Genomic DNA, 56744 nt, shown 5'->3' on the forward strand with positions numbered 1-56744 from the left:
ATGGTGGTGGTGTCGGCGCCGAAGCCGCCGTAGACGATCACGGCGGGGAAGGGTCCGGTGCCGCTGGGCAGCGAGACCGAGGCGGAGAAGCTGGCGCTGCGGCCGTTGTCCGACACGTTCACCGTGATCTGGCTGTTCGTCACGGTCCCCGTGACACTGTCCGGCGGCGCCGGCTTGTCACCGTAGACGTGCCGCTCCGCCATCTCCCGGATCTCCGCCCGCCGGCATCTCCAGTCCTCCGTGGTGGAGACGCGGGTCCCGTCGAGTCTCGTGAAGGGGTCGGGCAGCTGCGGGTTGGAGGACGTCTGACCCGGGTTCACCGCGCAGTCGGCGCCCTCGTCCTCGACCGAGGACTGGAACTGCGTGACGGCCACCGGGCTGTCGGCCGCGCCCGCCTGCGAGGCGACGGTGGTGGCGGTCAGGCCCGCCAGGGCCACGAAGGCCGTGGCGGCCCACACCCGGGGCCGATATCGGGGAAAGCGCATGGGAGACCTCCAGGGGAAGGTTCGCGATCGGATGGGGGGGTGCTCCGCGGCCGGACGGCGGGGACTCGTGCGCCTGTCGGCGGACGGCGGCTCGTCGGACGGTGCCGTGGCGGCCTGGGCGAGGGCGCCGCCTGACGCGGCGTCGGGGAAGGCATGCGGACTCCCGGTGAGGGGTTGCAGGATCGTCGCAGCGCGCCCCAGACCAGGCCCAGACGTGGGAGCGCTCCCAGGTTAGGAGCGGCAACTTTCCGGAACAAGACGCGGGAATTCTCCGGAAAAACTTTCAGGCCGGGCCACCTCGCACCCCTCGGCGCCCCACCGTCGGGCGACACCACGTGGCCACGAACGTGAACGCCGACCCCGCCCGATGACGCGTTTCGGTAAGCGCTTTCCCCGCTGACCTGGAAGTTTTCGGTATCACCGGAGGGTTGACCGCCCCTCGGGCGGACCCTACTGTGCACCCACGGTTTACAAAGATGGACGCCGTTTACATATCTGAACTCTTGGAGTCGCGATGCTGCGATCGCCCTCGACCCGAATCCCGGCGGCCCTCATGACCGCCGTCGCCGTCCTCGGCGGCCTCACAGCCTGCGGTTCGGACGACGACGGCGGCGGCTCGGGCGGCGGAGACGGCCCCCTGGAGGTCTGGACCCGGAGCGCGGACCTCCCCGCCGCCACCTACCGGAAGGTTTTCGACGCTTTCACGGAGCAGACCGGCATCGAGGTGGACTACCAGCCGGTGGTGGAGTTCGACACCCAGATCCAGGGCCGCGCCGCCTCCCGCGACCTGCCCGACGTCTTCATCAACGACAGCGGATCCCTGGGCACCTACGTCTCCCAGGGCTGGGTCGTCCCCGTCGACCCCACCTCCGTGGCGGGCCACGACAGCATCTCCGACGCCAACTGGGACACCACGCTGGGCCTGGACGGCGAGCACTACGGCATCCCGTTCTCCCGCCAGGCGTTCGTCACCATGGTCCGGAAGGACTGGCGCGAGAACCTCGGCCTTCCCGTCCCCGAGACCTGGGAGGACCTGACCGCGCTGGCCGAGGCCTTCGCCACCGAGGACCCCGACGGCAACGGCGACGACGACACCTTCGGCATGGTCGTCCCCGGCACCACCGAGCGCGGGTACCTCTCCTGGTGGGCCTCCAGCTACATCTGGCAGGGCGGCGGCGACTTCGTCACCGAGGCGGGCGAGGGCACCTTCGAGCCCGCCTTCGACTCCCCCGGCACCGTCGCCGCGGTCGAGTGGATCAAGGAGCAGTTCTGCACGCCCGGCCACGTCCAGCCGAACGCGCTCACCTCCACCACGCTCGACTCCCGGCAGTTCAACACCGGCGAGGCCGGCATCTACCTCACCGGCCCCTACAACCTCGCCGCCTACGACGACCAGCCCGGCAAGGACACCTTCGAGGTGATCCCGACGCCCGCGGGCCCCGCGGGCACCACCACCCTCGCCGAGGGCGAGAACATCTACCTCGCCGCGGGCTCCGACAAGACCGACGCGCAGCAGGCCCTGGCGGAGTTCCTCATCTCGCCCGAGGCCCAGGAGATCGCCATGGCGCTGGACAACAGCACCGAGCCCGTGGTCCGCATCCCCGTCAACACCGAGCTGAACGCGGGCGAACTCCGCGCCGACGAGCGCTGGGACCTCGTGCAGCAGCAGTACGAGAACGACTCGCGCACCTTCCCCTCCGCCATCGACTTCACCCCCATCCGGCAGGCGACGGCCGAGGGCCTGAACGCGATCATGTCCGACTGCGGCAGCGACGTCGCCGAGGGCGTCGCGCAGATCGAGGAGGACATCGCCTCCGAACTCGAGGCCCAGGACCTGCTTCCGTGAACGACCCGACACCCGGCTCCCCCACGGACGCCTCCGGGCCCGCGCGGCCCGAGACGCCCACGGAGACCACGGAGACCACGGCGACCGCCGTGTCCGCAGACCCCGCGCCGCCGCGTCCCGCGCGTGGCGGCGCGGCCTCCCGCCCGCCCCGCGTCCCCGCTCCTGCCCGCGGCGGGGACGGGGGCGGGAAGGGGGGCGGGAACGGGGGCGGCTGGTACGGACGGCTGTACCGGCTGCGCCGCTCGACGATCCCCTGGCTCTTCCTCGCCCCCGGCCTGCTGCTGGCGCTCACCTTCAAGTTCATCCCGATGTACGAGGGCATCCGGCTGAGCCTCCACGAGGTGCAGCCGTTCCTCGGCAACCAGTGGGTGGGCCTGGACAACTACGAGACGGTCCTCACCGACGACCGCTTCCAGGAGGCGTTCGGCCACACCCTGCTCCTGGGCGTCGGCCAGACCGTCGGCGCGATCGCCGTCGGCTTCCTGCTGGCGCTCCTGCTGGAGGGCCAGGCCCGTTCGCTGTGGCTGGTCCGCACGGCGGTGTTCCTGCCGGTCGTCACGGCGCTGGCCATCGTCGGCGAGATCTGGCGGCTGCTGTACCTGCCGACCTCCGACGGCTTCGTCAACTCCCTCCTCGGCTACCTCGGCTTCGGGCCGCAGCCGTTCCTCGACAGCCCCGACACCGCGCTGTGGTCGGTGATGGTCGTCGGCGTCTGGGTCGGCGCCCCGTACAACATGGTGATCATCCTCGCCGGGCTGGCGGGCGTGGACCGTTCGCTCTACGAGGCCGCCGCCGTCGACGGCGCCTCGCTGTGGCAGCGGCTGCGGCACATCACGCTGCCCGCGCTGCGGCCGGCCATCGCGATCGTCCTGACGCTGGCGGCCATCCGTGGCCTGCGGATCTTCACCGAGGTCTACGTGCTGACGGGCGGCGGCCCGGCCGGGGCCACGGAGGTGTGGATGACGCGCGTGTTCTCCCTCGGCTTCGAGCGCAACGACATCGGCGTCGCGTCGGCCGGCTCGATGATCCTGCTGGCCGTCACGCTGCTGCTGACCGTGACGGTGCGCCTGTTCACCCGGAGGGCCGAGAAGTGAGCACCCCGCTGAAGACGACCGCCCAGGGCTTCCGTCCGGGACGGTCCTCCACCCCGGTCACCCGCTTCGACACGGCCCTGGCCTGGTCGCCGCGCCTCGGTCCGGCCATGGTCCTGCGGATCGTGCTGTGCGCGCTCGCGCTGTTCGTGTTCGCCGCGCCGTTCCTGCTCATCGTCTCGGGCGCCTTCAGCGCGAACGCGCGCGCCTCGCAGCTCTCCCTCATCCCCGGCGACCCGACCTGGGAGAACTTCTCGGTCGCCAACGACCGTGGCGTGTGGGACTACTTCGCCAACTCCCTGGTCGTCGCCGGGGGCGGGCTGCTGCTCCAGATGACGGTCTCGGTCTTCGCGGCCTACGCGCTGGCCCGCCGCCGCTTCCGGGGCCGCGCCCTGGTGATGGGCCTGTTCCTGCTCACGATGATGCTGCCCGAGGAGATCATCGCCGTCCCGCTGTCGGTCGTCCTCGGCGACGTGCCGGTGCTCGACGTCAGCCTGCGCGGCACCGTCCTCGGGATCATCCTCCCGGTGGGCGCCTGGGGCTTCTCCGTCCTGGTGATGACGGAGTTCATGAAGGAGATACCGACCGAGATCGAGGAGTCGGCGCGGCTGGACGGGGTGGGTGAGCTGCGGATGCTGTGGCAGATCATCCTGCCGCTGTGCCGGCCCGCCCTCGGCGTCATCGGGATCTTCGGGTACCTGATGATCTGGGACCAGTACCTGCTGCCGATCATCGCCGCGAACAGCCCCGACGACTACACCCTGACCGTCGCCCTCCAGATGCTGCGGGCCGACGTGCAGGTGGGTTCCGGCGTCGTTCTCGCCGGGGCGCTGATCGCCCTCCTGCCCAGCCTCATCGTGTACTTCAGCCTCCAGGGATCCCTCGTGAGAGGCATCACCGCCGGCGCCACGAAGGGATGACACCTCCCATGAACGCCACGCTCACCCCGACCCCGTCGAGCGCGTCGCCCACGGCGGCCACCCTCACGTTCGACGGCATCCTCTTCTTTCCCGTCACGCCCTTCGCCGACGACGGCGGCGTCAACGAGGACGTGCTCGCCCGGCACGTCGACCGCGGCGTCGAGGCCGGGGCCGGCGGTGTCTTCGTCGCCTGCGGGACGGGCGAGTTCCACGCGCTGACCGTCGCGGAGCTCGGCGTCTGCGCGCGGGTGGCGGTCGCGACCGTCGCCGGCCGCGTCCCGGTGCTCGCGGCGGCCGGCGGCCCGTTGCCGCTGGTGCGCGAGCAGCTGGGCGAGCTGGCCGCGGCGGGCGTGGACGGCGTGCTGCTGTGCCCGCCGTACCTGGTCAACGGGCCGCAGCGGGGCCTGCTCGACTACGTCGGCGCCGTCACCGCCGCGACCGAGCTGCCGGTCATCGTCTACCAGCGCAACAACGCGGTCCCCACGCCGGAGACGGCGGCCGAGCTGTCGCTACTGCCCGGCGTCGTCGGGCTGAAGGACGGCGTCGGCGACGTCGAGCTGCTCCACCGCACGGTCCGCGCCATCGGCCGGGCGCGCGGCGGCGCGCCGTTCCTCTTCTTCAACGGCCTGCCGACCGCCGAGATGACCATCCACGCCTACCGGGGCCTCGGCGTGCCGCTGTACTCCTCGGCCGCCTTCGCCTTCGCGCCCGAGGTCGCGCTCGCCTTCTACCGCGCCCTGACCTCCGGCGACACGGCCATGACCTCGCTGCTGCTCGACGAGTTCTACGTGCCGCTGGTCGCGCTGCGCAACGAGCAGCCGGGCTACGCCGTCTCGCTCGTCAAGGCGGGGGTGCGGCTGCGCGGCCTGCCGGTCGGCGGCGTCCGCAGCCCGCTGCGCGACCCGAGCCCCGAACACCTCGACCGGCTGTCCACCCTCCTCGACCACGGCCTGAACCTGGTCGGCTGACCCTCGGCCGGGCGTGCGCCCTCAGCCGGCGCACGCCCAGCGGTTGGTCACCCGGGGCCACTCCTCGACGCCGTCCGCGGTGCGGACGTACACCGCGGAGGCGTCGTCGGGCACCCGCCACAGCTCCCAGCCGTGCTCCTCGTGCCGGTACCCGGTGTCCCGCGCGTCGGCCGGCATGTCCCCGTCCGCGACGAACGGGTCCACCAGCATCCCCTCCGGCAGCACCGACTCCGGGTCCCGTCCGTACCGCACGCCGCCCTCGTCGGGGTCCTCCGCGCTGCCGAGCTCGACGAAGTGCGCGTCCTGCCACGCACAGCTCTCCGCGCCGGGGTGGCTGCGCACCGCGGCCTGCGGCGCGCGGCGGCCGTCCTCGGCCGTCCAGACCTCGCCGCCGTCCTCGACCATGTCCGGCAGCCCGAACTCCACCACGTCGCACGCGGCGGCGGACTCCGGCCCCCAGTCGGGCCCGTTCACGTCGCGGGCGACGACCACCGCGGCCTTGGTCTCGCCGTCCACGTCGTAGGAGAACAGCACGCGGTCGTCCTCCTCGCGCTCCACCCGGTACCCGCTCTCCGGCAGGCCCGGCGCCTCCATGTCGAAGTAGAACGCCAGGCCGTCCTCGGGCGAGTCCCCGCCGTCCCCCTCGCTCCACGGCTCGCCCCCGCCGCCGTCCCCCCACTCCTCCCAGTCGCACTCCAACGCCCGGAGCGCGGCGTTCTCCCCGGCGAGCCGCCCGTCGTACGCCCGCGCCACCGGCTCCCCGTCCACGACGAGGTCATCCCCGCCCCCGCCACAGCCCGCCACCAGCAGCGCGGCCCCGACGGCGGCGCCCACGCCGACCCCCACGACGGCTCCGTGTCTCCTCACGACCCCACTCCTCCCACCTCGGCAACACCCCTCCGACGCACGGTCCGACCGGTGGGTTCCACCGCGGGCCGGCGCGTGTGGCCGGGCGCTTGTGACCAGGGGCGGTGGGGACTGGGGATGGGGACGGGGGGTGGGGTCACGGACACCCATCCGGTACCGGGCCGGAGCCGGGGACCTTCCCACCCACCCCCCGTGGCCGCGAGTCCCTCACGATCTCCGTCCGGCCCACCACCCCGCACCGTACCGCGCGTCACCGACAGCCAGCCGGTCACCGCTCCACGGGCGCGATGAGGAACGCCTGGGACGGGTCGTCCTCCACGCACTCCGTCTGGTGGATCTCGACCCCCGACATCGTCTCCCCGTTCATCGGGGCCAGGCACTTGCCGCTGACCTCGGGGCGGACGCGGTAGGAGTCGCCGCCGAGCGGTGTCTCGGTCGGTTCGATGAGGAAGCGTTGGGAGGGACGGTCGGCCGAGCACTCGTCCCACGGTTCGAGCATGTCGGTGATGTGGCCGCCGGCCAGGACGGTCAGACAGCCGCGTCCCTCCCGCGGATGGTGCCACTCGATGAAGTACAGGCCGTCCCCGGCCTCGCGCAGGAACGTGCGTGGCGACGGCGGCTCGCCACAGGGGCGTTGGACGGCGAGGGCGCCCTCGTACCGGCCCGAGCGGTCCCGGCCCTCCGTCAGACACAGCTCGGGGGTGCTGACCGTGCGGATCTCGTACCACCCGTCGTCGAACGGCGGAGCGCTCGTCGCCAGGGCGCTGCCGCCTCCCTCCGGCCACGACACCCAGACGCCGACCGCGAGCAACACCACGAGAACCACCGCCGTGGCACCGAGCCAACCGGTGTCCAGCCGCGCCCGGTCCGATCCTCCGCGCCGCACGCCACCGTCACCGTCAGTGGTGCCGTCGCCGGCGGTCGGGTCCGCGTGGGGGTCGGCCGGTGGTCCGTCGGCGGGGCGGGCGGCGAGCCGGTCGCGGGCGGCGAGCCACCCGCGCGCCTCGTCCTCGCCGACGCCACAGGCGCGGACGAACGCGGCGACCACCTCCCGCCGCGGCAACGCCGTGCGGCGCAGCATGTCGGCGGCGGTGCTGCGCGCCAGCACGTCGCCACGGCTCTCGGCCCGTTCCTCCAACTGCCGGTAGGACAGCCCCGTGTGGTCCTTCAGTCGCCGCAGCAGGGCGACGAACTCGGCCGCCGAGTCGGCCCCCTCGGGCCGTAACGCGCTCACGCCGCCGTCTCGCTGGTGATCTTCGCTCACTGCGGCATCCTCGCCCGAGGCGTGCCGGCGATCAATCCCCCTTCGCGCCATCCTTCCCACCAGCGCGTCATGTCCCGGACACTGTCCGGACACCCAGGCTGACCAGCCCGGACAGCGAGCCGGGCATCCGGAGCCTCGTCAGGTGGTTGCGCGGTGCGGGGTCGGGAGGACAGGCTCGTGAACGTCAGCCGCGACGGCCGAGACCACACGGGGGGTTGCCTCGGCCGTCGCGTGCTGGCCCAGAGCCGGTCCCACCGTTCCCCACCGCCCCGCCCTGTCCCGCCGCACCCGCCGATCCCGCCGATCCTGCCGACCCCGCGCCGGACGTGCCGAACCCCGCCGGGCGCTCGTTCCTCGGACCCACACCGCGCGTTCCCGGGAGTGGGGCGACGGTCCACGAGACGGGAGTGGGCCGCTGCCCCTCGTCGCCGGACCCGACCGTACTCCGGGGAGTACGGGTGCGGCTCTCGGAGGTGACCGCCCGTGAGCCCACCCGGCGACCCGCTCAGCTGCTCCCGACACCGCGCGGCGCCGTCAGCCCGCCGCCCGACGAGGTGCCCGTGGGGCGACCGCGAGCCGCACCGCGGCGCGGCGCCGCGTCACGCGCAGCCGACGCGGGCGGTGCCGACGGCGACGTCGTCGTACCAGAGAGTGTCCGCGCCCTCGCCGTAGCTCTCCCATCCCAGGCGCAGGTCGACGAGGGCGGGGCTCCAGGTGCCGTTCGCGAGCCACTGCCGGTCGATGTCGTGGTCCGGGACGTCGTCCACGACCAGGCCCTCGACGCTCGTGCCGTTGAGCCAGGTCTGGATGTGCCCCGTGGCCGGGGAGATCTGGTACTCGACGCAGGACCACTCGTTCACCGGCAGCGGCGCGCTGAGCGCGACGCCGGCCGGGCTCTGGGCGGGGAGGGTCGCGTCGTCCGTCTCGCGGTTCCACTGGAGGGCCGCGTTCTGGCCGCCCATGCGCAGGTCGCGGCCGGTGTTGTCGTCCTCCATGGCGAGGAAGGTGACGTGCTGGGTGGGCAGGGCGGTGCTGTGGCGGACCCAGAAGCGCACGTACAGCTCGGAGCCGGCGGGGACCTCGGTGAGGTCGGTGGCGGCGAAGGCGTGGTTGCAGTAGCCCTGGCCGCCGTCGACGCGCAGCGAGGTGGTGCCGCCGTGGGCGACGGAGGTGTCCACGGCGACGGAGCCCGTGCCGGTGCAGTCGCGGGCCTCGAAGGCCCAGCGTCCCGAGGGCGCGCCGCCGGTCTGGGACTCGAAGTCCTCGCAGAAGCCGTCGGCGGCGCAGGACGGCTGTTGGGCGGTGTCGGGTTCGGACGCCGAGGCGCCGACGTCGCCGAACGCGGTGGTGGTGCCGGCGGCGGCGAGGGCCAGGGCGAGGGCCGCCGCGCTCGCGGGGGCGCGCCAGCTACGGGTGGCGGAACGGGCCATGAAGGGCCTCCAGGGTGGGGGAGAGTGGGGGTGTGCGGCTCGGTCTCCCAGCGACCCCAGGATAGTGGGAGCGCTCCCATCACCTCAACCAACCAGCGGTCAAGAACCGTTCCCCGGGGAGCCGTTCGACGTCGAGCCGTTCGGCCGGGAGCCGTTCCGCGGGGCACCCCCTCCGCCGGAAGCCGCGCTCCGGCTCAGGCGGGCCGGGACTCCTGCGCCAGTCGCCGCAGCAGAGCCGGCAGGGACCGGCCGATCGGCTCGCGGATGATCTCGTCGGCGAGCGGGTCGTAGGGCGTCGGCTCGGCGTTGACGATGACCAGCCGGGCGCCGTGCTCCACGGCCAGGCCGGCGAGCGAGGCGGCCGGCTGCACCTGGAGGCTCGTCCCGACGGCCACGAAGACGTGGCAGGCGCGGGTGATCGCGACGGCGTCGGCGAGGACGTCGGGGTCGAGGGCCTGCCCGAACATCACGGTGGCCGACTTCAGGATGCCGCCGCAGTCACGGCAGGGCGGGTCCGCCTCGCCGGCCTCGACGCGCTCGATCGCCTCGGCCATCGTCGTGCGCGCGCCGCAGCCGGTGCAGACCACCGAGCGGGAGGTGCCGTGGAGTTCGAGGACCTTCCGCTCGGGCAGCCCCGCCGCCTGGTGGAGCCCGTCGACGTTCTGCGTGATGACGCGGACCGGCACCCCGGACTCCGCGAGGCGGACCACGGCCTCGTGCGCCGCGTTCGGCCGGGCGCGGAAGGCGGGGCTGTCGCGGCGCATCAGCCAGGAGCGGCGGCGGACCTCGGGGTCGTTCATGTAGAAGTCGTAGGTGACGAGCTTCTCCGCCTCGGGGTCGCGGCGCCACAGGCCGTCCGGGCCGCGGTAGTCGGGGATTCCCGAGTCGGTGGAGACGCCGGCGCCGCTGAGGATGGCCACCAGCGGGCGGGCGGACGGCTGCCCCCTCGGGGGCTCGGGGTCCTTCATGGCCACAGCGTATGCTCCGCCGCATGTTCACCACCCGACCCACTCTCCAGGGCACCTTCGGCATGGTCTCCTCGACGCACTGGCTGGCCTCGCAGTCCGCCATGGCGGTGTTGGAGGAGGGGGGCAACGCGTTCGACGCCGCCGTCGCCGCCGGCTTCGTGCTGCACGTCGTCGAGCCGCACCTGAACGGCCCGGCCGGGGACGTGCCGATCATCCTGGCGCCGGCCGGGGGCGAGGTGCGGGTGCTGTGCGGGCAGGGTCCGGCGCCCGCCGGGGCGACGATCGAGCACTTCACCGACCAGGGCCTGTCCCTCGTGCCCGGCACGGGGCCGCTGGCGGCGGTGGTGCCCGGCGCGTTCGACGCCTGGATGGTGCTGCTGCGCGACCACGGCACGATGGGCGTCGGACAGGTGCTGAAGTACGCCGTGCGGTACGCCGAGCACGGGCACCCGGCGGTCGAGGCGATCGGCCAGGCGGTGGAGCGCGTGAGGGAGCTGTTCCTGAACGAGTGGACCTCCTCGGCCGAGGTGTACCTCCCGGACGGCCGCCCGCCGGCCGGCGGCGCGCTGCTGCGCAACCGCGCGCTGGCGGCGACGTGGCGGCGGATGGTGTCGGAGTCCTCGGGCGTGGACCGCGAGGCGCGGATCGAGGCGGCGCGGCGGATATGGCGCGAGGGGTTCATCGGCGAGGCCATCGCGGCACACGCCGCCCGGCCGGCCATGGACTCCTCGGGCGAGCGGCATGCGGGCGTGCTGACGGGTGAGGACCTGGCGCGGTGGGAGGCGACGTACGAGGAGCCGGTGCGCTACGACTGGCGTGGCTGGACCCTGTGCAAGGCGGGGCCCTGGAGCCAGGGGCCCGTGCTGCCGCAGCAGTTGGCGCTGCTGGACGACGGGATCGACGCGGCGGCGTACGGCACGCCGGAGTACCTGCACACCCTGATCGAGGGCGGCAAGCTCGCCATGGCGGACCGGGAGGCGTGGTACGGGGACGCGGCGGGCGGGGCGGACGTGCCGCTTCGCACCCTGCTCTCGCCCGAGTACAACGCGGCGCGGCGGGCGTTGGTCGGCGAGCGCGCCTCGTTCGAGCTGCGGCCGGGGAGCCCGGACGGGCGCGTTCCCCGGCTCTCGGCGCACGCCCGGCTCGGGCGGCCCGGGGTCCCGGGGGCGGGGACGGGGACGGGGACCGGGGAGCCGACGGTGGAGGGGTCGATCGCCCGCACCGGGGAGACCAGGGGCGACACCTGCCACGTCGACGTCGTGGACCGGTGGGGGAACATGGTCAGCGCGACGCCCAGCGGCGGGTGGTTGCAGTCCTCGCCGGTCGTCCCCGGGCTCGGGTTCCCGCTGGGGACGCGCCTGCAGATGACCTGGCTGGAGCCGGGGCTGCCGTCCTCGCTGGTGCCGGGGCGGCGCCCGCGCACGACCCTCTCCCCCACGCTCGCGCTGCGCGGCGGGGAGCCGGTGCTGGCGTTCGGCACGCCCGGCGGGGACCAGCAGGACCAGTGGCAGACCCACTTCTTCCTCGCGCTCGCGCTGCGCCGGCCGCCGGCGCGCGGCGGGCTCGACCTCCAGGGCGCGATCGACGCGCCGAACTGGCACCAGGACGGCTTCCCCAGCTCGTTCTATCCGCGGGGGACGCGCCCGGGGAGCGTGACGGTGGAGTCGCGGATCGGCGAGACGGCCGTCGCGGAGCTGCGGCGGCGGGGCCACGAGGTGACGGTGGCGGGGCCGTGGAGCGAGGGGCGGCTGTGCGTCGTCGGGCGGGACCCGGAGACGGGGGTGCTGTCCGCGGCGGCCAACCCGCGGGGGATGCAGGGGTACGCGGTGGGGCGGTGACGGCCCGGGCGCGGTCGGGCGCGGCAGGGGCGGTCGGGCGCGGCAGGGGCGGTCGGGCGCGGCAGGGGCGGTCGGGCGCGGTGGTTCGGCGGCTCCGCTTCTCCGCGGTCCCTCCCCGTCGCGTCCCCTTTCTCTCCCCGGTCCGTCCTCGACTCCTCCCCCGTTTCCCGCGCCTTCCTCCCGTTCGCCCCGCGTTCCCTCGCTGTTCGCCCTCGGGGCGCGGTACGAAAACAGGCTGTAGCGCCGCGGAAACAAGGGCTGTAACACGGCTCCGGTTCAGTACACGCTCATGGCGGATGTCTCCACGGCTGGTCCCGACCTGGCGGCGCGCACGGCCGCCTTCGTCTCCGAGCTCCAGGTCGTCACGGCCGGGCTGGACCCCAGCGTCGGGTGGTACGCCGCGTTCGCGCGGCGCCACCCCGAGGAGCTGCACGCCTGGCTCGACGGGCGGACGCTGCCGCCCTGGGACGTGCTGGCCGACCTGCTCCAGGACTACGCCGTCCTCCACGGGCTGGGCGCCGCCGAGCGCACGGGCTGGCGGGTGAGGGAACGGTACGAGGCGGTGACGCGCGCGCGGGACGCGCTGCCGGGCGGCCCGGAGGCGCTGCGGCGAGGGCTGTCGGCGGCGGAGGCGGTGGCGCGGGAGGCGCAGCAGCGGGAGCGCCTGCTGGCGGCCGCCGAGGGGAACGCCGACCGCGCCGGCCAGGGGCAGGAGGCGACGCGACTCGCGGCGCTGCGGCTGTGGGCCCAGGACGACAGGGAACGGGCGATGGCCCGCCAGGCGGAGCTGCGGGCCCGGCTGGCGGCGTGCGGGGCCGTCGCGCGACGGGGGGCGACACCGCCGGCTCCGGCACCGACGCCCCAGGCGGCGCCGACGCCCCACATCGCGCCGGCTCCGCAGGAAGCGTCGGCACCGCCACGGCCGGTGGCGGGCGAGGGGCCGCCGCAGGCCGTTCCCACGGCGCCGACCGCGCCGGGAGGCGGCCGGGCGGACGGCGAGGCCACGGGCACGCCCGTAGCGGACACCACCCAGAAGCAGCGCTCCAAGCCCCGCCGCACGCCGCGGGGCGCCCGGTTCGCCGGGCTGGAGGACGAGGCGGCGCCGGTGCCGGCGACGGCCCCGCCCGCCGCGACGCCCCTCCCCGAGGCGGCACCGCCGCCCGGCGGCTCCCGCTTCGCAGGCGCCGTGGGCCGGGCGCGCGACGACGACGTCGCGCGGGTCTCGGAGACGGACCAGCGGGCGGTGTCCGACACGGCCGCGTCGCTCCGCGCGTTGCGGGACCGGGGGCAGGGCGGCGCGGCCCACGCCGTGCTGTCCGAGGCGGCCGGCGGTCCGGCCGCCCGCCTGCCGCTGCTCGTGGCGGAGCTGGAGCGGGCCGGCATGGCCTCGGACCTGGCCACGCTGCTGTGGGAGCTGGCCTCCCTGCCGCCGGGCCCGCTGGCGACGGCGGCGCGGGCGCTGGCCGTGGCGGGGCGGGAACGGGAGTGCGGGCAGCTGCTGTCGCAGGGCGCGGCGCGGCCCGCCCCCGAGGCCGGGTCGGTCGCGGTGGAGCTGTGGTCGCGGGGGCGGGGCGGGGAGGCCGTGACGCTGCTGTCGGCGCTGGTGCGGGCGAGGACGGCGGAGGAGGCGGCGCTGGCGGCGACGGCCGATCCGGCGGTCGTGGTGCCGTTACTGCTGGACGCGGCGTGGCGGGTGTCGCCGCGCCACCACTACGCGGTCACCAGTGAGCTGCGCCGGGCGGGCGTGGCCTGAGGGCTTCTCCCGCGATCGCCGGCGGGTCGGCCGTCAGAGCGCCGGGGGCATGGTGCCCGCCGGCGTCCGCAGCAGCAGGAGGGCGATGTCGTCGGAGCGTGTTCCCGACCGTTCGACGTCGCGGACCAGGGTGTCGGCGAGCTCGTCGAGGGGCTGGTGGCGCAGGGCGCGGATGCGCGCGGCGAGCTGGGCGGTGCTGGTGTCGAGGTCGACGCCGGGCGTCTCGACGAGGCCGTCGGTGTAGAGGACGAGCATCGTGCCGGGGAGCAGGGGGATCTCGCTGGTGTGGTAGTCGGCGGTGGCGTCGATGCCCAGCAGGAGGCCGGGCGAGAGCGTGGCGGGGGTGACGCGGCCGTCGGGGTGGCTCACCAGCGGCGGGATGTGCCCGGCGGTGGACAGGCGGGCGCGGTGGGCGCCGAGGTCGAGGTGGACGTAGAGGCAGCTGATGAACAGGCCGGGGTCGAGGTCGGTCAGCAGCCGGTTGGTGCGGGCGAGGACGTCGCCGGGGGCGGCCCCGGCGGTGGCGTGGACGGCGGTGCGGACCTGCCCCATCAGGGCGGCGGCGGTGACGTTGTGGCCCTGCACGTCGCCGATGGTGGCGGCGGCGCCGGCCGCGTCGAGGCCGATGAGGTCGTAGAAGTCGCCGCCGATCTCGATGCCGGGGGTGGCGGGCAGGTAGCGGGCGGCGGCCTCGAGGCCCGGGATCTCCGGCAGCGCGTCGGGCAGGAGGCCGGCCTGGAGGCGGTGGGCGAGCTGGTGCTTGGCGTCGTAGAGGAGGGCGCGGTCGAGCGCCTGGGCGAGCAGGCCGGCGACGGAGGTCATGGCGGCGCGCTCGTTGTGGGAGAAGTGGTGGGGGTGGTCGTAGGACAGCACGCAGGTGCCGACGGGCTGCCCGGAGACGGTGAGCGGCAGGTATGCCCAGGCGGCCTTGTCGGAGTGCGTCCGGGCGCCGGGGTACTCGCGTTCCATCTCTCCGGGCGAGGCGTAGAAGCGGGACGCCTGGCTCGCCAGGGCGGCGGTGGCGGGGGCGGGCCCGGTCTGGCCGTCCAGCCACTCGACGGCCTCGGGCTCGTAGCCGCGGTGGCCCCGGACACGCAGCCGGCCGCCCTCGCTGACCAGCAGGATCCAGCCCTGGAGGTCGAAGGCGGACATGATGTGCTCGGCGGCCAGGTCCACGACGTCCTGCACGCTGACGGCCTCGGTGAAGGCGGCGGCCAGGTGCATCAGGTGGTAGAGGGCGCCGGGACGGATCGGCTCGGGGGACGGCGGGGAGTAGGCCGGGGCGGGGGACGGTCTGGCGGGATCGCCGTTGGTCTCCGCCGCGAGGGGGGTGATGCGGACGCTCAGGCCCGAGGCGTCGGGGTAGAGGTGGAAGGTGAGCCGTCGGTCCGGTGGGCGGACGGCGGTGAAGGAGGTCGGCTCGCGGCTGACGACGGCGGCGCGGTAGCGGTCCTCGAAGACGGGGTCGCGCAGCCATGGCAGGGCCGCCCAGGGCAGGACCCCGGTGAGTGCGGGGACGGTGCCGCCGACGAGGTCGGCGCCCGTGGCGTTGATGTAGGTGATCCGCCCCTCCAGGTCGAGGGAGCAGCAGCCCTCGGGGAGCCGGTCGACGAAGGCGACGGCGGCACGCGCCTCGGCGGGCGGGACGTGGCGGGCCTGGCTGAGCGGCACGACGTGGGGGACGTCGGGGGAGGACAGCGGCCGGTCGCCGTCCGCGGCCCGTCGCAGCGTGGTGCCCAGGCGTTCGCAGGCGGAGAGGATCGTGTCGCGCTCGTGCGCGGGCAGCGTCGGCGGGTGGGTGGCCGGGAAGAGCAGGACGAGCGAGCCCCAGCAGATGTCCCCGTCGAGCAGTGGCGCGGCGGCGAGGGCGAAGCGGTAGGGGAAGGCGAGGGCCAGGCGGGGATAGCGGCGGGCGGTCTCCTCGTGGTTCCCGGACCAGATCAGGCGCCGTTCCCTGGCGGCGTCGGACGCCGGTATGGGCGCGGTCAGGCTGAGCCGCCGCCAGGGGCGGAGGAACTCCTCCGGCATGCCGATGATCATCGCGATCCGCAGCTCGGAGCCCCCGTTCGACAGCAGGTAGAGCACGCCCATCGAGGCGCCACTCCCGGTGACGACACGGTGGAGCTCCGCTTCCACCGCCCGTGCGTCGGGCGCGGTGCCAGCACGGTCCGCCTGCACGCCACTCACCGCCGCAACTGTACCGATATGCCTTGAATGAGAGGCTACGTCCCGGAGCGGCCGACCGCCAGGGTCGGGCCCGGGCGGCCGGCCCGAGTGGACGAGCCGCGTCCCGGTCGGTGACGGGCGCGTGCTTCGATGGACGGATGGTGAGTCTCGACGGGGCGTTGGCGGACCGGGTGGCGGCGACGGTGCGCGAGGCCGCGGCCGAGGAGGTCATGCGGCGCTGGAAGAAGCTCGCCGCGCACGAGGTGACCCGCAAACAGGGCCTGCTCGGACCGGTCAGCGCGGCCGACCTCGCGGCCGAACGCCGGCTGACGCGCGAGCTCACCGCCCTGCTGCCCGGCTCGCGCGTGGTCGGCGAGGAGGCCGTCCACACCGACCCCGCCGGCTACGAGGCGCTCAGGGGCGCCTCCCCCGTCTGGATCATCGACCCCATCGACGGCACACGCCCCTACGTGGGCGGCGAGCCGGGCTTCGCCACCCTCGTGGCGCTGGCCCAGCACGGCGAGATCCTCGGCGCGTGGATCGACGCGCCGGCGCTCGGCCTGGCCGCGCACGCCCGCAGGGGCGGCGGTGCCTGGCTCAACGGCGAACGGCTCCTGCCGGGACCGCCCGCCCCCGGAGCGCCGCTGCGGGTCGCCTGCTCCCACCCCGACTACGTCTCCCCGCCCCACCAGCGCGCCCTGCGCGCGCTGTGGACGGACGGCGTGGCGCCCCGCGTGACGGGGGCGGCGGGCCTGGAGTACCTGCGGATCGCGCGCGGCGAGCTCGACGCGGTCGCCTACAGCTGGGAGCTGGCGTGGGACCACGCCGCCGGGCTGCTGTTGGTCGCGGAGGCGGGTGGCACGAGCCTGACGCTCGACGACGAGCCGTTCCGTCTGGCCGGCGGCAACGCGCTGCCGTTCACCGCGGCGCGGGATCCCGACACGGCGCGGCGTATCCTCGGGGTGCTGCGGTCTGCCCGACCGAGTTCACGGCAGCGCCCAGTGCCCGGCCGCCCCTCGGGCGGTCGGCGGGACCGGTGAGGGGAGCGGCGAGGTGCCGTCGATGCGTGACGCGCGGGACGCGGTCGTGGTGGGGGCGGGGCCCAACGGCCTGACCGCCGCCGTCGAGCTGGCCAGGCGCGGCCTGTCGGTGGAGGTGTTCGAGGCGGGGGAGACCGTCGGCGGCGGGGCGCGCACGGAGGAGCTCACGCTGCCGGGCTTCCGGCACGACCCGTGCTCGGCGGTCCACCCCATGGGGGTCGGCTCCCCCGCCTTCGCCGCGATGCCGCTGGACCGGTACGGGCTCACGTGGCTCCAGCCCGAGCTGCCGATGGTGCATCCCTTCCCCGACGGCCGGCCCGCGGTGCTGGCCCGGTCGGTCGGCGAGACGGCCGCCTCCTTCGGCCCGCGCGACGCCGGCGCCTACCGCCGGCTGATGGCGCCCTACGCGGGTCACTGGTCGACGCTGGCGGCCGACTTCCTGTCGGTGCAGTGGCAGAAGCTGCCGCGCGACCCGGTGCGGCTGGCGCGGTTCGGGCTGGTCGGCCTGCCCCCGGTGAGTGTGCTGATGCGCCGCTTCCGCGACGAGCGGGCGCGGGCGCTGCTGGCCGGCCTCGCGGCCCACGTCATCTCGCCGCTGTCCACGCCGGCCACGGGCGCGATCGCGCTCGCCTTCGCGCTCGCCGCGCACGACGTGGGCTGGCCGGTGGCGCGCGGCGGCTCGCAGGCGATCTCGGACGCGCTGGCGGCGTACCTGCGGGAGCTCGGCGGGACGATCCACACCGGCGTGGAGGTCAGGCGGCTGGACGAGCTGCCGCCGGCCCGCGCCTACCTCTTCGACACCTCCCCCACCGCGATGGCCCGCATCGCGGGCCTCGGCCGGGCGTACTCCGGCTTCCGGTACGGCGCCGCCGCCTTCAAGATCGACTACGCGCTGGACGGGCCGGTGCCGTGGACCGCGCCCGAGGCGCGCCGGGCCGGCACCGTGCACCTCGGCCCGACCAGCCGCGAGATCGGCGCGGCGCTGCACGACGCCACCTCGGGCCGCGCCCCCGAGGTGCCGTTCCTCATCACCTCCCAGCCGACGGTGGTCGACCCGAGCCGGGCTCCCGAGGGCAAGCACGTGCTGTGGGTCTACGGGCACGTGCCGAACGGCTGGGACGGGGACCTGACGGACGCGGTCGAGCGCCAGCTGGAGCGGTTCGCGCCCGGCTTCCGCGACCTGGTGCTGGCCCAGGCGACGGCGGGGCCGCCCGAGCTGGCCCGGCGCAACGCGAACTACGTCGGCGGGGACATCGCCTGTGGCGCGTTCTCCGGGCTCCAGACCATGTTCCGCCCGCGGCCGGCGCTCAACCCGTACGCCACCGCGCACCCCGCGGTCTTCCTGTGCTCCTCGGCCGCCTGGCCGGGGCCCGGCGTCCACGGCATGTCGGGGCACAACGCGGCGAAGGTGGTGTGGCGGCGCCTGCGCCACCGCGACCGGTGAATGTTTTCATGGTTCCCGCGAGCCAACGCGGATAAGGTCGGCCCTGGGACTGCCTGTTCGAAAGCAACGACCGCAACGGTCGATGCGAACGAAGTGAACCGCCGCGAACGGCAGCGAAGGACCACGACGGAACCGACCACACGGACCACACTGGGGGCGGCGAGCCAATGACCGACACGGGGCAGACACGGCGCGTGCTGATCGCGGCCGACAAGTTCAAGGGATCACTGACCGCCGTCGAGGTGGCCGGGCACGTGGCGGCCGGCATCCGCAGAGCGCGCCCCGGCACCGTGGTGGTGGCCCGCCCCGTCGCCGACGGCGGCGACGGCACCGTGGACGCGGCCCTCGCCAGCGGCTTCGCCCCCCGCGAGGCGGTGGTCACCGGCCCGCTCGGGCTGCCGGTGACGGCCCGCTTCGCGATGCGCGGCAGGACCGCCGTGGTGGAGATGGCCGAGGCCTCGGGGCTGCGGCTGCTGCCGCCGGCCACCTTCGCGCCCCTGACCGCCACCAGCCACGGCACGGGCGAACTGATCGCGGCGGCGCTGGACGGCGGCGCCCGCACCATCGTGCTCGGCATGGGCGGATCGGCCACCACCGACGGCGGGGCGGGCATGCTCACGGCGCTCGGGGCGCGGCTGCTCGACAGCGACGGGGACCCGGTCGCGCCGGGCGGCGGGCCGCTGCGGGAGCTGGCCTCGGCGGACCTGACGGGCCTGGACGCGCGGCTGCGCAGCACGGAGGTCGTCCTCGCCAGCGACGTGGACAACCCGCTGACGGGCCCGAAGGGCGCGGCGGCGGTCTACGGCCCGCAGAAGGGCGCCGACCCGGTGGACGTCGAGGCGCTGGACGCGGCCCTCGCGCACTTCGCGCAGGTGCTGGAGACCTCGGTGGGGCCACGGGCGGGCCGCTGCGCGCAGGCGCCGGGCGCCGGTGCCGCCGGCGGCACGGGCTTCGGGGCGCTGCTGGGGCTCGGCGCCACGTTCCGGCCGGGCATCGAGGTGATGCTCGGGGTGGTGGACTTCGCCAAGGCGCTCGGCCCCGCCGACCTCGTGGTCACCGGGGAGGGGTCGCTCGACGCGCAGACCCTCCACGGCAAGGCTCCCGTCGGGGTGGCCGCCCAGGCGCGGGCGGCCGGCAAGCCGGTGGTGGCGGTCTGCGGCCGGCTCACGCTGGACGCGGCCCAGCTGCGCGGCGCCGGCATCGACGCGGCCTACGCGCTGTCGGAGCTGGAGCCCGACCCGGCGCGCTCCATCGCCCAGGCCGGCCCGCTGCTGGAACGCCTCGCCGAACGGCTCGCGCAGGAGTGGCTGTAGCCGTGCGTCGCCCGGGGTGCCGGGCGGGCGTCACTGCTCCGTGGTGGAGGCCACGTAGACGCGGGGGCGTTCGGCGCTGGTGAGGTCGACCGTCACGGCCACCTCGGGCTCGGCCGGCGACTGCTGCACGATGGTGCCGGCGTAGGCGCGGGCCGGGTCGTCCAGCACCCAGCCGACGGTGTCGGCGTGGGAGCGGGGGATCGTGACGGTGCCCTCGTTGAGGCTCGCGCGGGTGGTGCCGAGCTCCTCCAGGAAGAAGCTCAGCTGGTCGGGAGTGGAGCGGAACTGCACGTAGAGGGTGCTGCGCTCCCAGCTGTTGGTCTCGTAGTGTCCGACGTAGGTGACGCCGTCGGGGACGGGCACGTCGTAGATGCGCCGCTGCACCTTGCTGGGCCAGTGGTAGACCATCGTCTGGGCGGAGGCGCCGCGCGCCTTGTGCTCGCCGCTCTCCCGGCTCTGGTACGCCGAGAGCACGATGTACCCGGCCGGGACGGCGATCAGGAGGGCGATCGACAGCATCATCAGCCAGCGGCGGCGGGGCCTTCCGCCCGGCGTCATCGGTGTGCTCACGCGGGTGACGCCCGTCGTGGGGACGGAGCCGGAGGTCTGGTGGGTGGCGGTCATGGTCGGGTCGTCCGTCCCCGCGGCGACAGCCGCAGATCGAATCCGGTGCCGCGCTGTCCCGCCCGCGCCCACACGCGCTGCGCGGTACGGGTGCGCCGCTCGGCGCGGCGCCGGTTGGCGCGCCGGAAGCGGCGGGCGACGAGGCGGGCGAGGTCGGCGGCGCCGACCATCCCGGCGTCCGCGCCGAGGCCCGCGCGGACGATGGTGGCCTCCGGGCGGTACCCGCGGCCCGTCAGCTGGCGCCGGAACGCGTCGCGGGCCGGGCCGATCAGCAGGTCGTCCGCGTCGCTGACACCGCCGCCGATCACGAAGCGGGCGGGGTCGAGCGCGGCGGCGAGGTTGGCCAGACCCACCCCGAGCCACTGCCCGATGTCCTGCAACAGCTCCACGCACATCGCGTCGCCCTCGCGGGCCAGCTCCGTGATGAGGGGCCCGGTGATCTCGGGGATGCGGCCACCGACCCGGTCCAGGATGTGGTGGGCGACGGGCGAGTCGGCGGCGGCCAGCTCGCGGGCCTCGCGGACCAGCGCGTTGCCCGAGCTGTACTGCTCCCAGCAGCCGCGGTTGCCGCAGGGGCAGCGATGGCCCGAGGGCACCACCTGCATGTGGCCGAACTCGCCGGCCACGCCGTACGCGCCGCGCTTGACCCGGCCGCCCTCCAGTATCGCGCCGCCGATCCCGGTGCCCAGGGTGATCATCACCAGGTGGTCGGCGCCGCGCCCCGAGCCGAAGCGCCACTCGCCCCAGGCCGCGGCGTTCGCGTCGTTGTCGACCATGATCGGGACCGCGAGGCGGGCCGCGAGGGAGTCGCGCAGCGGCTCGTTGCGCCAGGCCAGGTGGGGCGCGAACAGCACACGGGAGCGGTCGGTGTCCACCCAGCCGGCGGCTCCGATGCCGACGGCGTGCACGTCGTGCCGGTCGGAGAGGTCGAGGACCAGCTCCACGATGGTGTCCTCGACGACCCTGGCGCTCTTGGACCGGTCGGGGGTCTCGGCGCGCATCCGTTCGAGCACCACGCCGTCGGCGTCGACGACGCCGGCCATCACCTTCGTGCCGCCGATGTCGATGCCCACGGTCGGGACGCGCGGGGCCGACAGGTGTGAGCGGCGCTCGCGGGGGGCGATGGTGCGCAGCACCGTGTTGCGGGCGGTGCCGCCCAGCGCGCGCTCACTGGAGGTGTTCATCGGCTCGATTGTGCCTCACCTGGTGCCGCCGGTCCCCCACGGCTCGGGAACGGCGGCCGCCTGGTGATGCTCTGGTACCGGTCGGATACCGCCCCGTTATGGCTCCCCGGGCCCCTGCCCGGCCGCCCCGTCGTCAAAGGCGGCGCGGCGGGAGCGGGGCGCGGCGGCGGCCAGCTTGCGGGTGTAGGGGTGCTGCGGGCTGAGGATCACATCGTCGCTCGGTCCGCGTTCGACGATCTCGCCCTTGTACATCACCATGACCTCGTCGGCGAAGTGCCGGGCGGTGGCGAGGTCGTGGGTGACGTAGAGGACCGCGAGGTCGCGTTCGGCGCGGAGCCGGTCCAGCAGGCCGAGGATCTCCAGCCGGATGGAGACGTCCAGCATCGAGACCGGCTCGTCGGCCAGCAGCACCCGCGGCTCGGGCGCGAGCGCGCGGGCGATCGCGACCCGCTGCCGTTGGCCGCCGGACAGCTCGTGGGGACGCTTCCGGGCGATGTCGGCCTCGGGAGTGAGGTTGACCGAGCGCAGCAGCGCGGCGACCTTCCCCTCGGCGTCCTCGCCCCGCCGGGCACGGCCCGTGGCCAGCAGCGGGCGCCGCAGGTGGTGGGCGATGTCGTGGGCGGGGTTGAGGGAGGCGAAGGGGTCCTGGAAGACCATCTGGACGGCGCGGCGGTACTCACGCCCCGGCGTGTCGGCCCGGCCGTCGAGGCGGACGCTGCCCCCGGTGGGGGCGACCAGCCGGGCCAGGGCGCGGACCACGGTGGACTTGCCGCTGCCCGACTGGCCGACCAGGGCGAGGGTGCGGCCCGCGGTGAGGGTGAAGGAGACCTCGTCCACGGCGCGGAACGGGCGCTGGCCGCGGCGCTTGTAGTCGACGGTGAGGTCGCTGACCTCCAGGGTCGTCATGGTGTCGTCTCCCCCTCCTTCTCGGTGGTGGGACCGGTGGGACCGGTGCCGGTGCCGCTGCCGGCGCGGGCCGCGGGGTCGTGGAGGTGGCAGGCGGCCCGCCACGGCTCGCCGCCCGCACCGGCCACGGCGTGGTCGGCGGGGCGGACGGTCGCGCAGCGATCGAACGCGTGCTCGCAGCGGTCGGCGAACGCGCAGCCGGGCAGCTCCTCCTTCAGGTCCGGCGGCTGCCCGGGGATGCCGCGCAGCTCGCGGCGGTCCCCGAGCAGGTCGGGGAAGGAACGCAGCAGGCCCTGGGTGTAGGGGTGGGCGGCGCCCGCGGCGACGTGCCCGGTCGCGGCGTACTCCACGATGCGGCCGGCGTACATCACGGCGAGCCGGTCGCTGAGTTCCAGCAGCAGCGTCAGGTCGTGGGTGATGAAGATGACGCTGAAGTCGAACGCGTCGCGCAGCCGCACGATCTCGTCGAGGATCTCGCGCTGCACCACCACGTCGAGCGCGGTGGTCGGCTCGTCCATGATGACGACCTCGGGGTCGAGGGCGAGCGCCATGGCGATGACGACGCGCTGCCGCATGCCGCCGGAGAGCTCGTGGGGGAAGCTGCGGACCCGGTCGGGGTCGATGCCCACGGTCTGAAGCAGCTGCCGGGCGCGGGCGCGGCGCTCGGCCGCCGCCATGTCGGGCCGGTGGGCGCGGAAGATGTCGTCGAACTGCCGGCCGACGGTGGTGACCGGGTTGAGGGCGTTCATGGCCGACTGGAAGACCATCGACAGCCGGCTCCAGCGGAAGGCGCGCAGCTCCGGGCCCTGAAGGGCCGTCAGCTCCGTCTCCCGCCCGTCGCGGCCGGTGAAGGTGACGGTGCCGCCGGCGAGCCGCGCCGGCGGGCGGAGCATGCGGCTGACGGCGTACGCCAGCGTCGACTTGCCGCACCCCGACTCCCCGGCGATACCGAGGATCTCGCCGCGGCGCAGCGAGAAGCTGACGTCGCGGACCGCGTGCAGCGGGCGCTCGCCGTCGTAGACGACGTCGACGTGCTCGGCCCGCAGCACGACGTCCGCCGACGTCCCGGCCCCGGCGGGCCGGGGCGCGGTGGGCGTGGTGGACTCGGTCATGGCGCGACCTCCCTCGGCGCCGCCGCCCCCCGGCGGCCGCGGGCGGCGCGGCCCGCGCGCAGGCGGGGGTCGAGCACCTCGTCGAGGCCGAAGCTGACGAGGGAGAGGGCGGCGCCCAGCAGGGCGATGCACAGGCCGGGCGGCAGGAACCACCACCACGCGCCGCTGGCCAGGGCCTCGGCGTTCTGCGCGAAGTAGAGCATGGTGCCCCAGGTGAGGTTGGAGGGGTCGTCCAGGCCGAGGAAGGCGAGGCCGGCCTGGGTGAGGACGGCGAAGATCACCGCGAAGATGAACTGGGAGACGATGATGGCGATCGCGTTCGGCAGGATCTCCACCAGCACGATCCGCCAGCGCTTCTCGCCGTAGACGCGGGCGGCCAGCACGTAGTCGCGGGTGCGCAGCGAGAGGGTCTGGGCGCGCAGCACGCGGGCGGAGGCGGCCCAGCTGGTGAGGGCGATGACGAAGATGGTGGCGAGCGAGCCGCCCTCGACGTAGGCCGCGATCACGATGACCAGCGGCAGCCCGGGGATGACGAGGAAGACGTTGCTCAGCAGCGACAGCGCCTCGTCGGCCAGGCCGCCGAGGAAGCCGCCGCCGATGCCGATGACGATGGAGATCGCGGTGGCGATCACGGCGGCGGCGAAGCCGATCACGAGGGTGCCGCGGGCGGCGACGACGAGCTGTTCGAAGACGTCCTGCCCGGTCTGGGTGGTGCCCAGCCAGTGCTCGCCGCTCGGGGCCTTGAGCAGGTCGTCGCCGACGCGGTTGGGCTCGTCGACCAGCCAGGGGCCGACGAGGGCGGTGAGGCCGAGCACGCCGAGGATGACGAGGCCGGCGGCGAGGCGGCGCGAGCGCAGGGCGCTGCGCAGCCAGGTGACGCCGGCGCCGCGCCCGGTGGCGGCGGGCGTGGCGGTGGGAGTGGTCAGGGAGCTCATGGCCGCGTCACCCCTGCCTGGTGCGGGGGTCGACGAAGCCGTAGAGGAGGTCCACCAGGAAGTTGGCGGCCAGCACGGCGAAGGTGATCATGAGGAAGATGGCCTGCATGAGGGGGTAGTCGTTGTTCTCGACGGCCTGGAGCATCAGGTAACCCATCCCGGGATAGGAGAAGACGATCTCCATGACGAGGGAGCCGCTGACGATGAAGCCCAGGGTGATGGCGAAGCCGGCGACGGACGGCAGCACCGCGTTGCGGGCGGCGTAGCCGAGCATGATGCGACGCGGCGGCAGGCCCTTGGCCTCGGCGGCGGTGATGTAGTCCTCGGAGAGGGTGGAGACCATCATGTTCCGCATGCCGAGCATCCAGCCGCCGACGGAGCTGACGATGATCGTGACGGCGGGCAGCACGGCGTGGGAGACGGCGGAGGAGAGGAAGCCGCCGGACAGGCCGGGGTCGTAGGCGAACTCGTCGTAGCCCCCGCCGAGCGGGAAGAGACGCCACACCTGGCCGAAGTAGTAGAGGACGAGCAGGGCGACCCAGAAGTACGGGATGGCGGCCAGGAACGTCGTGGACGGCACGAGCGAGTCGAGCCAGCTGCCGCGGCGCCACCCCGCCAGCGCGCCCAGGGTCAGACCCAGGGCGACGCTGATCAGGGTGGCCACGCCCACCAGGACGATGGTCCAGGGCACCGCGTCGTTCAGGACCTCGCTCACCGGGGCGGGGAAGTAGGTGATCGAGAGCCCGAAGTCGAAGCGGAGCAGCTGGAGCAGGTAGTCCCCGTACTGCTGGAGGATGTTGCCCGTGCCCAGGCCCAGCATCTCCGCCAGGGCCTCCTCCCGGCCCTCGGGCACGGGGCCGTACTGCGACTGCCGGGCGATGATGAGCTGGACCGGGTCGCCCGGGATGAGCCGCGGGAGGAGGAAGTTGAGGGTCACGGCCACCCAGGCGGCGATGGCGTAGAACCCGAGCTTCCGCAGGAGGAAACGCACGTCTGCCCTCACTCCGCGGGGGTGAGGCGGGCGCCGACCCAGCCGCCGTCGGGGTCCAGCCAGACGGCGGGCGAGGCGTAGGTGTCCTCGACCGTCGGGTACCCGGCGACGTCGTTGCCGTCGAACTCCATCATGGCCTGGGCGCCGAAGAGCGGGATGACGGGCATGTCCTCCACGAACTCCTGCTGGATGGTGTGGAAGTGCGGCAGCTGCTCCTCGGCGTCGCTGGTGTCCGCGATGGCGCGCAGGGCGTCGTCGATCGCGGGGTTGGAGTACCGGCCGTAGTTGCCGTCGTTGGAGGGCTCGCCGATGGGCTTCACCAGGCTGCTGGAGAGCATCTGCCAGTAGTAGCCGCGCACGTCGGGGGTGTAGCCGACGCTGTCGAGGACCAGCTCGAAGTTGCCCTCGTTGCGGTTCTGGGTCCACTGGGCGTGGGAGATCGCGTTGACCTCCAGCTCGATGCCGACCTCGGCGAGCTGCTGCTTGGCCATGTCGGCCAGGGTGATGTAGTCGGTCCAGCCGTTGACGAGGGAGACCTCGACCGACAGCCGCTCGCCGTCCCTGGTCCAGCGTCCCGAGGAGTCCTGGGTGTACCCGGCGCCGGACAGGTGCTCGGCGACGGCCTCGGCGCCCGTGTCGAACTCGGCGTCGGCGAGGGCGGGGTCGAGCACCTCCTCGAAGTTGGGCAGCAGCAGGCCGGAGGGGTTGGCCGGCGGGTTCTGCCCGGAGTAGACGCTCTCGTTCATGAAGTCGCGGTCGAGGGCGGCGGATATCGCGTGCCGGACGGCGGGGTCGGCGGTGGGCCCCTCCTCGGCGTTGGGGAGGAGGACCGCGGTCGCGAGCGGGATGTTGACCAGCTCGAAGTTCGGGTCCTTGGAGAGGTAGTTCTCCTCGACCTGCGGGATGTAGGAGCCGGCCCAGTCGACCTCGCCCGCGGCGATGGCGGCGTTCACGGCGTTGTTGCCGGAGAAGGAGCGGAACTGCACGGCGTCGAAGCCCGGCAGGCCCTCGACGTAGTAGTCGTCGCGGGCGGTGAGGATCATGGACTGACCCTCGACGGAGTCCACGCGCCAGGCCCCGGTGCCGACCGGCTCCTCGTTCATCCACGTGGTCTTCTCGTCGTCGGGGACCTCCGACCAGATGTGCTCGGGGACGATCTTCTGCTTGCCGAGGAGGAAGAACTCCTGCGTGAACGCCGACTCGGTGAAGGTGATCACCACCGTGTCCTCGCCCTCGGAGGCCACGGTGTCGATGGGCAGGGCGTAGGTGTTCAACGCCGGGTTGTTGGCCGCGAGTTCGAAGGTGTAGACGACGTCGTCCACGGTGAACGGCTCGCCGTCGTTCCAGGTGACGCCCGACCTGATGGTGAGGGTCAGCGTCCTACCGTCCTCGGACCAGGTGTAGTCCTCGCCGAGCCAGGGCTGGACGTCTCCCGACCTGGCGCCGTTGAAGAAGAACAGCGGCTCGTAGATCCAGCCGTTGGTGGCCTGGAGCGGCTCCGGGGAGAACGGGTTGAAGTTGGCGACGATGTTGCCGGTGAGGCCGGTGGCGACGGTGAGCACGTCGCGGCCGCCGCCGCTGCCGTTGCCGCCGGACTCCCCGGCGCAGCCCGCCGTGACGGCGGCGAGCGCGAGGGCGGCGGACGCGGCCGTCAGCCGGCGGATAAGGGAGCTTCTGGGTGCGGTCATGGATCGATCCCCTGGTCGGTGCGCGCGCCGGCAGGCTCGCGCAGACGGTCTCGGGTGGGTGACGGGCGGTGACAGGATGAACGTGTGTCGACGTGGTGCCGGGCGTGCGTGGTCCGAGGGACGGTGGCGCTCGGTGCCGGGGCGGTCCGCACGCCGCCGGCATCGTGTGCCAGGAAATTAGAGCCGCGCTAATCGGCTGTCAATGCCGCTGCATTGCTTTTCTGCCGCGTCTTCGACAACGATGTCCTGCACCGTCGCTGAACCGGATTAGTGATGCGCCCTCGTCGGCGCAGCGTGGAGCCGTTCGAGGAGTAGCGTTGAAGCGTCCGACCATGCAGGACATCGCCCACCGCGCGGGCGTCACCAAGGCCGCCGTCTCCTTCGCGCTGAACGGCAGGCCAGGGGTGTCCGAGGCGACGCGACGGCGCATACTGGCGATCGCCGAGGAGTTGGGCTGGCAGCCCAGCAGCGCGGCGCGGGCCCTGTCCGACGGGCGCTCCGGCTCGTTCGGCCTGGTCATCGACCGGCCCGCGCGGACGCTCGGCCTGGAGCCGTTCTTCATGCAGCTCATCTCGGGCATCCAGGCCGAACTGGCGCGGGACACGAGCCCGTTGCTGCTGACGATGGCCGAGGACCAGACGGCCGAGATCGCGCTCTACCGCACCTGGTGGGCGCGGCGGCTGGTGGACGGCGTCTTCCTGGTGGACCTCCAGGTCGACGACGCGCGGGTGCCCGCCCTGGAGGCGCTCGGGATGCCGGCGGTGGTGATCGGCGCGCCGGTGGGCACGGGCGGGCTGCCGGCGGTCTGGAGCGACGAGGCACGCGCCGTCGAGACGGCGGTGCGCCACCTGACCGACCTCGGCCACCGCCGCCTGGCGCGGGTGGCGGGGCCGGCACACCTGCGCCACACGCGGATTCGCACCACGGCGTTCGAGCAGGTCACCGCCGCGATGGGGCTGTCGGGGCGGACCGTGGAGGCCGACTACAGCGGGGAGTCGGGATCGGCGGCCACCCGGCGGCTGCTGGCCGCGCCGCCCGCCGCGCGGCCGACGGCGATCGTCTACGACAACGACGTGATGGCCCTCTCGGGGCTCGCCGCCGCCCAGAGCCTGGGGCTCGACGTGCCCGGCGAGCTGTCGATCGTGGCCTGGGACGACTCGGCGCTGTGCGAGCTGGTCCGCCCCTCGCTGACGGCGCTCAGCCGCGACATCGCGGCCCACGGCGCCCACGCCGCGCGGCTGCTGCGGCAGGCGGCGGGCGGCGAGGAGGTGGGGAACGTCCAGGACCCGGCGCCCACGCTGCGGCTGCGCGGCTCGACCGCGACCCCGCCTTCCGCGCGGTGACGTAAACCGGTTTAGACCAGACCTGGTTCCCTGTCTGATGACGGCCTGGGCCCTCTTGACGCTGAACCGGTATAGCAACTTCACTGTCTGTCTGCGCGGCACGTGACGTCCGCACCGGGCCGACGCGCCACTTTCCCTTGCCCTGACCACCCCCCTATCTCGCAGAGGGAGTACCGGGAATGATGGAGCGCCCTTCGCTTCGGCTGCCCACAGACGGCCCCGTGCCGTTCTGGCTGGGCGCCAACTACTGGTCACGCACCGGCGGCCCGCTGATGTGGCGGTCGTACGACGGCGACGTCGTCACCGAGGAGTTGCGCACGCTGCGCGACCACGGGCTGACGATGACCCGCTCGTTCTACTACTGGCCGGACTTCCACCCCGAGCCCGACCGCGTCGACGAGGAGATGTGCGCCCGCTACGCCGACTTCCTCGACCGCCACCAGGCGCTCGGCATGGCCACCGTGCCGACCTTCGTCGTCGGCCACATGTCGGGCGAGAACTGGGACCCGTCCTGGCGCGGCGGGCGCGACCTGTACGGCGACGTGTGGCTGGTGGCGCGCCAGGCGTGGTTCGTCCGCGAGATGACGCGCCGCTTCGCCGACCACCCCGCGGTGGCCGGCTGGCTCATATCCAACGAGATGCCGATCTACGGCTCCCCGCCCGGCGAGCCCGAGGCGCCGCGCGAGGCCGTCGCCTCCTGGGCGCAGCTGGTCGTCGACGCCGTGCGCGCGGGCGGCGGCACGCAGCCGGTCTCGCTGGGCGACGGCGCCTGGGGCCTGGAGAACACCGGCCAGGACAACGGCTTCCGGCTGCGGGACACCGCCGAGCTGTGCGACTTCCTCGGCCCGCACGTCTACCGGATGGAGGACGACCCGGTCCGCCAGCACCACGCGGCGGCCTGGGTCTGCGAGCTGACCGGCACCTTCGGCCGCCCGGTGGTGCTGGAGGAGTTCGGCCTGACGAGCGCGTTCACCTCCGACGCGGGCGCGGCGCGGTACTACCGGCAGGCGCTGCACACCTCGCTGCTCGCGGGCGCGACCGGCTGGATGGCGTGGAACAACACCGACTACGACGCGCTGCGGGACCAGCCGCCCTACCGGCACCACGCGTTCGAGATGCACTTCGGCATCACCGACGCGACGGGCGCCCCCAAGGCCCCGCTGCGCGAACTGCGGGCCTTCGCCGAGGTGCTGGACGCCGTGGACGCCACGCGCTGCCGGCGCGCGGCCAGCGACACCGCGCTGGTCGTCTCCTCCTACCTCGACACGCTCTACCCGTTCACCCGGCCCGAGGACCGCCCGTACGTGCAGCGCACGGGACGCCAGGCGTGGATCGCCGCCCGGCTCGCCGACGCGCCGCCGGCGGTGGTGCGTGAGAGCGACGGCCCGCTGCCCTCGGGGGCGCGGCTGTACCTGGTGCCCTCGGTCAAACAGCTGCTCTCCCCCACCTGGTTCCGGCTGGAGGAGCTGGCCCGGGAGGGGGCGACGGTCTACGTCTCGTACTCGCCCGGGGCGCACGAGGAGCAGCGCGGCCCGTGGTACGCCCACCTCGACCGGCTCTTCGGCGTCCGCCACCAGCTGGAGTACGGGCTGGTCGACCCGATCGAGGACGACGAGGTCGTCCTCACCTTCGAGCGCGATCTCGGGAGCCTCACGGCCGGGGCGACGCTGCGCTTCCGCGCCGCGGGCACGAGCGACAACCGTGTCTTCCTCCCCGTCGAGCCGACCGACGCCGAGGTGCTGGCCCGCGACGGCCGCGGCCGCCCCGCGCTGCTGCGGCGCGCGGTGGGGGCGGGCTCGGTCGTGCTGTGCACGTACCCGATCGAGCACATGGCGGCGGTGACGCCGCGGGTCAACCCGGAGGACACGAGCCTGCTCTACGAGGCGTTGGCGGTGGCCGCCGGCGTCGAGCGGCCCGTCACGGTGGCGGACCACCGCGTGGCGGTGGACCGGCTGGTGCACGAGGACGGGCGGAGTTTCGTCTGGCTGGTGAGCCAGTGCCCCGAGCCGCTGTCGGTCAAGCCGTCGCTGCCGGCGGGCGCCCGGCTGCTGCCGCTCGACGGCGACGGCGACGACAGCGAGGGCGGCGCGCGGGGGGCGGAGGTCGAGGCGAGCGGGGCGGTGACGCTGGCCCCCTACGGCGTGGCGGTGCTGCGGCTGGTCACCCCCTGAGGGTGCCGTGGGCCCGAGACGTCCTCAGCGCCACCGCACGAGGAGACGGTCGGGCCCGCGGATCAGCATCCCGCCGCGCCAGGAGAGCGCTGCGGGATCCTCGTCCAACGCGAGGTCGGGCGCCGCCTCCCACAGCGACCGGATGGCGACGGCGCCCTCCAGCCGGCCGAGGGAGGCCCCCAGGCAGTGGTGGATGCCGTGGCCGAAGGCGAGGTGGCCCCGGGTCTCGCGGCGGATGTCGAAGCGCTCGGGGTCCTCGAAGCGGGCCGCGTCACGGTGGGCGTCGCCGATGACGGGCAGCACCAGCTCGCCGCCTCCGGGGATGACGACGCCGCCGATCTCGACGGGCTCGACGGTGAAGCGGAACGTCGACGTCAGCACCGGGCCGTCGTAGCGCAGCATCTCCTCGACCGCGCCGTCCAGCAGCCCCCAGTCGGCGCGCAGCGCGGCCAGCTGCGCCGGGTGGCGCAGCAGGGACAGCACGCCGTTGGTGACGAGGTGGACCGTGGTCTCGTGTCCGGCGACCAGCATCAGCCAGGCGGTGGCGAGGAGTTCGTCGGGCGAGAGCCGGTCGCCGTCCTCGTCCGCGGTGGTGATCAGGGCGCTGAGCAGGTCCTCGCCCGGCGTCTCGCGCTTGGCGGCGACGAGGCCGACGAGGTGCTCCTTCATGAGGCGGAGCGCGGACTGCTTCTCCTCGGGTGGGGCGGGGCCCAAGAGGGTGTTGGACCAGGTGCGGAAGTGCTCCCGGGCGAGGTGCGGGACGCCGAGCAGCTCGCAGATGACGGTGATGGGCAGGGGGAAGGCGAGGCCCGTCACGAGGTCGGCGCGGCCCTCGGGGGCGGACAGCATGGCGGCGAGGAGTTCGTCGGTGATCTGCTGGACGCGTGGGGCCAGGGACCTGAGGCGTTCGGGGGTGAACTCCCGCGTCACGAGGCGGCGCAGCCTGGTGTGGTCGGGCGGGTCGGCTCCGAGCATGTGGTAGCCGGTGGAGACGCGCAGCTTTCTCAGCTTCTCGGCGGCCCGGCGCCACTCCTTGCTGAGCCGGGGGTCGGCCAGGGTGGCCCGCACCTCGTCGTAGCCGACCACGAGCCAGCCGTCGGTGCCCCTGGCCATGCGGATCCGGTGCACGGGGCCGCGTCGGCGCAGCTCGGCGAAGGTCGGGTACGGGTCGCTGGCGAAGTCGGTGCCCAGCTCCCTGCTCAGGTCGGCGAGGTCCACGATCGCGGTCATGAGGTGATGCTGGACGGCGCCGGGCGCCTCAAACGTGGTGCGCCGGGGGCGTGGGGGGACGTGGGGACCTGAGGGCACGTGAAGACACGTTGAGGGCAGGTGGGGAAGGGAGGTCGGGGCAGCGCGGGGGAACGGCCGGGGCCGTCGGGAACGTGGAGCGGCGCCGGGCCCGGGAGGGCACGGGGCCCGGCGCCGCGTGTGGGGGGACGCGAGTCGGCGGGGGTGTCAGCAGGAGTGGTCGACGAGGTCGAAGGACTCGTAGTGGTCGGCGGTGTAGTAGTCCTCCTGGTAGTCCTCGCCGGTGACGATGCGACGGGCGCCGCGGTCGTCACTGCCCGGCGTCTCCACGGTGTACTCGTGGTAGTAGCCGGTGGACTGGGCGGGCAGCAGGCCCTCGCGGTTGTAGAAGATCCCGCCGTCCTGGGGGTAGGGGAACGGGCCACCGACGTCGATGAGGTACAGGGTGTCGTGGGCCTCGGCGGGCAGGTCGCTGTAGCAGATGTCGCCGAAGTCGAGCGGAACGACGGCGGTGTTCGTGGGGGTGGTGGGGACCGTGGGGGTGGCGGCGGACGCCGCCGCCGGGCCGCCGATGAACAGGGTCGCGAGCAGGGAGGCGGCGACGCCGACGCTCCGGGCTCCACGCAGGTTCATGCTCATGCCAATCAGGGTGACGCGCGTAGTGTGATGCGCGTCAACCCGGCATCCGGGATATTTCCCAGGAATTCACGGGAAGAGGCCCCTACTCCACAGCTTCTCCCCACGCCGCCCCCGCCCGGGGCCCGTCCGGCGGATCGTGCGTCAGGCGACGCGACCCGGTCCGGCACGGTTCCACCGGCCAGACCCCGGAGGTCACCGGCCCAGCGCGCGGTGACGGGCCGTCAGCCGCTCGGCGCCGTCGGGCGTCAGGGAGCCGTACAGGCGCAGCCTCGCCAGTCCGCCGTCGGGGAAGACCTCCAGCCGGGCGTGGGTGGCGGGCGGCACGGCGCCCGCGTCGAGGACGAAACGGTGGGTCGCGTCGGGCCGCAGCCGGCTGCGCGGCACCACCTCCCGCCAGTCGCCGCCGCTCCCGTCCGAGGCGGCGTCGGCGACCGACAGCGCCACCCAGCCGGGCGCGTTGCCCCGGTAGTGGCCGGTGTCCACCTCCACGGCGCGCAGGACGCCGCGTCCGGCGAGGCGGTAGCGCACCCAGTCGTGCCCCTCGTCCCGGCGGCGGCTGGTCTCCCAGCCCTCCTCCATCGAGCGGGCCCGCCCCGGCAGCAGGGTGTGGACGGGCGAGGAGTAGAAGCGGTTCGAGGCGTCCTCGACGGCGCCGCCGTGCTCCAGCGCGACCAGGTCGAAGACGCCGAGCGCCGCCAGCCACCCCGGATCGGGCACCACCTCGCCGTGGACCCGCAGCCGCGCGACGCCGCCGTCCGGGTACTGCCGCAGCCGCAGGTGCGTGACGCGCCACGCGCGGTCGACGGCGAAGGCGTTGGCGGCGTGGCCGCCCACGGGCGTGCGCGGCACCAGCTCCGCCCAGTCGGCGTCCGCGAGGCCCGCGTCCGGGTCGCCGCCGGGCGGCGGGACGGCCACGGCGGCGGCCTCGACGCTCACCTCCCGCGGGTGGTTGCCGCGGAAGTGGGCGGTGTCCACGACGAGCCCGTGCACGACCCCGGGGGCGCCGAGCCGGACGACGGCCCAGTCGTGGTCGTCAGGGCCGGGGTGCGGACGCTCGGCCGAGGGGCCCCGTCGGCGACGGGTCTCCCAGCCGTCCATCACCTTTCCCTTGTGCCCGAAGGCCGCCGCGTCGAAGCGGGCCGGGCCCGGGGTGAGGAGGTTCTCCCGCTCGGCGAAGAACTCGTCGCTCGCGGCGACGACCGAGCCGCCCAGCAGCGGGGAGGCGAGGTCGGGGAGGTGGACGAAGGGGAGGTCCCCGGGGTCGGGCGCGCGGTAGTCGGCGTACGGGTCGCCGCCGGCGTACGGGCGCGCGGGGCCCGTGAAGCGGGGGATGGCCCGACCGCTCTCTGGCCTGCTCACGTGGGCGTGACCTCCTTCGACGCCGCCGCCGGCTCCGTCGCGTCCCGTGCGTCCGGGGGTGCTGCGAGCGCCGACGGACCCGCCGCCACCCCGGCCCCCGCGCGCTCGACCAGCTCGCCGGTCGGCTCCCCCGTGACGCGCCCGTCCTCCGCCACGAGCCGCCCGCGCAGCCACGTGGCGCGGACCACGCCGCGCAGCGTGCGGCCGGCGTAGGCCGTCACGGCGTGCCGGTGGTGGAGGGCGGCCGGGTCGACGGTGAAGCCCGCCTCGGGGTCGAGGACCACGAGGTCGGCGTCGTGGCCGGCGCGGATCGCGCCCTTGCGCCCCGTCAGGCCGACCAGCCGCGCGGGCCCCTCCGCCATCCAGCGGGCCACGTCCGCCAGGCCGTGCCCCCGGTCGCGGGCGGCGGTCCAGACGGCCGGCAGCCCCAGCTGGAGGGAGGCGATGCCGCCCCAGGCGGCGCCGAAGTCCGGGACCTTCAGCTCGGGAACGCAGGGCGAGTGGTCGGAGACGACGCAGTCGAGGGTGCCGTCGCGGAGTCCGGCCCACAGCGCCTCCTGGTTGGCGGCCTCCCTGATGGGCGGGCAGCACTTGAACTCGGTGGCGCCGTCGGGCACCTCCTCCGCCGTCAGGGTCAGGAAGTGCGGGCAGGTCTCGGCGGTCACCCGCACCCCGGCGGCGCGTGCCCCGGCGATCAGCGGCAGCGCCTCGGCGGAGGACAGGTGCAGCACGTGGACGCGGGTCCGAAGCCGCCGCGCGAGCTCGACCAGCCGGGCGACGGCCGCGTTCTCGGCCGCGCGGGGGCGGGAGGCGAGGAAGGCGCCGTACCGCCGGCTGCCGTCGGGTGAGGGGGCCGCCGCCAGCTGGTCCGGGTCCTCGGCGTGGACGACGAGCAGGCCGTCGAAGGCGGCGATCTCGGCCATCGCGGCGGCGAGGTGGGCGTCGTCGAGCTCCGGGAACTCCTCGACCCCCGACGGGGAGAGGAAGCACTTGAACCCGAGGACCCCGGCGTCGTGCAGGGGGCGCAGCTCGGCGAGGTTGTCGGGGACCGCGCCGCCCCAGAAGCCGAGGTCGGTGTGGACGCGGGAGCGGGCGGCGCGGCGCTTGACGGCGAGGTGGGCGGGGGTGGTGGTGGGCGGGACGCTGTTGAGCGGCATGTCCACGAGGGTGGTGACGCCGCCGGCCACGGCGGCGGCCGTCGCGGTGGCGAAGCCCTCCCAGGCGGTGCGGCCCGGCTCGTTGATGTGGACGTGGGTGTCGACGAGGCCGGGCAACAGCGCCGCGTCGCCGTAGTCCGCCACGCGGGCGGCGCGGGGCGGCACCCAGTCGTGCGGGTGCACGGCGGCGATCCGGCCGCCCGCGACGGCGACGGCGGCGGGGCCGACGCCCTCGGGGGTGACCACGCGGGTGGAGCGCAGCACGATCTCGACCACGGAGGATCCTTTCATCCACCATGCTTCAACGTTCTGTTGAAGCGATGGTCGGGCGTGCCGCCCCGCCCGTCAAGCGGGGAGTAGGCTGCCTCATGGCCTGCCTGGAGCCGAAAGGAACGACGAGGTGCCGCCCTTCGACCCCCGCAAGTCCACCGCCGGCACCGCCAGCGGCAGCGGCGGCGTCCAGTCCCTGGAGCGCGCCTTCGGGCTGCTGGAGCGCATGGCCGACGCGGGGGGCGAGACGGGGCTGAGCGAGCTGGCGGCCAGCAGCGGCCTCCCCCTGCCGACCATCCACCGCCTGATGCGCACCCTCGTCGCCTGCGGATACGTCCGCCAACAGCCCAACCGCCGCTACGCGCTCGGGCCACGCCTGATCCGCCTGGGCGAGGCGGCGGCCAGGCCGCTGGCCACCTGGGCCAGGCCGCACCTGGCACGGCTGGTCGAGGGCACGGGCGAGACGGCGAACATGGCGCTGCTCGACGGCGACGAGGTGGTGTACGTCGCGCAGGTGCCCTCGCGCCACTCGATGCGGATGTTCACCGAGGTCGGACGGCGGGTGCTGCCGCACTGCACGGGCGTGGGCAAGGCGCTGCTGGCCGGCCTGCCCGACCGGGAGGTGCGCGCGCTGCTGCACCGCACCGGGATGCCGGCGGCCACCGAACGGACCATCACCTCCCCCGACGCCTTCCTCACCGCGCTCGTCGCCGTGCGGGAGACGGGCTTCGCGGTCGACGACAACGAGCAGGAGATCGGCGTGCGCTGCATCGCCGTGCGGATCCCCGGCTCCCCCACCGCCGCCGCCATCTCGGTCTCGGGGCCGGCGGGACGCCTCACGGACCAGGCGACGGACAAGCTGGTCCCGCTGCTGAAGGAGGTCGCCGGGGACCTCTCGACGCTCCTCGCCAGCCCGGCGCGCGAGCCCGACGGCGCCGGCCGACGGGCGCCGGCCGACGGCGAGGTCGGGCACTGACGACGAGCGCTGACGACGGAGGAACCCGTGGACGTGTCTGCCCGAATCGAGGAGTCCCTGTGGCGGCTCGTCGACCAGCGGCGCGAGGTCGGCCTCCAGGTCGCGGCCTACCTCGACGGCGAGTTGGTCGTCGACGCCTTCGCGGGCGTGGCCGACCCCGCGACCGGCCACGCGGTCGACGGCGACACGCTGTTCTACCTCTTCTCCTGCGGCAAGGGCGTGACGGCCACCGCCGTCCACCTGCTGGTCGACCGGGGCGTGCTGGACTACGACACCCCGATCGCCGCGTACTGGCCGGCGTTCGCCGCCCACGGCAAGGACCGCGTCACCGTCCGCCACGCCCTGACGCACGCGGCGGGCCTGCCCCACCTCCCCCCCGGCACCACCCTCGCCGAGATGTGCGACTGGGAGCGGATGTGCGAGGTCGTGGCCGACCTGACGCCGCTCTGGGAGCCCGGCACCCGCTCGGGGTACCACGCCAAGGTCTACGGCTGGCTGCTGGGCGAGACGGTGCGGCGCGCCGACGGCCGGGGCGTCGACCGGGTGGTGCGCGAGGAGATCGCGGAGCCGCTCGGCGTGGCCGACGCCCTCGCCCTCGGCATCGACGCCTCGATGCGCCCGCGCATGGCCTGGCACGTCGAGGTGGGCGAGCACGGCCCCGAGCCGGGCGGCGAGCCGGCCGACCCCGACGCGCCGCTGGAGGCGCTGCCGGCCGTGGCCCAGGCCAACCACCCCGCGCGGCAGCTGGCCTGCCTGCCACACACCTGCTCGGGAACGGCCCGGGGCCTTGCCCGGATGTACGCCGCCCTCGCTTGCGGAGGCGCGTTGGACGGCGTGCGGCTCCTTCGCGAGGAGCGGCTCGCCGAGGCGACGGCGGTCGCCTTCGACGGTCCCGACGCGCTCAGCGGCAGCCAGGTCCGCCGCGCCCTGGGCTACGTGCTGGGTGAGCCCGACTCGCCCCTGGGCCACCGGCGCGCCTTCGGCCACGTCGGCTGGGGGGAGTCGATCGGCTTCGCCGACCCCCGGCACCGCTTCGCGTTCGCCCTCGCCAAGAACGGGCTGACCGACGACTGGTCGCCCGCGTCCACCCCGCACGTCCTGGCCCGCGAGGTGCGCGCCGCGTTGGGCCTGCCGGCGGCACGGGGACGCCCCGGCGCGGGGGCACGGGCGTAGGCTCGCGCCATGGGTGACCGCGCCACGCCCCAGGCCGCCACGGGACCGGTGGCCGGGCTGCTGCTGGCCGCCGGAGGCGGGCGACGGCTGGGCGGCCGGCCGAAGGCACTCCTTCCCTTCGGCCCCGAGGGCCGGGAGCTGCTCGTGGAGCGCGCCGCACGGGCGTTGGCCGCCGCCGGCTGCCTGCCGGTCCACGTGGTGCTGGGGGCCGGCGAGGAGGAGGTGCGGGCGCGGGCCGAGCTGGCGGGCTGTGTGCTGGTGAGCAATCCCGACTGGGCCGAGGGGATGGGCTCCTCGCTGCGGGCCGGCCTCGACGCGGTGGTGGCCGCGGGCGCCGGTGCCGCGCTCGTGGCGCTCGTCGACCAGCCGTGGGTGGGACGGGACGCCTTCGCGCGGGTTCGGGCCGCCCACCGCTCGCCCGCCACCCTGGCCGCCGCCACCTACGCCGGCCGGCGCGGGCACCCCGTGCTCATCGGCGCCGCCCACGTCGCCGCCGTCGCGCGCGACGCCCGCGGCGACCGGGGCGCGCGGCGCTATCTGAGGGAGCGTGGGGCGGATCTGACGCTCGTCGAGTGCGGCGATGTCGCTCGTCCGGAGGACATCGACCATCCGGGGGATCTTCTGCGACTCTCCGCGCGTTGAAGTTCCACGATGAGGAAACTAGCATCCGTCTGCACCCTGGCCCGAAGGAGTGACCCTCGTGCGTCGAGCCGTCGTGAAGGCACCATCAGACCTGCCCCGTCAGGAGGAGATCCTCACCGACGAGGCGCTCGGCTTCCTCGCCGAGCTGCACCACCGGTTCACCCCGCGCCGCGACGCGCTGCTGGCGCGCCGGCGTGAGCGGCGAGCCGAGATCGCGCGCACCCGCCGGCTGGACTTCCCCCACGAGACGGCCGCGATCCGCCACGACCCGGCGTGGCGGGTGGCGCCGGCCCCGGCGGCGCTGCTGGACCGGCGGGTGGAGATCACGGGGCCGACCGACCGGAAGATGGCCGTGAACGCGCTGAACTCCGGCGCCCGCGTCTGGCTCGCGGACTTCGAGGACGCCTCCTCCCCCACCTGGGAGAACGTGATCGGCGGCCAGCTGACCCTGGCCGACGCCTTCCGGCGCCGCGTCGACTTCACCGACCCCGTCAGCGGCAAGGAGTACGCGCTGCGGCCCGACGCCGAGCTGGCCACCGTGGTGGCGCGGCCGCGCGGCTGGCACCTGGACGAGCGGCACGTCACGGTGGACGGCGAGCCCGTGCCCGGCGCCCTGGTCGACTTCGGCCTCTTCGTCCACCACAACGGACGGCTCCTGGCCGAGCAGGAGCGCGGCCCGTACTTCTACCTCCCGAAGCTGGAGTCCCACCTGGAGGCCCGGCTGTGGAACGACGTCTTCGTGCACGCGCAGGAGGCGCTCGGCCTGCCGCGCGGCACCATCCGGGCCACGGTGCTGATCGAGACGGTCACCGCCGCCTTCGAGATGGAGGAGATCCTCTACGAGCTGCGCGAGCACGCCTCGGGCCTGAACGCCGGCCGCTGGGACTACCTCTTCTCGATCGTGAAGAACTTCCGCGACGCCGGCCCCGCCTTCGTGCTGCCCGACAGGAACGCGGTGACGATGACGGCGCCGTTCATGCGCGCGTACACCGAGCTCCTCGTCCGCACCTGCCACAAGCGCGGCGCCCACGCCATCGGCGGCATGGCGGCGTTCATCCCCTCCCGTGACGCCGAGCTGAACGCGCGGGCGTATCTGAAGGTGAAGTCCGACAAGGACAGGGAGGCGGCCGACGGCTTCGACGGCTCCTGGGTGGCGCACCCGGGGCTGGTGACGGTGGCCCGCGAGTCCTTCGACGCGGTGCTCGGCGAGCGCCCCCACCAGAAGCACCGGCAGCGGGAGGAGGTGGAGGTCACGGCCGAGGAGCTCCTCGCGGTCGACTCCCTGCCGGCGAAGCCCACGCTGGAGGGGCTGGTCAACGCCGTCCAGGTCGGCACCCGGTACCTCCAGGCGTGGCTGGGCGGTCGGGGCGCCGTCGCCGTCTTCCACCTCATGGAGGACGTGGCCACGGCCGAGATCTCGCGCTCGCAGATCTGGCAGTGGATCAGCGCGGGCGTGGTGCTGGAGGACGGGCAGCGGGTCACCCGGGAGTTCGTGCGGGAGCTCGCCGAGGAGCAGCTGGCCGCGATCCGCGCCGAGGTCGGCGAGGAGGCGTTCGCCGCCCAGGGCTGGCAGCGGGCCTTCGACCTGCTGATGCGGCTCGCGCTCGACGAGGAGTACGTCGACTTCCTCACCCTCCCTGCGTACGAGCTGCTCACGGCGGACGAGACCCGGCTCTGACCCCTCGGCCGGCGGCCTGGCCGAAGCGCCCGTGACGGGCGGTCAGGCCGCCGCGAGCAGCCGGCGGGACTGGGCGCGGGCGGTGCGGGCCACGGTGTCCTCGTCCACGGTGAGCAGCCGGCCGTCCTCGACGACGGGGACGCCGCCCACCAGCGAGAGTGTCACGGGCGCCGGCGCCCCCAGCACCAGGGCCGCCACCGGGTCCTCGATGGTGGAGTGGCCGAGCCCGTCGAGCCGCCAGAGCACGAGGTCGGCGAGCTTGCCCGGCTCCAGCGAGCCGATCTCGTCGGCGCGGCCGAGCACCCGCGCGCCGCCGAGGGTGCCCAGGCGCAGCGCCTGGCGCGCGGTGAGGGCACGCTCGCGGTGGGGGCCGAGGCGGCTGACGAGGAGGGCGTTGCGCAGCTCGGTGTGGAGCTCGCCCGACTCGTTGGAGGCGGTGCCGTCCACGCCGAGGCCGACGGGGATGCCGGCGGCCAGCATGTCGGGGACGCGGGCGATCCCCGCGGCGAGGCGGGCGTTGGAGGACGGGCAGTGGGCCACGCCGGTGCCGGTGGCGGCGAAGGCGGAGAGGTCGGCGTCGGTCATGTGGACGCAGTGGGCCATCCACACGTCGGGTCCCAGCCAGCCGGTGGACTCCAGGTAGGCGGTGGGGCCCATGCCGAACCGGTCGTGGCAGAACCGTTCCTCCTCGACGGTCTCCGAGCCGTGCGTGTGCAGCCGGACGCCGAGGCGCCGGGCGAGCGTGGCCGCCTCGCGCAGCAGCTCGGTCGAGACGGAGAACGGCGAGCAGGGGGCGACCGCGACGTGGAGCATCGAGCCGGGCGAGGGGTCGTGGTGGGTGCGGACGGCCTCCTCCGTCGCGGCCAGCGCCGCGTCGGTGGACTCCACGGCGAAGTCGGGCGGCAGGCCGCCGGTGGACTCGCCGCGGTCCATCGAGCCGCGCGCGGCGGTGAACCGGACGCCCACGGCGCGCGCGGCCCGGATCTCCGCGGCCAGGAGGTCCCCCGCGCCGCGGGGGAAGACGTAGTGGTGGTCCATGGCGGTGGTGACGCCGCCGCGGGCCATCATCGCGAGCGACCCCTGGGCGGCGGCCTCCACCATGGGCTCGTCGATGCGGGCCCACACCGGGTAGAGCGCGACGAGCCAGTCGAAGAGGTTGGCGTTCTGCGCCAGGCCGCGGGTCAGCCACTGGTAGAAGTGGTGGTGGGTGTTGACCAGCCCGGGGGTGACGAGGTGGCCGGTGCCGTCGACGCGGCGCACGACGTCGGCGAGGTCGCGCGGCGCCGGCCCGGGGCCCACGGACTCGACGCGGTCGCCGGCCACCACGAGGTGACCGCTGGCGTGCTCGGTGCCGTCCGCGTCGACGGTGGCGACGGCGCAGTTCTCGATGACGATCCGCTTCTGGCCGCTCATCTGCCCTCTTCGAGGTTGGTCAGCTCGGTGGGAATGCGGGCCTTCGCGCCCTCGCGCAGCACCGTGGCCTCGATCAGGCCGTAGGGGCGGTCGGGCGCGGCGTACACGGCGCCGTCGGGGCCCTCGTTGCTCATGCCGAAGGGCGTCAGGTCCACCAGCAGGTGGTGCTTGTTGGGCAACGCGAGGCGGACCTCCTCGATCTCGGGGCGGTGTTCGAGGAGGCCGCTGCCCATCCGGAAGAGCGTCTGCTGGAGCGAGTACGAGTACGTCGCGGCGAACGCGTCCAGCAGGTGGCCGGTGGCGGCGACGTAGCCGGCGTCCCAGTCGGGCGCCCCCTCGTTCCCCTCCCCGGCCCCGCCCTCGCCCGTCCACGCGTGCCGCCACACGGCGGTCACCTCGGTGGCCAGCACCCGGTCCCGCGTCTCGGGCAGGGTGGTGTACCGGTCGCGGACGTAGCCGTGGAACTCGGAGTCGGTGGAGTTCAGCACCGTGAGGCCGGTCAGCCCCGTCAGCACCTCGAACCCGTCGCCCTCGTGGCTGACCTGCGCGGTGCGGGTCTCGCGGCCGGCGCGGACGAAGGAGTGCGCCGCGGCACCCGCGGTCGGGATGCGCTCCCAGAGGTGCTCGGCGATGCGGACGCGGGCCCGTTCTATCGTGGGCTGGGAGCCGACGAAGTGCCGGGCGAGGCGGATGCCGAAGTCCTCCGGGGAGTCGACGCCGTGCTCGCGGGCGAAGGCGTAGACGGTGTTCTTGACGGTGTCGGTGGGCAGCACGCTGGCGTTGGAGCCCGCGAGGTGGACCTCCTCCATCGCACCGGAGAGCGCGACGGAGACGGTGAGGTCCCTGATGTGGTGGGTGGGGCCGTCACGGGTGATCCGCACGACGCGGGTTTCGGCTTTGCCGTACTGGTTCTGGCCGAGCGTGGGCATGGTGGCGGTTCAGCTCCCTCGGTACACGGAGTAGCCGTACGGGGTGAGCAGCAGCGGCACGTGGTGGTGTTCGCCGGGGGCGGGGGCGAAGGCGACGGTCACCTCGGGGAAGAAGGACGCGCCCGCGCGGTCGCGGCCGAGGTGGGGGGCGACGTCGAAGGTGAGGCGCGCGTGCGCGGTGCCGTCGGGCAGTGGGGGGAACGCGCGGCAGCGGCCGTCGGTGTCGGTGGTGCCGGCGGCGTGGTCGGACCACGGTCCTTCCGCCGTCGCGCGGACCGAGAGCGCCACGGGCACGTCCGGGACCGGGCGTCCGACGCTGGTGTCGAGGATGTGGGTGGAGACGGTGGGCGCGGCGGCGAGGCGGCGGAGGCGAAGGCCGTTGATGCCGGCGAGTTCCGTGCGGACGGTCTCCCGCTCCTGCTCGGGGGTGTGGCCGAGCCGGCGGCTGAGCGCGTCGTGCATCTGCTCGCCGGTCAGGCCGGTGGCGCGGATCAGGAAGACGTGGCCGAAGCGTTCCTGGTAGGCGAGGTTCAGCTCCGCCATGCGCTCCCTGAGCGCGGTGGGGGCGTCGGCCATGCCGCGCTGCTCGCGGGCGGAGGTGGCGTCGCCGGGGGTGGGGCGGCCGATGGGCGGGTGGGCGGCCAGGGCCTCGGCGAGGTCGGCGGGGGTCAGGGCCGCGGTGGCGGCGTCGTTCGCGGCGAGCAACGCCCCGGCGTCGGGGAAGGGGCGGGCCGCGAGCAGCGCGTCGGCCCAGGCGTGGGAGGCGCACACCCGGCGCAGGGCACGGCGTGCGGCGCCCTCCTCGGCGGCGTTGAGCCAGGCCAGCCCGGCCTGTGGGAGGGAGGCGTCGTTCACGGGGAACAGCTAACCGCCGCGCGCCGGCCGGCGTCAACATTTTGTTGAAAGGACGTGGTGGGGTGGGGCTCAGCGCTCGCGGTTGAGGTAGTTGTACACCGTGAAGCGACTGACGCCGAGCGCGCCGGCCACGGTCTCGACGCCGTGTCGCACGGCGAACGCGCCGCGGGCCTCCAGCGCGCGCACCACCTGCTGCTTCGTCGTGCGGTCCAGCTCCGACAGCGGGACGCCGTGACGGCGCCTCAGCTCCCCCAGCACGTGGTCGAGGGAGGCGGCCAGGTGCGGCAGCCGCACGGCGGCGACCTCCGAGCCGCCCCACGACAGCACCACGTCGTCCTCGCCCGCCTCCGTCGGCGGGAGCAGCTCGCCTCCGATGGCGTCCACCAGCGGCTTGATCGCGTCTATGAAGCCGTGGTCGTCCGGTCCCGTCATGTGTCGTCCTCCACCGCGACCTCGTCGTCCAACGCGTTGACCTGGATCGATATGCGCGTGGCGCCGGCCGCCAGGGAGCGGCGCAGCAGCGCGTCGACGGCGGCCAGGACCTCCTCGCCCGAACCCACCGCGGTGTTCCCGAACGGGCCCACGTCCACGGTCTCGAAGCGGGCGCCCCGCATGACCTCGCGCGCCGCCACGGCGTGGGCGGGCGGGGTGTCGAGGTCGAACGGCTCGGTCGTGAAGTCGAGTCTCAGTCGCACGCCCCCACCGTAGTCGTCCCCGGTCAGGGGGCGTCCCGGCACGCGCGCCCCCGCCCGTGGCGGGTGGTCGGCCACGGGGACGCGTCAGCGGGTGACGGGGCGGGGCTCGGGGACCCGCTCGCGCTCCACCCCGAGCAGTTCCACCGTCGCCCGCAGCTCGCCGAGTGCCGGGGACAGGACCCTGACCGAGCCCACGGCGGCGGCGACCAGGAGTAACGCGTCGCGCAGGACGGCCAGATCGGGGACGCGCTCCTCACACATCCGCTCCATCGACGCCAACGCCCGCTCGGCGACCTCCCGGTCCGCGAGCACCGCCCGATAGTCGCCCAGCTCCCCGCGCAGCCGGTCCACGGCGGCGCGCAGCGCCGACACTCGTGGGTCTGACCCGCACGTCGGGACACCGTTCCCTGCCGACACTCGGTCCCTCCCGATGCCGTCTTCCTCGACGCGCCCGAGCCCGCCACCCCACCTCGCCCAGGGGAGTCTCGGCAAGCCGAACATGGACAGTAAATATCACTGTCCGCGCATCGCGCCATACGGAGGGCGAAATTCCGTGTCACAGTCAGGTGAACACCACGCCGTAGGGAAGGGCGGGGGGGACTGACACGGTACTGACAGGGGTGATCGACGGATGCGAGCATACGCCCGCGGGATCACGGCACCCGGTGGCAGAGTGTGAGGATCTCGTCGAGGAGTTCCGTCCCTGGAGCGGCAGATGGCGAAGAGCGTGCTTGTGCGGTGCCCGGCGTGCCGCCGCGGTCACGTCCACGTACCCGCGCACTACCCCTGTCCGTGCGGCGCCCACGTCACGCCAGGACCGCCGGAGGAGAGCGTGCCGGTCCACGTGCGGCGGCGGTCCTGGGCGGACGCCTGGACGCGGGCGGACTGTCCCTCCTGCGGCCGGTCCGGGCAGTGGCCACTGCCGGAGTTCGGCTGCCCGTGTGGGGCGACCGTCCGCCTCACCCCGGCGGCCGGGGCCGGCGACGGCGACGGCGCGGGCCGGGCGGGCGGGGCCGACGCGCCCGCCCCGCCCGAGGGGACGCCGCGGCGGCGGACCGAGCGGCCACCGTTCCGGCCGCTGACCATCAGGACCGCCCACGACGCGACGGCCTGCGCCGCGCGGTACGTCCGCTGGCTCGGCTTCGAGGAGGTCCACGCCCTCTCCTGGCCCGCGCCCTCGCGCTTCCCGCAGTCCGGCAGCGTGCTGGCCCTGCGCGGGCCCGGCGTCGTCGGCATGGTCAACGCGAGCACCACCGCCACGGGCGAGCGCGCGGTCGAGACGCTGTGGCTGCACGGCCTCCACGCCGCGGCCCGCGCGGTGGCCTTCTCCCTGGCGGGCTACGAGCGGCCGGCCCGCGACCGGGCCGGCGCGCTGGGCCTGCCCCTCTTCGTCTTCGACCTGACCGGCGCCCCGCAGCCCGTCAACGACCCGGCCGACGCGCTGCTGCGCCACGGCCCCGGAGGCGGTGACCTCTCCCCGCCGGGCTGAGGGCCTGCCGTCCGCGGGCGGGCGGGTCCTGTCGCGCCGTCAGCCCCGCGGCGGGTGGGGCGCCGTGTCCCGAGGCGGTGGGGTGCCTCGCGAACGGCACACGGCGATCTCCCCCCCTCGTTCTCCCGCTCCTCCCGATCTCCTACGTCTCCTGGCTCTCCCGCGGCTCCTGGCTCTCCTCCTCCCAGCGCACCGTGGCCGAGGCACCGGGGGCGTGGAAGCCGAGGAGACGGGCGCCCTCCTCCTCCAGCGCCGCGCGCTCGGAGCGGCCGGGCCGCCGGAGCGGCGCCAGCACCAGCGTCGCCTCGGTGCCACGGCGGTCGGTCTCCAGACGCCAGGTGCCGGCGACGAAGCCGTCGACGAGGAAGGTGGGCAGCGCGCGGTTCGCGAGCCAGACCCGCCGTCTGGCCTCGTCCGCCATCACGCGCGTGCGGTCGGCGTGTCCGATGAGGACGTTGTCGTAGTCGGGGAGGAAGCGGACGGGGGCGGGGGTGTCGGCGTCCGGGCGGGGCGCGTCGGGCAGGTCGAACAGCTCCGTGCCGCCCTCGTCCCTGAAGCGCCGGAGGCGGTGGCCGACCCGGTCGAAGACCTCCCGCAGCCGCGTGAGCCCCGACCAGGTCTGGGCGTCCTTCACCGAGGCGGGACCGAAGGCGCCGACGTACCGCAGCACCAGCTCGTCCAGAGCGCCGGGCGTGGGTGGCGCCAGCTCCTCGCCCAGCCAGAGCTGGGCCGTGGTGTGGCGGGCGGCCCCGCCACGCCGCCACAGGCCGCGCGGCGGCACCTGCACCATGGGCAGCAGCAGCCGCACCGCCATGCCCAGGGCCTGCGCCTCGTGGTGCGGCCACTCGGACTGGAGCGCCTGGCCGAAGGCGTGGAAGGTGCACGGCTCCCGCGCGGCCAGCTCGCGCGCCCGCTCCGCCAGCCGGTCGAGGTCCACCCCGGCGAGCCGCGCCGCGTAGTTCGACCGCAGCACGCGCTCCGCGGGGGCCGCGAACAGCGGGCGCAGGGCGAGGCAGTCGCGGGCGGTGACGGTGTGGATCGTGGACCGGTGGAGGCTGATCCGCACGAAGGCGCGCGCCTCGAAGCTCCGGGAGAACTCCTCGGCCCGGAAGTCCTCCAGGCGGGAGAAGAGCGCCGTGTAGTGGTTGCCGGGGATCTGGGTCTGGAGGCCGACCAGGTGCTCCACGGCCCGCGCGGCGTCCCACGGCGCGCGGGCCAGCAGCAGCTGCCGGTCAAGCAGCGCTCGGTTCAGCGCGCGCCGCGACAGCACCGGAGTCGTCGTCATGGCCCGACCCTACGACCCGCCGCTGACAGCCCACCCCCTCGCCGTCGCCGACGGCCGGCTCCCCCTCCCAGGCGTCGGCCGGCCGGTGGATCGGGACGTCCGTGTCGCTCAGCGGCACGCCGGTGCCGCCGCGACGCGCCGCGACGATCTCGGCGGCGATGGACAGCGCGGTCTCCCGCGGGGTCCTGGCGCCGAGGTCCAGGCCGATCGGGGACCGCAGCCGCGCCAGCTCCGCCGCACTCACGCCGGCCTCCCGCAGCCGCCGCAGCCGCTCGGCGTGGGTGCGGCGCGAGCCCAGCGCCCCCACGTACCCGACGGGCAGCCGCAGCGCGCGGGTCAGCAGCGGCACGTCGAAGCGCGCGTCGTGGGTGAGGACGCACACCGCGGTCCTGCCGTCGAGCCGGCCGGCGCGGGCCTGCTCGTCGAGGTACCGGTGGGGCCACTCGACGACGACCTCGGCCGCCTGGGGAAAGCGCGCGGCGGTCGCGAAGACGGCCCGCGCGTCGCAGACGGTGACGCGGTGGCCGAGGAAGAGCCCGGCCTCCGCCAGGGCGGCGGCGAAGTCGATGGCGCCGAAGACGAGCAGGCGCGGCGGCGGCAGCCGGGTCTCCACCAGCAGCCGCACGCCCCCGGCCAGGTCGACCGGCCCCGTGTGGCCGGCGCGCAGCATGCGCCGCGCCTCGGCCGTCGCGGCGTCGTCGAGGGCGACCTGGCCGCCCAGGCTGCCCAGGCGGCTGCCGTCGGGCCGCACCACCAGCACTCCGCCCCGCGCCCCGGTCGGACCCGCGACGACGCGGACCACCGCCGTGCCGTGGCCCTCGGCGGCCGAGGCCAGCGCGCTCGTCACGGCCTGGCGCGTCCGCGCGGACGCGCGCACGGGCGTGACCAGGACCTCGATGGTGCCGCCGCAGCTGAGGCCGACGGCGAAGGCGTCCGCCTCGCTGTACCCGAACCGCTCCACCAGCGGCGTGTCCTCGGCGAGCGCCTGGCGGCACAGCTCGTAGACCGCGCCCTCCACGCAGCCGCCCGAGACGCTGCCGAGCGCGGTGCCGTCGGCGTCCACGGCGAGCGCGGCGCCCGGCTGCCTGGGCGCGCTTCCGCTGGTGGCGACGACGGTCGCGACGGCGAAGTCGCGTCCGCGACGGCACCATTCACCCAGCTCCGCGGCGATGTCCAGCATGGCCTTCCTCCTCACCCCGTCACACAGTCTGCCCTGTCCCCGCCGCCTCCTCGGTGTCCGATGCGGTGCCTGACGCGTTGTCCGACGCCGTGTCCGACGCGGTGTCCGTGAGGTGTTCGGGGCGGACCGGCACCCGCGCGAGCTCGCGGCCCGTGGCCTGGCGGATGGCCGCCACGATGGCCGGGGTCGAGGAGAGGGTGGGGGCCTCCCCCACGCCGCGCAGGCCGTACGGCGCGTGCTCGTCGGCGCGTTCGAGGACGTCGACGGGCATGCTGGGGGCGTCGAGGATGGTGGGGATCAGGTAGTCGGTGAAGGAGGGGTTGCGGACCCGGCCGTCGGCGTCGACGACGATCTCCTCCATCACCGCGAGGCCCATGCCCTGCACGCTGCCGCCGTGGATCTGGCCGAGGACGGCCCGCGGGTTGATCGCCCGGCCGACGTCCTGGGCGGCGGCGAGCTCGACGACCCTCACCAGGCCGAGTTCCGTGTCGACGTCCACCACGGCGCGGTGGGCGCAGAACGAGTACTGCACGTGGCCGAGCCCCTGGCCGGTGCGCCGGTCGAACGGCTCGGTGGGGCGGTGGCGGAACTCCAGCTCGACGTCGATCGCCCCGTCGGGCCCGTCCAGCAGCTCCACCAGCGGCGCCAGCACCTCCCCGCCGCCGCTGGTGACCCGCTCGCCGGCCAGCGCGACCTCCTCCTCCGCCGGCCAGCCGTGACGCTCCCTGCCGCGGCGCGCCACCTCCGCCCGCACCGCCTCGCACGCCCGCTTGACGGCGCCGCCGGTCATGTACGTCTGCCGGGAGGCGGAGGTGGAGCCGGCGGAGCCGACGCGCGTGTCGGCCGGGAGGATGCTGACGTGGGAGACGCCGAGTTCGGTGCGGGCGATCTGGGCGAGGACGGTGACGCCGCCCTGGCCGACCTCCGCCATGGCGGTGTGCACGGTGGCCACGGGCCGGCCGCCGACGGACTCCAGGCGGACGCGGGCGGTGGAGTAGTCGTCGAAGCCCTCGGAGAAGCCGACGTTCTTGATGCCGACCGCGTAGCCCACGCCGCGCACGACGCCCTCGCCGTGCGTGGTGTTGCCCAGGCCCCCGGGCAGCGCCCGCAGCTCGTACCCGTCCTGGTCGAACCCGTCCCGGCCGCTTCCGTCCCGCCCGTCCCCTGGCCCGGTGCGCCACGGGCGCTCGGGCGGCAGGGGACGGTCCCTGACCCGGCGCAGCAGCTCGGCGACGGGCGCGGGGGCGTCGATGACCTGGCCGGTGGGCATGGTCGAGCCGCGGGAGACGGCGTTGCGCCGCCGCAGCTCGACGGGGTCCATGGCGAGGGCGGCCGCCAGCTTGTCCATCTGGGCCTCGTAGGCGAAGCAGGCCTGGACCGCGCCGAAGCCGCGCATGGCGCCGCAGGGCGGGTTGTTGGTGTAGAGGGCGAGCGCCTCGACCTCGGCGTGGGGCACCTCGTAGGGGCCGAGGCTCAGGGAGGCGGCGTTGCCGACGACGGCGGGGGAACTGGAGGCGTAGGCGCCGCCGTCGAGCACGATGCGGGCCCTCACGTGGACCAGCTTCCCGTCGCGGGTGGCGCCGTGTTCGTACGTGAGGCGGGCGGGGTGGCGGTGGACGTGGCCGAAGAACGACTCGTACCGGTTGTAGACCATCTTCACCGGGCGGCCGGTGCGCAGCGCGAGCAGGCAGGCGTGGGCCTGCATGGACAGGTCCTCGCGGGCGCCGAAGGCGCCGCCGACGCCGGAGAGGGTCAGCCGCACCTTCTCCGGTGGCAGCCCGAGGACGGGGGCGAGCTGCCGTTGGTCGGCGTGGAGCCACTGGGTGGCGACGTACAGGTCGACGCCGCCGTCCTCGGCGGGCACGGCCATGCCGGACTCGGGGCCGAGCATCGCCTGGTCCTGCATGCCGACCTCGTAGGTGCCGGTGACCACGACGTCGGCCGTGGGGGCGGCGGTCGCGACGTCGCCGCGGACGACCGGCTGGCGGTGGAGGACGTTGGGGTGGGGGGTGTGGGCGGCGTGGGGGTCGGTGCGGTCGGGGTGGAGCACGGGGGCGTCGGGTGCGGTGGCGCTGGCCTCGTCGTGGACGACGGGCAGCTCCTCGTAGGTGACGCGGATGCGGGCGGCGGCGCGACGGGCGGTCTCGGGGTGGTCGGCGGCTACGAGGGCGACGGCCTCGCCCTCGTAGCGGACCACGTCGCGGGCGAGGACCGGCTGGTCGGCGATCTCCAGGCCGTAGTGGGTGGCGGCCGGCAGGTCGTCGTGGGTGAGGACGGCGTGGACGCCGGGGGTGGCCAGCGCCTCGCCCGTGTCGATGCCGGTGACGCGGGCGTGGGCGTGGGGGCTGCGCAGGGTGTGGCCCCACAGCATGTCCTCGTGCCACAGGTCGGAGGCGTAGGCGAACTCGCCGGTGACCTTGAGGACGCCGTCGGGGCGCGGGCTCGACGCGCCGACGTGGCCGGCCGCGTCGGGCCGTTGCTGGAGGGGGGTGGGGTGGCCGCTCGGGCTCGGGGCTCCCATGGTCACGCTCCCGTGGCCGGGCCGGCGGCGCCGTCCCCGGCGGGGCGGCCGGCTGGGTGCGGGGTGTCGTCGTGCGGAGGCCCGTCGTCCGTGGTGCGGGCGTCCGTGGTGCGGGCGGCGGCGAGGCGGACGGCGTCGAGGACGGCCTCGTAGCCGGTGCAGCGGCAGAGGTTGCCCGACAGGGCCTCGCGGATCTCGACGTCCGACGGCAGCGGCGTGCGGGCCAGCAGCTCGTCGGCGGCCATCAGCAGGCCCGGGGTGCAGAAGCCGCACTGCACGGCGCCGGCGTCGAGGAACGCCTGCTGGAGCGGGGCGAGTCCGCCGTCCTCCCCCGAGCGGGCGGCGGCCAGGCCCTCGACTGTCGTGACGTCGGCTCCCTCGGCCTGGCCCGCGGCGACGAGGCAGGCGCAGACCAGGTCGCCGTCGAGGCGGATCGTGCACGAGCCGCACTCACCCTGCTCGCAGGCGTTCTTGGCGCCGGGCATGCCGAGCCGCTCGCGCAGCACGTAGAGCAGGCTCTCGCCCTCCCAGACGTCGTCGGCCGTCACGGGCCTGCCGTTGACGGTGAGGTTCACGCGCACGCTCGGTCTCCTTCCGTGGTCTCGCCCGCGCCGGGGCCGCCGTAGGCGTGCCAGGCCCAGGTCAGGGCGCGGCGGGCGAGGACGCCGACGGCGTGTCGGCGGTATCGGGCGGTGCCGCGCACGTCGTCGACGGGGCGGCAGGCGTCGGCGGCCAGCTCGCCGAAGCGGCGGGCCAGGGCGGCAGGCAGCGGGTGGCGGTGCTCCCAGTACCCGCCGTCGGTCAGCTCCCCGGCGAGGAACTCCTCCGCCGCGCTGGCCCTGACGGGGGTGGGGGCGGCCGAGCCGATGCCGGCGCGCACCGCGCGGGCCGCCGGATGTAGGGCGAGGCCGACGGAGCAGACCGCGATCACCATGGCGTTGCGGGTGCCGGCCTTCGCGAACTGCTGCGGGCCACGGGCGGTGTCCACGTGGACGGCGCGGATCAGCTCGTCGGCGGCGAGCGCGGTGCGCTTGGGGCCGGTGAAGAACTCCTCGACGGGCAGCAGCCGGCTGCCGCGGACCGAGGCGACCTCGACGCGGGCGCCGGCCGCGAGCAGCGCGGGGTGGGAGTCGCCGGCCGGGGAGGCGGTGCCGAGGTTGCCTCCCACGCTGCCGCGGTTGCGGATCTGGGGGGAGCCGACGGTGCGGGCGGCGAGGGCCAGGGCGGGGAGCTCGGCCGCGAGCCGGTCGATGATGACGGCGTAGGGCACGCAGGCGCCGAGACGGATGACGCGGGGGCCGGGCCGCTCGTCGCGCCCCGCCGGCCCGGCCGGGCCGGTCGCGTCGGTCGGGTCGTCCGCGTCGTCCGCACGGGACGGGTCGGCCGCGTCGGCGGCGTCGGCCGGCCGGGGCGTGGGCTCGGCCTGGTCCAAGGTCTCCCAGGTGCGCAGTTCGCGGACGCGGCTGAGGTCGAGCAGCCGCTCGGGACGGCGCCGGTCGAAGGTGATCTCGACCATGAGGTCGGTGCCGCCGGCCAGCGGCACGGCGTCGGGGTACGCCGCCTTGGCCGCCAACGCCTCCTCCCAGCTGGCCGGGCGTAGGAACTCCATGGGCGCGAAGCCTCCCTGGTCGCTGCCGAGTTGACGATCCCCCCAGTACAGCCGGTGGCGAGCCGGCGGGGGCAGTCACCGAAGGGCCGAAGCCTCGCGCTGGTCAGCGGCCCGTTCTTGTAGATTCATACGACAATCGGATCGCAGCAACAGCAGCGCATCCGCCAGGCAACGCTCGGGAAACCATCCGGGCACCGGCACCGGGAGTCGCGCATGCGACTGCGCACACTGCTCCACACCCACGGGCTCGGCCTGCGGCTGCTGACCGGTGAGGACCTGCTGGACCGGCGGCTGCGCGGCGTGATGACGACCGACCTGCGCGACCCGCGCCGCTACCTGCGCGGCGGCGAGCTCGTCCTGACGGGCCTCGCGTGGTGGCGCGGCCCCGGCGACGCCGAGCCGTTCGTCCGCCTGCTGGCCGACGCGGGCGTGTGCGCGGTCGCGGCCGGCGAGGCCGAGTTCGGCGCGGTCCCCGACGACCTGACGCGTGCCTGCGAGCGGCACGGTCTGCCGCTGTTCGCCGTGGTGGAGGAGGTCAGCTTCGCCGAGATCACCGAGCACGTGCGGCGGCGGCTCTCGCCGACCCGGGCGGGCGAGCTGGCGGCCGTGGTGGAGCGGCACCGGCGCCTGACGGCCGCCAGCCCCACGGGTGGCGGCCCACGGGCCGTGCTCGACCTCCTCGGCACGGACCTCGGCCTGCGCGCCTGGCTGCTGACCTCGACCGGGCGACCGCTCGCCGCCTCGGGCGGCCAGCCGTTGCCCGAGGGCCTGGCCACCCGGCTGGCAGCCCACCACCTGGCGGCGGCCGGCGCGGCCCCGGCGGCCCCGTACCGGGTGGTGCCCTCGCGGGAGCCGGGCGCGACGGCGTTCTCCCTCTTCCCCGTGCGCGGTCCGGCGGGCGGCCGGGCCGAGGCGCCGGGTGACCGTGCCGGCCGGGAGGGCGACGGCGGCGGCGCGCGGACGGCGCTGTCGGACTGGCTGCTCGTGGTGGAGGCCGACGCCCGGGAGTGGCCGGAGGGGTGGCTGGACCTCCTGGCCGGCGTGGCGGAGCTGGTCGCGGCCGAACGGGGACGGGCGGAGGTGCCGCGCGCGGTGCGGCGGCGACTGGTCGGGGAGGTGCTGGAGCTGGTCGTGACCGGCGCGCCCGCGGCCGAGGTCGCGGCGCGGCTGCGGGTGGCGTCGCCCGCACTGTCCGGGGCCGCTCCCGACGGTGCCGAGAGGGTGTGCTGGCAGGTGGTCGTGGCACGGATCGACGGGATGGCCGGCCACGACGGCGACGCCGGGCGCGCGGCCGGCGCGCTGCTGGAGGAGCTGCTGGCGGGCGCGGCCCCCTCCCCGGGCTCCGCCCCCGGCTCCCCCTCCCCCGACGCGCCGGTGGCCGTGGCCAGGGACGACGGCGAGGCCGTCGCCCTGGTGGCGACGCCGCCCCCACCCGCGCCCGACGACGCCTCCCGGAGCACCGGGGGGCCGTCGGGCGGGCTGCGGGCCGAGGCGCTCGTCGACCCGGTCCGCGCCGTCCTCACCAGCGGTCTCGGCGACGGCGGCCGGCTGACCCTCGGGGTGAGCGCCGCCGTGGCCTCGGCCGACGGGCTGCGCGGCGCGTGGGAGGAGGCGCGGCACGCCCGGCGGGTGGCGGCGGCACGGCCGGGCCGCGTCGTCGGCGTGGGGCACGAGGCGCTCGCCTCGCACGTGCTGCTCCTGCCGTTCGTGCCCGACGAGGTGCGCCGGGCCTTCACCTCCCGGCTGCTGGACCCCCTGGCGGCCTACGACCGCCGCCACCACGCCGACCTCCTGGCGACGCTGACGGCCTTTCTGGCGGAGGACGGCTCCTGGACGCGCTGCGCGGCACGGCTGCACCTCCACGTCAACACCCTGCGCTACCGCATCGGCCGGATCGAGCGCCTCACGGGACGCGACCTGAGCCGGCTGGAGGACAAGCTGGACTTCTTCCTGGCCCTTCGAATGAAATAAGGCCGAAAACTGACGGCGCGCCACCCCGTGGAGGCGTCTTCGGGCCGTCTTGTGAAAACGTTCACCCGCGCCCCTTGGCCCGGTGTGGCTCCTCATGTTGAGATGCCTTTACATAAGGGCAGCAGATGACGAAGTGCCGACCGCGCGATGGCGCGCTGGGGAGGGCAGTGTGACGGAGACCGCCATTCCGCGTTCACCCGCTGGGAGAGCGGTGGGGAGGGATCCCTTGGAGAGCGCTGTCTGGCGGCTGCGGTCCCGCGGCTGCTGGGACGACGCGGCGGCCCTCCTCGACCCGGTGGCGGCGCGGGACACCAGGGCCGCCCTGCTGCGCGCCGAACTCCTCGTGGAGCGGTGCATGTTCACCGCGAGCGGCTGGGGCAGGGCCGAGGAGGCGCTGCGGGCGGCGGAGTCGATGTCGCTGAGCGACGAGGAACGGGGCTCGGCCGCGTGCGAGCGCGGCTATCTCGCGTACGCCGCCACCCTGCTGCGGGTCCGCGACCGCGTGGACGAGGCCAGGGCCGCCCTCGGCCGGGCGACGGCGCTGCTGGCGCCCGACTCCCCCGGCCGCGCGCTGCTGGACCTGCGGCGCGGCCTGATGGCCGAGCACCTCGGCGGCGGGCCCGAGGCGGCGCGGGCCGCGTACCGGCGGGCGCACGAGGAGGCCGTGGGGCGCGGGGACGCGCTGCTCGCCTCGTACACCTGGCGGCACCTGGCGGGGCTCGCGCTGCGGGACGGCGAGTTGGCCGAGGCGCGGCACGGGTTCGCCGAGTCGCTGAGGCTACGCGAGGAGACCGGCTTCCTGGTGGGGATCGCTCCGGCGCTGATCGCGCTCGCGGAGGTGGAGCCCTCCCCGATGGCGGAGCGGCTGCGCGCGGAGGCCGCGCGCCTCTTCCGCCTGCTCGGCGGCGTGCCCACCTGGCTCGGAGCCCACCTTCCCGAGCCCCACGCGCCACGGCCGCAGGTGCCGGGAACGCACGGGCCGGGGACACACGTGCCGGGAACGCACGTGCCCGAGCAGCCGGCGTAGCGGGGGCCCGCTCGACGAGCGCCGGTGGGAGAGGGCCGCCGGGGGACGGCCCTGCTGGCGAGGGGGTCAGACGCCGGTGAGGTGTTCGCGGGCCAGCTGCTCGGTCACGACCAGGTCCCGGCGGCGCAGCGCGTCGAGCAGGGCGCTGTGCTCCAACGCGTCCGCGAGCAGTTCGGCGGTGCCGGGCAGCGCGCCGTTCGCCGCCGGACTCTGTGACCTGCGGTGCAGCTCCTCGGCGACCAGGACCAGCTGCCGGTTGCCCGTCAGGCCCAGCAGGGCACGGTGGAAGCAGCGGTCGGCCTCCGCGTAGGCCGCCCGGTCGCCGACCGAGGCGGCCGTCACGGTGGCGTCCGCGAGGGGGCGCAGCTCGTCCCAGCGCTCGGGCGGCAGCGTGCGGGCCAGCCGCGTGATGGCGGGCACCTCCAGGGCCGCGCGTATCTCGGCGAGCTCGGAGATGTCGCGGGGCGTGCGGCCCGTGACGCGGAAGCCACGGTTGGGCACCACCTCGACCGCGCCCTCGCTGGCCAGCTGCTGCATGGCCTCGCGGACCGGCGTCGGCGAGACGCCGTAGCGGTCGGCGAGCGCGGGCGCCGAGTACGTCTCGCCGCAGGCCAGCTCGCCGCTGGAGAGGGCGTCCCGCAGCGCCGCCAGGACCTGGGAGCGCACCGAGTGCCGTTCGGGCAGCGACCGCGGGCGCACGGGCAGGGGTGGTCGTTCGATGCCGGAACCGGCCGCCGCCACGGCCGGCCCCGTGGCGGATGTGCCCGCCGTCCCGGTTCGCGTCGCCGAGCTCGCCCCGTTGCGCTCCATCGGTCCGCTCCCTACCCCCGTCGTCTCGCGGTAGTGGAGCACACTAGGCCGTACGTGCGAGGGTGCAAACCCCCACCTTTGCTCTCGGCCACGCCTCCACCACGGCTCAGGGCGCGGTCAGATAAGGTAAGGCTTACCTGTCAACGATCACTGGACGGCGCCCGCGCATGAGCCTGCCCTCTCCCGTCCCGAGCACGGCGACCCCCTCGGCACCCACGGGTTCCCCCGTCGCCGCGGCCTACCGCCGGGCCGCCGAGGTCATGCCGACGCTGCGGATCACCGAGGAGCCGCCGCGGTGCGGCGGCGGCTGGGTGCGGGGCAGCGAACTGGCGGCCGGTGGCGCGGTCCTGGCGGCGGTGCTTGCGTGGGAGGAGCGCTCGATCGTCGCGGACCACGGGAGCCGGCCCCGCCCGGACGTCGTGGCGAGCTTCGCGCTCCACCGCTACGCCTGGCCGGTCGGCGTGCTCTTCACCCTCCCGTACTTCCTCCAGCGCCGGGTGCCCCACCTCGCGCCCGAGGACGTCTCCTACCACCGCGAGGACGGGCGGCTGACCGTCGACGTCGGCACCTTCAGCTGCCTGCCGGACGACCCGGCCGCCGAGGACCCCGCGGCACGCGTGGTGCGCGACGATGCCGCGCTGCGCGAGGCGGTGCGGGAGGCCGCGGCGGCGCACCTGGGGCCGGTGATGGCGGCGTTCGGGCCGCGCATGCGGCGAGGGCGACGGGCGCTGTGGGGATCGGCCTGCGACGAGCTGACCGAGGGCCTGTGGTACCTGGGGAACCTCCTCGGCGAGGAGGAGCGGGCGCGGGAGGAGGCCGCCGCGCTGCTGCCCGGGGGGACCGCGCCGTACGCGGGCTCGGCCGCGTTCAGGACGCTGGCGGGGCGCGACGGCCAGCCGCTGGTCACCCGCGACCGCGCCAGCTGCTGCCTGTACTACACGCTGCGTCCCGAGGACACCTGCGTGACCTGCCCCCGCACCTGCGACGCCGAGCGCGTGGCACGGCTGACGGCCACGGCCTCCTAAAGGCTGTCCCGGCCCTGGTCCCGGCCCTGGTCCCGCTCTGCTCCCGGCCCTGGACGCACCGGGCGTGACCTGCTCGCCGGGGAGACGCCCTCAGTCAACGATGGCTCCCGAACTCCTCAGCTCCGCTCTGAGGAGTTCCGGATCGAGGTCGTGGGCCGACGTTCGTTCCATCGCGGCCAGGGCGGCGGCCGTGCCCGCCGCCTGACCGGTCGCCATGGACGGGCTCAGGACCCTCAGCGCCGCCAACGCCTCGTGGCTGGCACTGATGCACCGGCCACTCGCGAGCAGGTTGTCCACCTCCCGTGCCACCAGCGAACGGTAGGGGATGGTGTAGTAGTCGCCGTCGTTCAGGTGCTGCCACCTCGCGCTTCCGCTGTCCGGTTGGTGGTTCTCGACCGAGCTGGCGTTGCAGGCGATCGAGTCGGGGAACTTCCGCCCGGTCAGCA

General features: G+C 75.0%; 49 protein-coding genes (1 of these 49 running past the window's edge). 19 read left to right on the top strand and 30 right to left on the bottom strand.

The annotated features are described in order from the left end of the window. Positions 1-485: glucuronyl esterase domain-containing protein (locus ACTWP5_RS09670; RefSeq protein WP_443220398.1), on the bottom strand; the 485-nt coding region annotated here is incomplete at its 3' end. A 514-nt stretch (positions 486-999) separates the two neighbouring features. On the opposite strand from ACTWP5_RS09670, the gene ACTWP5_RS09675 reads away from it, so the two are divergent. The 4 genes from ACTWP5_RS09675 to ACTWP5_RS09690 all read left to right on the top strand — a co-directional run bounded on the left by ACTWP5_RS09675 (position 1000) and on the right by ACTWP5_RS09690 (position 5310). Beyond that, entirely contained in the window at positions 1000-2331 is a 1332-nt protein-coding gene (locus ACTWP5_RS09675) for an ABC transporter substrate-binding protein (RefSeq protein ID WP_443220399.1), read from the top strand. A 224-nt stretch (positions 2332-2555) separates the two neighbouring features. Then, positions 2556-3425: a carbohydrate ABC transporter permease gene (locus ACTWP5_RS09680; protein WP_443220563.1), complete on the top strand. Its 870-nt coding sequence runs from the start codon at positions 2556-2558 to the stop codon at positions 3423-3425. Positions 3426-3532: 107 nt separating this feature from the next. Further along, positions 3533-4342, top strand: a complete 810-nt coding sequence (locus ACTWP5_RS09685) for a carbohydrate ABC transporter permease (protein WP_443220564.1) — start codon at positions 3533-3535, stop codon at positions 4340-4342. An 8-nt stretch (positions 4343-4350) separates the two neighbouring features. Further along, on the top strand, positions 4351-5310 hold the full coding sequence (locus ACTWP5_RS09690) for a 5-dehydro-4-deoxyglucarate dehydratase (RefSeq protein WP_443220400.1): 960 nt from the start codon (positions 4351-4353) through the stop codon (positions 5308-5310). 21 nt (positions 5311-5331) lie between these two features. Here the strand turns inward: ACTWP5_RS09690 and ACTWP5_RS09695 are convergent, their stop codons facing one another. From ACTWP5_RS09695 to ACTWP5_RS09710, 4 genes are all read right to left on the bottom strand, one after another. After that, a complete protein-coding gene (locus ACTWP5_RS09695; protein ID WP_443220401.1) occupies positions 5332-6177 on the bottom strand; it encodes a hypothetical protein in 846 nt (281 codons plus the stop codon). Positions 6178-6445: 268 nt separating this feature from the next. Further along, positions 6446-7441 carry a helix-turn-helix domain-containing protein gene (locus ACTWP5_RS09700; protein WP_443220402.1) on the bottom strand — a complete coding sequence of 332 codons (996 nt, stop codon included), beginning with the start codon at positions 7439-7441 and terminating at the stop codon, positions 6446-6448. Between the two features lie 599 nt (positions 7442-8040). Beyond that, positions 8041-8871: a hydrolase gene (locus tag ACTWP5_RS09705; RefSeq protein ID WP_443220403.1), complete on the bottom strand. Its 831-nt coding sequence runs from the start codon at positions 8869-8871 to the stop codon at positions 8041-8043. Between the two features lie 194 nt (positions 8872-9065). Continuing rightward, the gene (locus ACTWP5_RS09710) at positions 9066-9839 is read right to left on the bottom strand and encodes an SIR2 family NAD-dependent protein deacylase (protein WP_443220404.1); all 774 of its coding nucleotides are present in this window, start codon (positions 9837-9839) and stop codon (positions 9066-9068) included. Between the two features lie 23 nt (positions 9840-9862). On the opposite strand from ACTWP5_RS09710, the gene ACTWP5_RS09715 reads away from it, so the two are divergent. Next, positions 9863-11677 (top strand): gamma-glutamyltransferase family protein, encoded by a 1815-nt coding sequence (locus ACTWP5_RS09715; protein WP_443220405.1) that lies wholly within the window; start codon positions 9863-9865, stop codon positions 11675-11677. Positions 11678-11966: 289 nt separating this feature from the next. Next, positions 11967-13430, top strand: coding sequence for a hypothetical protein (locus tag ACTWP5_RS09720; RefSeq protein ID WP_443220406.1), 1464 nt, complete (start codon positions 11967-11969; stop codon positions 13428-13430). Positions 13431-13463: 33 nt separating this feature from the next. Here ACTWP5_RS09720 and ACTWP5_RS09725 read toward each other — a convergent pair whose 3' ends face one another. Further along, complete coding sequence (locus tag ACTWP5_RS09725; protein WP_443220407.1) at positions 13464-15617, bottom strand: SpoIIE family protein phosphatase; 2154 nt, start codon at positions 15615-15617, stop codon at positions 13464-13466. A gap of 137 nt (positions 15618-15754) precedes the next feature. Here ACTWP5_RS09725 and ACTWP5_RS09730 point away from each other — a divergent pair, with 137 nt between their 5' ends. The 3 genes from ACTWP5_RS09730 (at position 15755) to ACTWP5_RS09740 (ending at position 19393) form a co-directional block, all read left to right on the top strand. Further along, a complete protein-coding gene (locus tag ACTWP5_RS09730) occupies positions 15755-16636 on the top strand; it encodes an inositol monophosphatase family protein (RefSeq protein WP_443220408.1) in 882 nt (293 codons plus the stop codon). Between the two features lie 22 nt (positions 16637-16658). Further along, a complete protein-coding gene (locus tag ACTWP5_RS09735; protein WP_443220409.1) occupies positions 16659-18080 on the top strand; it encodes a phytoene desaturase family protein in 1422 nt (473 codons plus the stop codon). Between the two features lie 167 nt (positions 18081-18247). Continuing rightward, on the top strand, positions 18248-19393 hold the full coding sequence (locus ACTWP5_RS09740; protein ID WP_443220410.1) for a glycerate kinase: 1146 nt from the start codon (positions 18248-18250) through the stop codon (positions 19391-19393). Between the two features lie 30 nt (positions 19394-19423). On the opposite strand, the gene ACTWP5_RS09745 is transcribed toward ACTWP5_RS09740, so the two are convergent. The 7 genes from ACTWP5_RS09745 to ACTWP5_RS09775 all read right to left on the bottom strand — a co-directional run bounded on the left by ACTWP5_RS09745 (position 19424) and on the right by ACTWP5_RS09775 (position 26833). Further along, complete coding sequence (locus ACTWP5_RS09745) at positions 19424-20017, bottom strand: hypothetical protein (RefSeq protein WP_443220411.1); 594 nt, start codon at positions 20015-20017, stop codon at positions 19424-19426. Further along, positions 20014-21201, bottom strand: a complete 1188-nt coding sequence (locus ACTWP5_RS09750; protein WP_443220412.1) for an ROK family glucokinase — start codon at positions 21199-21201, stop codon at positions 20014-20016. Before ACTWP5_RS09750 ends, ACTWP5_RS09745 begins: the two co-directional genes overlap by 4 nt. 96 nt (positions 21202-21297) lie before the next feature. Further along, the gene (locus ACTWP5_RS09755) at positions 21298-22107 is read right to left on the bottom strand and encodes an ABC transporter ATP-binding protein (RefSeq protein ID WP_443220413.1); all 810 of its coding nucleotides are present in this window, start codon (positions 22105-22107) and stop codon (positions 21298-21300) included. After that, a complete protein-coding gene (locus ACTWP5_RS09760) occupies positions 22104-23219 on the bottom strand; it encodes an ABC transporter ATP-binding protein (RefSeq protein ID WP_443220414.1) in 1116 nt (371 codons plus the stop codon). Before ACTWP5_RS09760 ends, ACTWP5_RS09755 begins: the two co-directional genes overlap by 4 nt. After that, complete coding sequence (locus tag ACTWP5_RS09765; protein ID WP_443220415.1) at positions 23216-24154, bottom strand: ABC transporter permease; 939 nt, start codon at positions 24152-24154, stop codon at positions 23216-23218. Before ACTWP5_RS09765 ends, ACTWP5_RS09760 begins: the two co-directional genes overlap by 4 nt. A 7-nt stretch (positions 24155-24161) precedes the next feature. Beyond that, positions 24162-25145 carry an ABC transporter permease gene (locus tag ACTWP5_RS09770; RefSeq protein WP_443220416.1) on the bottom strand — a complete coding sequence of 328 codons (984 nt, stop codon included), beginning with the start codon at positions 25143-25145 and terminating at the stop codon, positions 24162-24164. Positions 25146-25153: 8 nt separating this feature from the next. Beyond that, positions 25154-26833, bottom strand: coding sequence for an ABC transporter substrate-binding protein (locus ACTWP5_RS09775; RefSeq protein ID WP_443220417.1), 1680 nt, complete (start codon positions 26831-26833; stop codon positions 25154-25156). Positions 26834-27150: 317 nt separating this feature from the next. Here ACTWP5_RS09775 and ACTWP5_RS09780 point away from each other — a divergent pair, with 317 nt between their 5' ends. Beyond that, entirely contained in the window at positions 27151-28176 is a 1026-nt protein-coding gene (locus ACTWP5_RS09780) for a LacI family DNA-binding transcriptional regulator (protein ID WP_443220418.1), read from the top strand. A 182-nt stretch (positions 28177-28358) separates the two neighbouring features. Then, positions 28359-30347, top strand: a complete 1989-nt coding sequence (locus ACTWP5_RS09785; RefSeq protein WP_443220565.1) for a cellulase family glycosylhydrolase — start codon at positions 28359-28361, stop codon at positions 30345-30347. Between the two features lie 24 nt (positions 30348-30371). Here ACTWP5_RS09785 and ACTWP5_RS09790 read toward each other — a convergent pair whose 3' ends face one another. The 4 genes from ACTWP5_RS09790 to allB form a co-directional block, all read right to left on the bottom strand. After that, positions 30372-31577, bottom strand: a complete 1206-nt coding sequence (locus tag ACTWP5_RS09790) for a cytochrome P450 family protein (protein WP_443220419.1) — start codon at positions 31575-31577, stop codon at positions 30372-30374. A gap of 225 nt (positions 31578-31802) precedes the next feature. After that, a complete protein-coding gene (locus ACTWP5_RS09795) occupies positions 31803-32234 on the bottom strand; it encodes a ribonuclease domain-containing protein (RefSeq protein WP_443220420.1) in 432 nt (143 codons plus the stop codon). 192 nt (positions 32235-32426) lie between these two features. After that, on the bottom strand, positions 32427-33593 hold the full coding sequence (gene alc, locus ACTWP5_RS09800) for an allantoicase (protein WP_443220421.1): 1167 nt from the start codon (positions 33591-33593) through the stop codon (positions 32427-32429). Next, the gene (gene allB / locus ACTWP5_RS09805; RefSeq protein ID WP_443220422.1) at positions 33590-35041 is read right to left on the bottom strand and encodes an allantoinase AllB; all 1452 of its coding nucleotides are present in this window, start codon (positions 35039-35041) and stop codon (positions 33590-33592) included. The genes alc and allB overlap by 4 nt, the downstream gene beginning before the upstream one ends. Before the next feature lie 109 nt (positions 35042-35150). On the opposite strand from allB, the gene ACTWP5_RS09810 reads away from it, so the two are divergent. From ACTWP5_RS09810 to aceB, 4 genes are read left to right on the top strand one after another with little or no spacing between them, the layout of a single operon-like run. Beyond that, positions 35151-35996: an IclR family transcriptional regulator gene (locus ACTWP5_RS09810; RefSeq protein WP_443220423.1), complete on the top strand. Its 846-nt coding sequence runs from the start codon at positions 35151-35153 to the stop codon at positions 35994-35996. Positions 35997-36029: 33 nt separating this feature from the next. Continuing rightward, complete coding sequence (locus tag ACTWP5_RS09815) at positions 36030-37169, top strand: serine hydrolase domain-containing protein (RefSeq protein ID WP_443220424.1); 1140 nt, start codon at positions 36030-36032, stop codon at positions 37167-37169. Between the two features lie 9 nt (positions 37170-37178). Continuing rightward, positions 37179-37811, top strand: coding sequence for a nucleotidyltransferase family protein (locus tag ACTWP5_RS09820; RefSeq protein WP_443220425.1), 633 nt, complete (start codon positions 37179-37181; stop codon positions 37809-37811). Between the two features lie 49 nt (positions 37812-37860). Then, positions 37861-39489, top strand: a complete 1629-nt coding sequence (aceB, locus tag ACTWP5_RS09825) for a malate synthase A (protein ID WP_443220426.1) — start codon at positions 37861-37863, stop codon at positions 39487-39489. Between the two features lie 42 nt (positions 39490-39531). On the opposite strand, the gene ACTWP5_RS09830 is transcribed toward aceB, so the two are convergent. The 6 genes from ACTWP5_RS09830 to ACTWP5_RS09855 all read right to left on the bottom strand — a co-directional run bounded on the left by ACTWP5_RS09830 (position 39532) and on the right by ACTWP5_RS09855 (position 43753). Further along, positions 39532-40902, bottom strand: coding sequence for an 8-oxoguanine deaminase (locus tag ACTWP5_RS09830; protein WP_443220427.1), 1371 nt, complete (start codon positions 40900-40902; stop codon positions 39532-39534). Next, a complete protein-coding gene (gene pucL, locus ACTWP5_RS09835; RefSeq protein WP_443220428.1) occupies positions 40899-41831 on the bottom strand; it encodes a factor-independent urate hydroxylase in 933 nt (310 codons plus the stop codon). The genes ACTWP5_RS09830 and pucL overlap by 4 nt, the downstream gene beginning before the upstream one ends. A 9-nt stretch (positions 41832-41840) precedes the next feature. Next, a complete protein-coding gene (gene uraD, locus ACTWP5_RS09840) occupies positions 41841-42686 on the bottom strand; it encodes a 2-oxo-4-hydroxy-4-carboxy-5-ureidoimidazoline decarboxylase (RefSeq protein WP_443220429.1) in 846 nt (281 codons plus the stop codon). A 69-nt stretch (positions 42687-42755) separates the two neighbouring features. Then, positions 42756-43118 (bottom strand): helix-turn-helix domain-containing protein, encoded by a 363-nt coding sequence (locus ACTWP5_RS09845; RefSeq protein WP_443220430.1) that lies wholly within the window; start codon positions 43116-43118, stop codon positions 42756-42758. Beyond that, positions 43115-43381, bottom strand: coding sequence for a hypothetical protein (locus ACTWP5_RS09850; RefSeq protein ID WP_443220431.1), 267 nt, complete (start codon positions 43379-43381; stop codon positions 43115-43117). Before ACTWP5_RS09850 ends, ACTWP5_RS09845 begins: the two co-directional genes overlap by 4 nt. Positions 43382-43465: 84 nt before the next feature. Beyond that, complete coding sequence (locus ACTWP5_RS09855; RefSeq protein WP_443220432.1) at positions 43466-43753, bottom strand: DUF5955 family protein; 288 nt, start codon at positions 43751-43753, stop codon at positions 43466-43468. A gap of 460 nt (positions 43754-44213) precedes the next feature. Here ACTWP5_RS09855 and ACTWP5_RS09860 point away from each other — a divergent pair, with 460 nt between their 5' ends. Continuing rightward, on the top strand, positions 44214-44870 hold the full coding sequence (locus tag ACTWP5_RS09860; RefSeq protein ID WP_443220433.1) for a hypothetical protein: 657 nt from the start codon (positions 44214-44216) through the stop codon (positions 44868-44870). A 142-nt stretch (positions 44871-45012) separates the two neighbouring features. On the opposite strand, the gene ACTWP5_RS09865 is transcribed toward ACTWP5_RS09860, so the two are convergent. From ACTWP5_RS09865 to ACTWP5_RS09885, 5 genes are read right to left on the bottom strand one after another with little or no spacing between them, the layout of a single operon-like run. Next, positions 45013-46155 (bottom strand): winged helix DNA-binding domain-containing protein, encoded by a 1143-nt coding sequence (locus tag ACTWP5_RS09865; RefSeq protein WP_443220434.1) that lies wholly within the window; start codon positions 46153-46155, stop codon positions 45013-45015. After that, positions 46103-47335 carry an XdhC family protein gene (locus ACTWP5_RS09870; RefSeq protein ID WP_443220435.1) on the bottom strand — a complete coding sequence of 411 codons (1233 nt, stop codon included), beginning with the start codon at positions 47333-47335 and terminating at the stop codon, positions 46103-46105. The genes ACTWP5_RS09865 and ACTWP5_RS09870 overlap by 53 nt, the downstream gene beginning before the upstream one ends. A gap of 19 nt (positions 47336-47354) precedes the next feature. After that, positions 47355-49856, bottom strand: a complete 2502-nt coding sequence (gene pucD / locus ACTWP5_RS09875; protein ID WP_443220436.1) for a xanthine dehydrogenase subunit D — start codon at positions 49854-49856, stop codon at positions 47355-47357. Positions 49857-49858: 2 nt separating this feature from the next. Next, the gene (locus ACTWP5_RS09880; protein WP_443220437.1) at positions 49859-50437 is read right to left on the bottom strand and encodes a (2Fe-2S)-binding protein; all 579 of its coding nucleotides are present in this window, start codon (positions 50435-50437) and stop codon (positions 49859-49861) included. Beyond that, complete coding sequence (locus tag ACTWP5_RS09885) at positions 50428-51465, bottom strand: FAD binding domain-containing protein (protein ID WP_443220438.1); 1038 nt, start codon at positions 51463-51465, stop codon at positions 50428-50430. Before ACTWP5_RS09885 ends, ACTWP5_RS09880 begins: the two co-directional genes overlap by 10 nt. Positions 51466-51678: 213 nt before the next feature. Here ACTWP5_RS09885 and ACTWP5_RS09890 point away from each other — a divergent pair, with 213 nt between their 5' ends. Both ACTWP5_RS09890 and ACTWP5_RS09895 read left to right on the top strand, forming a co-directional pair. Next, positions 51679-53436 (top strand): PucR family transcriptional regulator, encoded by a 1758-nt coding sequence (locus tag ACTWP5_RS09890; RefSeq protein ID WP_443220439.1) that lies wholly within the window; start codon positions 51679-51681, stop codon positions 53434-53436. A 169-nt stretch (positions 53437-53605) separates the two neighbouring features. Continuing rightward, positions 53606-54463 (top strand): hypothetical protein, encoded by an 858-nt coding sequence (locus tag ACTWP5_RS09895; protein WP_443220440.1) that lies wholly within the window; start codon positions 53606-53608, stop codon positions 54461-54463. A 66-nt stretch (positions 54464-54529) separates the two neighbouring features. Here ACTWP5_RS09895 and ACTWP5_RS09900 read toward each other — a convergent pair whose 3' ends face one another. Further along, the gene (locus ACTWP5_RS09900) at positions 54530-55273 is read right to left on the bottom strand and encodes a GntR family transcriptional regulator (protein ID WP_443220441.1); all 744 of its coding nucleotides are present in this window, start codon (positions 55271-55273) and stop codon (positions 54530-54532) included. A 167-nt stretch (positions 55274-55440) separates the two neighbouring features. Here ACTWP5_RS09900 and ACTWP5_RS09905 point away from each other — a divergent pair, with 167 nt between their 5' ends. Continuing rightward, a complete protein-coding gene (locus ACTWP5_RS09905) occupies positions 55441-56298 on the top strand; it encodes a (2Fe-2S)-binding protein (RefSeq protein WP_443220442.1) in 858 nt (285 codons plus the stop codon). Positions 56299-56388: 90 nt separating this feature from the next. Here ACTWP5_RS09905 and ACTWP5_RS09910 read toward each other — a convergent pair whose 3' ends face one another. Then, on the bottom strand, positions 56389-56744 hold the end of the coding sequence (locus tag ACTWP5_RS09910; RefSeq protein WP_443220443.1) for an FAD-dependent oxidoreductase. Its footprint extends 979 nt past the window's final position; only the last 356 of its 1335 coding nucleotides appear in the window; the start codon falls outside the window, past its right edge — the gene reads right to left on this strand; its stop codon occupies positions 56389-56391.

Origin of the sequence: Streptomyces sp. 4N509B (assembly GCF_052245655.1) — a bacterium.
Lineage (GTDB): Bacteria > Actinomycetota > Actinomycetes > Streptomycetales > Streptomycetaceae > Streptomyces.

What these genes read in the sequence shown, in the direction of transcription:
- ACTWP5_RS09675 (WP_443220399.1), top strand. Translation starts at nt 1,000, where the DNA reads ATGCTGCGATCGCCCTCGACCCGAATCCCGGCGGCCCTCATGACCGCC.
- ACTWP5_RS09685 (WP_443220564.1), top strand. Translation starts at nt 3,533, where the DNA reads ATGGTCCTGCGGATCGTGCTGTGCGCGCTCGCGCTGTTCGTGTTCGCC.
- ACTWP5_RS09690 (WP_443220400.1), top strand. Translation starts at nt 4,351, where the DNA reads ATGAACGCCACGCTCACCCCGACCCCGTCGAGCGCGTCGCCCACGGCG.
- ACTWP5_RS09705 (WP_443220403.1), bottom strand. Translation starts at nt 8,871, where the DNA reads ATGGCCCGTTCCGCCACCCGTAGCTGGCGCGCCCCCGCGAGCGCGGCG.
- ACTWP5_RS09710 (WP_443220404.1), bottom strand. Translation starts at nt 9,839, where the DNA reads ATGAAGGACCCCGAGCCCCCGAGGGGGCAGCCGTCCGCCCGCCCGCTG.
- ACTWP5_RS09715 (WP_443220405.1), top strand. Translation starts at nt 9,863, where the DNA reads ATGTTCACCACCCGACCCACTCTCCAGGGCACCTTCGGCATGGTCTCC.
- ACTWP5_RS09720 (WP_443220406.1), top strand. Translation starts at nt 11,967, where the DNA reads ATGGCGGATGTCTCCACGGCTGGTCCCGACCTGGCGGCGCGCACGGCC.
- ACTWP5_RS09730 (WP_443220408.1), top strand. Translation starts at nt 15,755, where the DNA reads ATGGTGAGTCTCGACGGGGCGTTGGCGGACCGGGTGGCGGCGACGGTG.
- ACTWP5_RS09735 (WP_443220409.1), top strand. Translation starts at nt 16,659, where the DNA reads ATGCGTGACGCGCGGGACGCGGTCGTGGTGGGGGCGGGGCCCAACGGC.
- ACTWP5_RS09740 (WP_443220410.1), top strand. Translation starts at nt 18,248, where the DNA reads ATGACCGACACGGGGCAGACACGGCGCGTGCTGATCGCGGCCGACAAG.
- ACTWP5_RS09745 (WP_443220411.1), bottom strand. Translation starts at nt 20,017, where the DNA reads ATGACCGCCACCCACCAGACCTCCGGCTCCGTCCCCACGACGGGCGTC.
- ACTWP5_RS09750 (WP_443220412.1), bottom strand. Translation starts at nt 21,201, where the DNA reads ATGAACACCTCCAGTGAGCGCGCGCTGGGCGGCACCGCCCGCAACACG.
- ACTWP5_RS09755 (WP_443220413.1), bottom strand. Translation starts at nt 22,107, where the DNA reads ATGACGACCCTGGAGGTCAGCGACCTCACCGTCGACTACAAGCGCCGC.
- ACTWP5_RS09760 (WP_443220414.1), bottom strand. Translation starts at nt 23,219, where the DNA reads ATGACCGAGTCCACCACGCCCACCGCGCCCCGGCCCGCCGGGGCCGGG.
- ACTWP5_RS09765 (WP_443220415.1), bottom strand. Translation starts at nt 24,154, where the DNA reads ATGAGCTCCCTGACCACTCCCACCGCCACGCCCGCCGCCACCGGGCGC.
- ACTWP5_RS09775 (WP_443220417.1), bottom strand. Translation starts at nt 26,833, where the DNA reads ATGACCGCACCCAGAAGCTCCCTTATCCGCCGGCTGACGGCCGCGTCC.
- ACTWP5_RS09785 (WP_443220565.1), top strand. Translation starts at nt 28,359, where the DNA reads ATGGAGCGCCCTTCGCTTCGGCTGCCCACAGACGGCCCCGTGCCGTTC.
- ACTWP5_RS09790 (WP_443220419.1), bottom strand. Translation starts at nt 31,577, where the DNA reads ATGACCGCGATCGTGGACCTCGCCGACCTGAGCAGGGAGCTGGGCACC.
- ACTWP5_RS09795 (WP_443220420.1), bottom strand. Translation starts at nt 32,234, where the DNA reads ATGAGCATGAACCTGCGTGGAGCCCGGAGCGTCGGCGTCGCCGCCTCC.
- allB (WP_443220422.1), bottom strand. Translation starts at nt 35,041, where the DNA reads ATGAAAGGATCCTCCGTGGTCGAGATCGTGCTGCGCTCCACCCGCGTG.
- ACTWP5_RS09820 (WP_443220425.1), top strand. Translation starts at nt 37,179, where the DNA reads ATGGGTGACCGCGCCACGCCCCAGGCCGCCACGGGACCGGTGGCCGGG.
- ACTWP5_RS09830 (WP_443220427.1), bottom strand. Translation starts at nt 40,902, where the DNA reads ATGAGCGGCCAGAAGCGGATCGTCATCGAGAACTGCGCCGTCGCCACC.
- pucL (WP_443220428.1), bottom strand. Translation starts at nt 41,831, where the DNA reads ATGCCCACGCTCGGCCAGAACCAGTACGGCAAAGCCGAAACCCGCGTC.
- ACTWP5_RS09845 (WP_443220430.1), bottom strand. Translation starts at nt 43,118, where the DNA reads ATGACGGGACCGGACGACCACGGCTTCATAGACGCGATCAAGCCGCTG.
- ACTWP5_RS09865 (WP_443220434.1), bottom strand. Translation starts at nt 46,155, where the DNA reads ATGACGACGACTCCGGTGCTGTCGCGGCGCGCGCTGAACCGAGCGCTG.
- ACTWP5_RS09870 (WP_443220435.1), bottom strand. Translation starts at nt 47,335, where the DNA reads ATGCTGGACATCGCCGCGGAGCTGGGTGAATGGTGCCGTCGCGGACGC.
- pucD (WP_443220436.1), bottom strand. Translation starts at nt 49,856, where the DNA reads ATGGGAGCCCCGAGCCCGAGCGGCCACCCCACCCCCCTCCAGCAACGG.
- ACTWP5_RS09885 (WP_443220438.1), bottom strand. Translation starts at nt 51,465, where the DNA reads ATGGAGTTCCTACGCCCGGCCAGCTGGGAGGAGGCGTTGGCGGCCAAG.
- ACTWP5_RS09890 (WP_443220439.1), top strand. Translation starts at nt 51,679, where the DNA reads ATGCGACTGCGCACACTGCTCCACACCCACGGGCTCGGCCTGCGGCTG.
- ACTWP5_RS09900 (WP_443220441.1), bottom strand. Translation starts at nt 55,273, where the DNA reads ATGGAGCGCAACGGGGCGAGCTCGGCGACGCGAACCGGGACGGCGGGC.
- ACTWP5_RS09905 (WP_443220442.1), top strand. Translation starts at nt 55,441, where the DNA reads ATGAGCCTGCCCTCTCCCGTCCCGAGCACGGCGACCCCCTCGGCACCC.